We start from the raw sequence: 51,437 nt of genomic DNA on the forward strand, positions 1-51,437 counted from the left end.
TCCGCCCTCGATCTCAGCGTCACGATCAATCCATCGCGACTTCCTTTCATCGAAGTACCGCGCGCGGACTTTCCTCGACCTCTCCCGTGAAGAGGTCGGGGTGATCGACCAGTTCAGAAGATTTTCGCCGAAGGCTGCGCGAACGGTGGGGAGCGCGACGCCGCCCGCGCTCTTGCCCGCGTTGGAGGGCAGGAAGATTGCCTTTCCGTCCTGCATCTTGAACGTGGCGCCGACCTCGCGTGAGATCCGCTGACCCCAATGCATGAAGGACTCGAACTGCATCGACCAATATGGACGTTCAATCAAACTCAGCTCGGGCGCGACGACAACGCCGTCTATGCCGGCGTTCTCCGCGAACTTCTTGGCCGCTTCCCCGAGCGTGGTGTCATCGAGATGCCGGCCCTGCGCCTCCCGCGCTGACGATCGCGGATCGACGCCCTTCGCGCTGATGTCGAGCTCACGGCCACCTCTCTTCGAGCCCCGCGACAGCACATCAGCAACGAACCCCGAAAAGGCCAGGCCGACGCCGTCGATGCTGTCTCCCAGAAGAATCCGCATCCGGTCGCCCTCCGTCGGCAGCTTCACAGAGCCATTCCGATCGGCGACCAGGATCGACGCGCTATCAGTCGCTACGCCTGAGCGATCGCTGACCCTGATCGACTTCACCACGGGCCTGAACCGGGAGGTGTAATCGATGCCGTTGACTTCGACGCGGTATAGGGGTTTCCGGAGCATCGCCTAGTCCCAGAGCTGCACGATATCGCTCGCGGGCGCCGCCGACGGCGGGTCGATCGGGATGACGATCTTCGTCCCGATTGGGAGCTCGGGGCCTTTCGCTGCCAGCCCTTGGTTAAGGTTGAGGATCCGCTCGTGCATGCCGATCATCGGCCGCTTAAAGCGGCGCCAGATGATGCGGGAGAGGGTGAACCCTTCGTTTTTCACCTCGTGCTCCTCGTAGGTGATCGTCACAGGGCACCTCCGAAAAGGTTGAAGATCGAATCCGCGAATGGCGCGTCCGACCGGAGGAGGTCAATCTCGAGTTCCACTGCCCCTGGCACGCCCACCCAATCGAGCGTTTCCCCCGTCTCCCTAAGACCTTCGATCAGGTAGAAGCCCAAGAGGAGACCATCGCCTCGCAAGAAAAGCTGGGGCACCGCGCTGGAGCGCGCCACCTCGAGCGCCGCGATCGAGGTCAATCCCCCAGCGAACAGGTCATCGTTGGGGAACGTGATGCAGCTGAGAGAGAATTTCCGCTCGCCGTCGCCCATGTCCTCGTAGGCCGGGGGAGCCCCAAGCACGTCGTGCTCCGCGAACGGGTATCGCGCTGAGTTCTGCGTCCGCGTCGGATTGAGGGGCGCGAGCCGCAGTTCGACAGGTCCAAGAGAATAGAGCATCAGGCGAAATCCAAACCGTAGTCGCCGAACACGCCGCGGAGCTCGCGCGAGATAGTTTCAGCGTTCTCCTGGGCGTTGCGGCCGTTGACGTTGAAGGTGATCGAGCCAATGCCACCCCTACCGCCACCTTTGCCGGACGGATGCACGGTGCCGTCTTGTGCGGGCGAGAAGAATTCCTGCCCGAACTCGTTGATCTGGTAGAGGCCGCCGGCATAGACCGAACCGCCGGAGGCGCGCCCCGGGCCCGTCGCGCGGCCGGCACTGTCGATACCGAGCCCGCCCGGTCCGCGCGCACCCGGCCGGTTCAGGCCAACGCCGGGGTACGCCATGGTCGGCCGCACCGGCACATCGATCCCGCCGCTGAAGATCGCCTTGATCCGCTCGAAGATCGACATGCCGGCCGCTTGGGCCGCCGGCTCGGCGTTCTTGAGGCCTGCGACGATGTCCGATCCGATGCCGCCGCCCGCTTCGCGCGCGGCCGGCGACGCCCCCTCCGCCGCAGCGATGATGGCTGCCCCAAAGCCGAAGTCCCCGGACATGGCCGACAGCATCGGGTTCTCAGAGACACGGGCCGCGTTCGGGTCGCTGGCGACGACGGCAGAGCCCGCCGCCAAGCCGAGGCCGCCGACCACCACACCACCAGTCGTGATGCCTGCCGCGAGCGCGCCGCCCGTGGCCGCGCCGGCGGCTGCCGATCCAGCCGTGCCGGCGGCAGCACCGCCACCCAGCTTGGCCGCTGCAGCGGAGAGCGCCGCCGCCGATCCGTTCAGGGCGACCGCCGAAGCCTGAAGACCAAAGCCGCCGGAGAGCGCGCTCCAGATCTTATAGGCGCCGAGCCCGACGCCGGCGGCGGCTCCGGCGCCGATTGCGAGGTCTCCAGTGGTCATCCCGCCTTCGCTGCGCGCCCAGGCAGCGATACGCCGCATGGCGTCGGCGAACGTGTTGAGGCCCCCGATCGCGGACGGCGTGAGGGGCTCGATGAGTGCCCCGACCGCATTCTTGAGCTGGTCGAGAGCACCAGCGGCGGCGACGAACGGGTCTCGCGCCGAGATCTCCGGTCCCGCGGCAGTCCCGGGGGCCTGGTTCATCTTCCGCTCTTTCGCGAGATATTGCTCCGCCTGCAACACCATGCGGCCGAAGAGGTCCGCAACGCGCTGGTTGGAGAACAGCTTGCTCATCGCGGCCGTTACCGCGACCTCATCATTCGTGTCGATCCCGCGCTTCTGCAGCGCCGGCACCAGCTTCTGGAGCGTGTATTCGAACGGGTCCTGCAGGAAAAGATCCTGGTCTTGGAACCGACCCTTCTTGTTCCGCAGCCCATACCGCTGCTGAACCGCGATCGAATCCTTGGTGGCGCGCCCGCCGATTACCTGCGACACGCTGGAGCCGAGAGCCGTGCCCACCTGGTCTGGTCCAATGTCGGCGATGAGCGCGGGCAGGATGCGGGTGAGGAAGCGCTCATTGAGCGCGAAGCCGCCGGACTTCGAACGCTTGGCGGCCGTGTAGACGTCGCCGACGCTGAATTCGGCGCCCTCCACCCCCTGCGCTCGCACGAACCCGTCGAGGAGAGAGCGGACCACGTCGATGTCGACGTTCTTGCCTAGGGTGTCGAGGCCGCGGAGAAGGCGGGTAAGGGACGAGAGCGCCTCGTCCGGGCTCTTCATGGAGCTGATGACGGCAAGGCTGTTCGCGAGGTCCGGGGCAAGCTGCATCGCGCCGCCGACGCCGATGTTCGTCAGCGACGTCTCTCGCAGGATGTTGTGCATGGTCGCGGCGTCGACCGCGCGCACGTCCCCCGAGGTCTGAAAGGCGCGCGCCTGCAGCTTGGCGCTGTCCTGTGCCGACAGGCCGGCGAGATAGTCGCGGGACTTCTCGCGCTCGAGCTCGGCCGCCGATAGAGCCGTGCCGCGGATCCCACGCCCGGCGAGATATGTTCCTCCGCCGAGACCGGCCGCATAGCCGAGGTTGCGGACCGTGTCGCTGCCCCAACCGACGAGCCGGCGACGCTCTCGTGCCTCCTGCCGCTCCATCTCGCGACGCGCGCGCGAGGCTTCGCGTTCGAGGCGACGAGCTTCGGCGGCGGCCTGGCGGGCCTCCTCCCGGGCAATGCGGGCAGTCTCTCGTGCGGCCTGCTGCTCACCCCGCGCGGCTTCACGCGCTGCGCGGATCTTCTCCCGGGCGGCATCCTTCGCGACCTTGGCGACTTCTCGCGCAACGTCTGCTGCGAGCCGCTTTTCGACGGCTGCGAGCATACGCGCTTCCCGGATCCCGTCGGCCGTGAGCTGGCGCCGGGCTTCGCGGATCTCGAGAATTCCCGCCAGAGCCTCGTTCTTCCATCGCGTGGCGGCCGACGTCTGGAAGATCTTGTCGCCCCCTTGGGCGATCTCCCGGTTGAGCGATGCCCAGGATGCCTTGAGCCGCTCGATCTCAGCGGGCGCCAGACGCAGCCGATCGATCTGCTTCTGGAATGCTGATCCCCAATTCGGCATCTTGCCCGTGGTGGCGGCGAAGTCGCGCGACACTTTCTCGGCACGGTCGAGCGACTTCGCGAGCGCGTCTACTGCGGCGGCAGCCTTCGGGGCACCCTTGGTGAGCTGATCCTTCAGCCCCAGGATGACATTCGCCTCGTAAGTGCGCGCCACGGCGTCTATTTCCTCTTCTTCGGCACCATGATGATCACCTTCTGCACGCGGTCGGCGCGCGCAGCCTCACGGCCTCGCTCGAACTCATAGGCCGCGTTGTAATCGGCGATGAGCTCGAGCCAGTCCTCGTCCATCAGCTCCGCCTTGCTGGCGTTCAGGACGCTTCGGAGGAAGGTGACGTACTCGCGCCACTGTCGGGGGTCAGCCCGTCCGCCGGACGCAAGCGGCGGGGCATGAAACGCTCGACGACCTCGCCGATAAGGTCGTCGTCGTCCGGGTCGAGGGAGTCCATGACCTCGGGCGGCGCGTCGAACATCGGCAGGCGCGCCTTGTCCGCATCGCGGGCGATGTCCGCGATGAAGTCCCGGATCTGGGCGAGCGTCATCCGGCTGACCGTGATCGCGGTCCAGACGCGCCCGTCGTATTCGACCGGGTACTGGAGCGGCACCACCTCGGAGCGGTTGCCGAGGAGCCGGGGGGCCGCCGGCTTACCGGCCGGCGCTTCGGTCTCGGTGTTGTGGTGGTCCATGATCACGCCAGCCCGATGTTTCGGGCCATCGTCTGGAAGACGATCTGCCCGTTCACCCGCCATCCCAGCGGCCCGTCCTGGTACTGGAACCAGTATTTTTCCTGGCTGTTCAGGTGCAGTGAATAATGGAGGACGTCGTCAATCTGGTAGTCGGTGGAGAAGCCGCGCTCGGCGTTGAACGCACCCATATCCGACTTGGTCATCCGCCCTTCAATCACCGCTCGGCCCGGAATCTCCTCGTTGGTGATCATGTTCCGGACGTTGCCGAGCAGGTAATACGAGAGGCGGCCGGTCGCCGACATCACGCGGTCCATGACGTCCGGGTTGATCCCGCGAAGCGAGAAGGTGAACTCGAAGGGTTCGAAGACACGGGTTCCCATCCGGATCTCCGCCAGCGCGCCGCCGCCAGTATGGCCACGGGTCTTCTCCTGCAGGGCAGGAAGCTTGAAGGTGTCGAGGACCAGGCCGAGCGCGCGCTGAGGGTCCGGCTCGCCGACAAAGAGGTTCGCCGCCTCCATCTCATAGGGGCTCTGCATCGGGTGTCTCCGTGATCGGGGAAGAGGTCAGATAGCGGCGCTACGCGGCGTTGCCGAGTTGGGTCGCGACGTTTGCGATGAGGGTGTCCAGCGCCGACGGCATGCGGCGGGAGTAGATCGTCAGTTTCTTCAGGACCGGCGCCTCTTCGGCGCGGAACATGATGGCGAGATTGCCAAGGCGGAGCTGCTCCACCGGGTTCTTGCTGGGCTCAATTCCGGTCCGGAAGTCGAGGATGTCCTCGTTGTCCTTCAGCCACTGCAGATGCTTGCGCATCGTGTCGATGACAGCGAACACGACGGCGGTGAGGATCCGGTAGCGGCCGAGGAAATACTTCAGCGTGTTGAGCTGGGTGAGCTCGATATAGTCCCGCCCACGGACGACGTTCGTCATGCGCCAGTTGTCATTCTCGCCGCAGTTGTCCGTCCCCCAGAAGACAAAGCCGCCGTCCGCAACCGAGGCCTCCACGCCGGTCTCACCCTTGACGATGATGCCGCCGTTCGCGCCAAGGATCTCCTGGCCGAGGGTGTTGGGATCGCGGTAGCTGAACGGCACCGGCGGGCTGACGCCGACGATGTCGTAGATCGGCCGGTTGGAGGGGGAGTGGAACGGCCGACCGCCATGCTCCTGATCGGTCGCGACATAGGCGCCGACCACGCGCGGTGAGGCGGGGCGGGTGACATAATTGCCGGCCGAGTCCGTCACCACGACGTCGACGAACATCGGGTGGTTGATCCGGTCGCTCTGGATTGTCTCGCGGTAGGCGAGCCAGCGCTCGCGGTTACCGACAGGCCCATCGGGGAAGAAATGAGCGTCGAGACGCTCCAGAACAGCGTTGATGCCGGCCACAATCGGATTGGCGACCGAGCCGACCACGGGGGCTCCGAGCACAAGTCCAGTCCCGCCGCCGGTCGGAGTGATCGTCGGGACAGTCGTGTAACCCTCACCGGGATTGTCGATGACGATCTCGGTGACGGCACCACCCGAGACAACGGCATGAGCCGATGCCCCGGTGCCGCCGCCCCCGCCGCTGAATGCCAGCGTCGGGGCCACGGTATAGCCCGTGCCGCCAGAGGTGACGGGGACCGAAACGACACCGCGCCAATGGAATTGCGAGGTATACCCAGGCGTCAGGATCAGCCGCGGCGTGACGGAGAGATCGTTCGGCGCATCCAAGAGCGCCCAGATCCCCGTCCCGAGTGCCTCGCTGCCGAGGATGTTGGCGATCGTCTCCTGGGCGTTGGCGCCCTCGGCGACGCGGACGATCACCATGCGAGCAGCCGACAACCCGTTGGTGAGTTGCCCCGCGACGCCGCGGATGGCGTCGGGGAGGGTGCCGACGGTGCCGAGAAGCGCTCGCATCGTCTCGTTGCTGCTGATCATGTAGACCGGCACGTTGAGGGGGAAAGCCATCGCGCTGGCGTTCGGGGCGGTGCCAACGGCGCCGACGGCGGAAAGCTCGGCGGAAGACGTGGGAAGGGCCTCGACCTCATCCCGGATATGCTGGACGCCTACGACCAGTTCGGTCATCGCTGTTCTCCAAAGAAAAAGGCCCGCGCGAGGCGGGCCTTGTGGTTGTTGATGGGCAGGGGCCGGGCAGCGCCGGGCCGCCGGGCGTCAATCCGTCGGCGCGGTCACCGGCGCCCCGAAGGGGTAGCTGCTGCCGGCGAAGGTCGGCTCCAGGTACAGCGTGGCGAGGTCTTCCGGCGTGGTGATTGTGTGCAGCACCGCGCCCGTCTCGCGGTCGCCGATCAGTACGCACGCCTCGCCCTCAAGCGCCGGATCGCGCTCCGGCCGGGCGATGATGATGTACCAGCCCGGCAGATAGTCGCGCACCTCGCGCTCATAGGTCCCGCCCATGCCGTCTTCGGCGGCCTCGGTGCCGTTGACGCGATAGGCGCGGACATTGGGAATGACGCAGCTCGTATCCCACAGCCGGGCGCCGGGCTCGATCCCCTCAATCGTGAGGGCGGGGAGCGCAGCAAGGGCGGCCGCCTCGTCAGGGAAGCGCAGGAGATAATCGATCATTCCAGCAACCCTTGCAATTGTACGTCAGTGAAGTCGCCATGCGACCACATTGCGAGGCGCTCAATGGTATCATTCCATGGCGCGGCGCCTGCGCGGCTACCAATCGTAATCCGGGCAAGGTCTGCCGCGGGGGCGGGCTGAGTGGTAACGTTTATCACCGTGCCCCCGAGGGCGGTTCCACGCCACCCCTGTGCAGCACTCCAAGAAAGGGCGCCGTAGAACTCGGCACCGGGGGCAATCCCGGTCGCTAGCCGATACGTGCCCACACCGCCGGGAAAGGCCATCCAAACCTCGTTCGACCGGCCGAAGTTGTCGATACCGATGCGATTGGCGGTGGAAGCGGCGGGCATGAGGTTAAGCAGAACGTTAGCGTCGCCGACATTGCCATACCGTGGCATATGGGCGCCGAAGGCGATGGTGAAGCCATTGGCCGGCACAATCGGTAGCGGCATGGACAGGTTGTCGGTTCCCCTTACCCCGGTGGTCGCACCCGTGACGATGTAGGAAGACGCGCGAGAACCGGCTTCAAGCTGGAAGCCCGTGACCTTGATGCGCCGCTGCTGATTGGTCGTCGCTTGGAAGACGCCAACGCCGCCCGTGCCACCACTGGTGCCACTCCATCCGCACCGCCACACTTTGGTGCCCACGCGCGCGATTACGGTCGGCACGAGTGTGGGGCCGCCTGCTACCAAGGCGAAGGTGTTAAGCCCGCTGACAGCACCGCCACCGAAAACCGGCGGCGCACCGTCTTCCATCTCAACCAAAACGGAAAGCGTCGCCTGCGTGCCGGTCGCGAGCGGGTTCGCCTTATAAGCCCACGCGTTGGCCGTGGTGTTATTGAGCCGGAGACCCGTCCTTCCGCCCTCGATGTCGGATACAGCCGTAATATTACTGCCGCTGATCAAGTCGGCCGTGCCGGCCGGGCACTCGCTGTAGGTCAGCAGATTGGTCGCCGCTCCCTCGATCCGAACGCCTAGCGGCTCGCGTGTCACCGGGTCATGGTCGTAGCGGAGCGCGTTGCTGCCGACCATTTCGTAAACGCCATCGGCCCGCCACCGCCCTGCCGCCGAGGCGCGCGAAAAGGCCATGTCTGCCGCGACCGAGCCCCAGCGCGGCACACCGGCCGCCGAGCGGAAGCCGTATTTCTGCCCGGCGAAGTCCAGCAGCGCCGCCGCGCCCGGCGCACCCTTGGCGGCCATCCAGGCGCCGACCTCGGACGGCCCGATGATGGACGGCGCCGCGCCGAGCAGCACCGTCACGAGAGGTCTCCCTGCACGTGCCAGACGACATTGGTGCCGTCATTAGCGATGACGCGGGCGATAACCAGCGCGCCATCGCCCGGCAGCTTGGTGCCGGTCGGGTGCGTCTTGAGCACCGCTCCGGCGGCGGCGGCGACCGTCACCTCGCCGGCGCCGAGCCGGGAGAGCGGGATATTCCAGCCGACCGGGAAGTCCGGATCGTTCGGGAAGGTGATGGCGCAGGCGGCCGTGAAGTGCTTCTCCAGCCCGCGATCCTCGACCGCCGGGGACCATGCGGCGGCGGTGATCACCTCGGGCGTGCCGCCGACGAGGGCGGTGTAGAGCGCCTGCACCAGCGCCGCCTTGCCCGCCGCGTCGTCCCATTCGGGCTGCAGTAACACCTTCATGGCCGCGACCAGATCGGCGCGGCTTTCGGCGGGGTTTGCGATATTAATCCCCATGGGTCACGCCTCGTAGAAGGTCAGGTGGACGTGAGAAGGATCGAGAAAGCCGCCAACGGCCTGATTGGCGGCCATGCACGTCACGTCCAGATACTCCGCCGCCTGCGCGGCGATCCCGCACGAGGTCACCGACCCGCCGCTATAGGAGATGGCCGACGCCACGACGTAAGCGGCGGTTTTCATCGGCGTGGTGAAGGTGATGCGATATGCCCCCGCACTGAGGCGGGCGACCGTCGAGACGTTGCGCTGCCCCCGGATCGTCGGTGACGAGCCGCCGGCGAAGTTCACGAACGCCGCCGGCCCGGCCGCGACGAGGGCCGGCTTGAGGGTCGCCGCATCGGGATAGCGATCGGCAGTGCCGGCCGTCAGGTCATCCGCCGTCGCCTTGCGCACCACGCCGGCATCGGCCGTCGTCGCGCCCACTTTCAACGCGGCCCAGATTTCGGCCGCCGTCGCCAGCGTCCGCAGCCCGCGCAGGCCCGCGCCGATGCCGATCGTGGTCAGCGCTTGGGTTTCCGTCGTGTCGTCGAACAGGCCCTGAATGAGCGTACTCACGCCGAGATTACCCAGCGCCTGCGCCTTCTGGCCGGCGGAGAGCCCCTGCGCCGCATCGATCCGCAGGCGGTTGCCCAGCGCGGTCGAGACCGTCGTGGCGAAGGCCGGATCGTTGCCCAGGGCGGCGGCGAGCTCGTTCAGCGTGTCCAACGCCGCCGGCGAGCCGCCGACAATGCTCGAGATCGCGCTGTTGATCAGCGAAATCACCGTGTCCTGCCAGCCGGTCACGTCGCCGAGCTGCAGCGCCGCAGCGATCCATTGGGAGCCGACCTTCTTGAGAAACTGGCCGTTCGCGCCGGCGGAAACGTCGACGTCGGTGAGCTCGTCGAGCGCCGGCCGCCAGTTCCCCGGCATCTTGCCCGCCAGGGCCTCCACGAGTCCGACGATCTGCGCCATCTCGTGCTGGTGCGAAGTCGGCGCCTTGCCGGCGAGGAGCACGTTCAGCGCCTGAACCGCCGCATCGATGACCATGAACGCCTCAGCGAGGCGCGGAACATCGTAGTCCTGCGTGTTGCTGTTGAAGACCGGCAGCGGCAGGTTCAGGTAGGGCGTGATTTCGTCAACGTTGGCCATGGGCCACAGGCTCCTCAGTAGCTGAAGAAGCGGGGCTTTCGAGCCCGGACGCGCGCCGCCGGTCCGCCGGTGAGGCTGACCTTCAGCCGCACCAGATCGGCGGTGACCCCGGTCTTGTGGTAGCGCCGCTCGATGGCGCCATCGGTGAGCACAGTGGTGCTCGCGAGCGTCATCGGTTCAAAGACGTCGTTGGCCTTGTCCATGCTGACGGTGAGCGTGGCGCCCGCTGGCAGAAGCGCTTGGATGCGCCCAACGACGTTGACCCCCGTGCCGGCGACGAAGGCGCGGCTGACATAGTCGCCCGTCGTGCGGATCTTGCCGCACAGCAGGGTGACATAGGGATAGAGCACCGGGCTCACCTCGGCCGTGCCGCGCAGCACCGCCCAGAGCTTCACGGCCTCCGTCACATACTCCGAGAACTCGTGCGGCTCATTGGGCAGCAGCACGATGATCTCGCCGTTCGCGCGCTCCAGCTCGAACCAGAAGGCGCAATCGGAGGTCGGGATCTCCACGGTCGCCCGGATGCGCAGATCCGAGCAGTCGACGAGATTGAACGTTCCGAGGTTCTCCCGGCGCGTCGTCGCGGTGAAGCGCGCGGCATAGATCCGGCTGGTAATGTCGGAGTTCTGGTGGTGATCCCAGGACACCGCATTGCTGGAGCTGTGGCGGTTGCCGGCCGCATAGGGCTGGGCCGCCACCGTCTCCTGCCGGAGCGCATCGAACTCGCCGACATTGGCGACCGAGATCGAATGCTCGCCGTCATCGGTCTTGATGACGAACGCACTCAGGCCGGTGGCGCCCCGCACCACCGGCCAGTCCCACCGTGCCGAGATCCAGTCCCCGTCAGAGACCGTCGACATTGGGACCGAGGCGGTTGCGAAGACGTCGGTGGTCGGGTCGCCGTCGCGCATGTCCACCAGTTCGACCGCGAGCGGACGCGCCGGATTGCCGACCTTGCAGATGCGGAAGTCGACGCCGGTGATGTGGCGCACGGTGAGCGGCGCGAAGCTCTGCGCTTGCGGGTCACGCTCTTTCGGGCCATTGCGGCGCGCCGGGCTGTTCTGCGGCTGAGTGCTGCCGCCGCCATTGGACTGTGGCGGCGGCGGCGGCACGGTGGTGACCGTCACCACGCGCTGCATCACGCTGATGTCGATGATGCCGTCGCCGGTGAACTCGGCCCAAGCCTCGGCACCGCCGGCACCTCGCGCATAGACCATCTTGGTCCCGGTGGTGATCCCCTCCGGGATCACGAAGGACGCGGCGATCTTCCCAGCGCCATCAGCAACCCGGGCCGGGCTCGGCGTAAGGTCAAGACCGTCGAACTCGAAATAAGACAGGATCTCGCCCGCTCCGAACCCCTCGATCAGATAATCGACCTCGATCTGGCGCAGAAAGGTCGCCGACTCCTGGCGCCGCGACATGAGCTGCTCGCTCGTGGTGGTTCCCGCTCTCGTCCCCGTGACCTGCACGGTGCGATCCGAGAGCCATTCCGTGCGGGTCTCGGTCCACATATCCACCGCCGGCGAGAGCGAAAGCTTGGCCGGCAGGGGGTAGAAGTTCTGGTACGGGTTGATCTTTACGCAGGCCGTCACGAACGGCTGGTCGATGATCAGCTCGTCGACATAGGGCAGCAGCACCGGGCCCGTCATCGGCACGGTGATGATGGTCGGATCGATCGCCAGCCGAATCTCGTTGTCGACGATCGCCGCCGTCTGCGGCACGCCGCCGTCCCGGTAGTCGTCATTGTCGAGCGGGTCGACGAACATGCCGTTCTTGGCGACCGGTTCGCGTTGATCCGCGTCCTGCTCAAGCCGGGCGAGCGCCAGCGTGTCGGCGTTGCGCAGCACCAGGTCCATGAACCGCCAGAGCATCGGCAGTGGACAGGCCGCCGTGCCGTTGTTCACGACGATGGGCGTGCCCCGCCAGTCGTTGTGAATGTCGGCGAGGCCGAGCACATCCGCCGGTTCGATCGGCGGCTTCGGGGTACGCGCCGACACCCCCCGCAGATAGAGCACGTCGCCCTGCTGGTTGAGGCAGAGGCGGTCAGTGCGCGGCAGCTTCCAGTGATAATTCACCAGCACGGTGCTGCCGGTGACACCGCCGGACACAACGATGTCGTCGAGGCCGATGGTGGTCGGGGCCACGGTCTCCAGATAGGTATAGGTGACCGTGTAGCTGGAGCCCGTCGCCGGCTCCGCGCCCGCTGGCGCCCACGAGATGCTGTTCCCGTCCCGCACATAGGCGCTGGTGGCGAATGTCGTGCCACCCTGCACCACCAGCTCGATCGTCTGCACGCTCGACTTCGGCAGCAGGTCGGAGGTTCCGGCGACCGGGCCGCGCACGATGGTGCTGCTGGTCCGCTTGACCACCGTGACCGAGTTCACTGCCGCGATCGGGCCGTTCAGCAGCCGGATCGTCGCGGTGCCGCTGCCCCCGTCGTCGAAGACGTGCGGCTCGGCGCCGACCTGCGCGACGTTCCACTCGATCGGCTCGCCGTAGCGCAGCGCGGCGGTGCGCGTGCGGGTGTTGCCATAGATCGAGGCGATGCCCTCGGAGACCGAGAAGTGCATCGCGGAGCCTACCTGGCCCAGCGCGGTCACGATGCAGCCCTTGGCGATGTAGTTGCCGCCCGTGACCAGCACGTCCTTCGCAGCGATCTGCGCGTTGATGGTGGCGAGCGAGCTGGGGCCGGTCTGGTCGATCACGGTGCCGTCGCGCGCGACGTAGACCTGATAGTAATCGCCCGGCTCGCTCAGGCTGCGCAGGGACCATGCAACCGTCGGCACCTCGCGCGCCGCGCCGTCCTCGCCCTCGGCCTTCGAGCCGGGATGCAGGCCGCGCAGCGCCGGCAGGTCGTCCCCATCCAGATAGGAGGTGACGATGCGGATGCCGATCGAGACCTCACCTTCGAGGTCGATGCCTTCCAGGATTCGCTCCGGCACGTCGCGCATGTCACCGGCGGCGTAGATCTTGCCGGCCGCAAGGATGATGCGGCCGGTCTCGACGTCGATCGACACCTGCGCGCCGGAATAGCGGTCGCCGTCGCGGGCGACCATGTCTCCGACGCGCTGGATGCGGCGTCGCATGATCGACTGCGCTTCATTGGCCTCGGCCGCCTGCACGAAGTCGCCCGCCTTGTGAACGAGGCCGGCAAACTGCGGAAAGGCCGCGTTGCGGTCATAGGCGCCGGGGACAAACGGGTGCTCGTAGGCCATCAGAACCTCAGAAGAAGAGCGACGCAGTCGCGGGTGGTGCGCCCGAACTCGAGCGCGAGCGGCTGCTCGATGACGATGGGCCCGGCCGGCATGAGGCCGCCGGGCGGGAGGTGCTGCACCCCCGGCTTGAAGGTTGCCGCCGGCGCTGCAGAGAGGATGAAGCCGACGCTGGCCGCCGTGCTGCCATGTCCCTCGCCAAACGCGGTGAGCGCCTCCAGGTAGAGGAGCCTCGGCGCCGACGTGGCTGGCGCATACCGGGCGCCCTCGATGCGATAGACACCGGTAGGGCTCGGCACCACGCCGCGCCGGACGCGGCACCGCCGATAGAACAGCACCTCGCCGGCGGCGTCCTTAAAGACCGCCCATGCCGGGCCGGCGCCGGTCGCGGCAAGCATGCCGGCCGCTGCAGAAGCGACCTCGCTGGATGCCCAAGGCTGTGCGAGCCAAGGGCCGCCCCAGCGCGGCGAGCCGCCGCCGGCGGGGACAAACCTCAGCAGCTCGCCGTTGAGCGTGAGCGGCTCGCCGTCGACCTCGAGCGCCCATGGATCGGGGATGCCGAGCGCCCCCAGGTCCTCCGCCGTCACCTCGTGGGTGAACTCGAAGCGGCGGCCGAAGGACCATTTGGCTTTGCCGCCGGGCACTCGGACGCCGGAATCGTCTTCCCACGCCGAGCCGTCCCAACGGCTGTAGTCGCCCTCGGCGGCGCGAACATCGTAGCCGGCGAACCCGCGCCAGAAGTCAGAGCGCAGCGGCACGGACAGGCCGGCGATGCCATCGATGCGCGGCAGATCCGCTTCATCGTCCCGAACCCGGTCGAGCTCGAGTTGGAAGTGGTTCCACCAGCGCCAACGGACTGCGGCCTCCTCGATCTTCGCGCTGTACCCGAGCCATCCGAGTCCGCGCGCCATGGCCGCCGGCGTGCCACGCACGCGCTGCCAGGCGATGCCCTCGCGGATCAGGTCGTAGAGGTTCGGGACATAGGGCTGCAGCTCCCCGAGGCCGTACTCCCAGATCAGGTAGGGCAACAGGCTCGCCGGCGGGTTCAGCATCTTGAGGCCGTGGAGCGACCAGATAGCACCGTCGACCGCGGGGTAGGGGTCGGTGGCCCTCTCGAGAACCCGCTCGAAGGACGTCGGCTCGTGAACGAGGGGGGTGGTATCGGTGCTCAATATGCGCGCCCCTCGTTGACAATCGAGATGTCGCCGAGCGCGATGGCCTCGTTCGGACCGGCCTCAACATAAGGGGTGATCACTTGAACGCGCTGCAGGCCGGCGATCATCAGGCGGGCTGTGACCCATTCCGGAACCAGATCGAAGCCAATGCCGCTCTCGGCCGCCCAGGCGGATCGAAGGGCGCCGGCCGCCTCGTTGATCACGGCGTCGGAGCTGTTCGGCAGCAGCCAAGCCTTGGCGGCAATGCTCACCACATTCTTGACGGCGGGGATGACCTTGATGACGTCGTTGACCATCCGGACCGCGTCGGCATTGAGGGCAGCCGTGACCGTCGCGAGAAGGCCAGCATCAGCGACGCCATTGTTGTCGGTGGAGAGCACGGCAACGTTGATCGTCGGGTCCCGTCCGTCTCGGTAAGGGCGCGCATCCTCGACCCGAAGGGACGCGCCCAGCGCCTCGCCTCGATAGCGCGGCGCTGTGCCACCCGTGGAGCGGCCTTGGATGGCGAGAATGGTGCGGAGCTTGAGCCGCTGGTCGGTCTCCCCGACGAGCCGGGTGACGCCATAGAACACCGCGAGGTGGTCGATGTCGCTGCCGCTCGCGTATGCCAACAGGTTCGCCCGGATCGCGTCGTTGATCCTGCCGCGAAGCAGCATCTCGCGAAATGCACCGGGTCGAAAGATGATCCGCGTTTCCTCGGTTTCGAGGTGGGCGGTGTCGAAGGGTGGGAGATTCAAGTCCGGCCGTTCGGAGCGCAGCGCATCCCAGCCGGCGAGAAAATCCGCGACATGCCGCGCGAGGATCTGCTCGACGCCAAGCGTCTCGATCGCCTCGGCCGCCGGGAAGCCGGCGAGATCGGCAATCGTCAGCACGGCCATCGTCAGGCTCCTGATACGGTGAGGATGCCGCCGGCGCTCTGCAGGCGGAGCTTGCTCGCCACGCCGCTCTCCGGCGTGAAGTCGCCGAGGTGCCCGCGTGGGAAATAGATGCCCTCGAGGATGACCTCGAGGTTGCCATCTCGCCCCAGCGAGACCGGCGTGATCTTGACCAGGCGAAACCGTGGTTCTGCCGGAAGGCCATTGAGCTGGCGGATGGTCAGGGCGAGCGCGATCGCGCGAAAGAACCGCGTAATCGTCGTCGCTGTGCCGAGCTTCCCGAGAAGGCTCATGCCCGGGAAGCCGAACCATTCGCGGAGGATGGCGTCGCCCAGCCCGGTGGTGAAAATGACCCCGATCGACTGCACGACATGATCAAAGTCCGTCAGGAGCCTCCCGGTCTCCCGATTAAGGCCCGCCGAATGGGCCATGGGCTACTTCTTGCCCTTCTTGGCCGGCTCTTCCCCGAAGGGTTCGATCACCTGCTGGCGAAGCGGATGCTCCGCCTGGGCGTCGGTCAGCATGAGCGGCGCTCTGCCGGCAAGGATCTCGGCGTCGCGAATGCGCTGCCCCGCGACATGCGATCCAGCGGACGGAAGCACCCGGAAAGGCTTTTCCAAGGTCATCATGGTCTCCTTCAGGGGATGCGGAAGAACGGGCGGCCGGTGGTCGCGTGGCCACAGATCGCGAGATGGCCTTCCCGGCAGACCGGGATGCCGTTGAACCGAAAGCTCGGCGAACCTTCCGCCATCACCGGATTGCCGACATGCGGGGGCAGCGGCGGGTGAGATGCAACGTGATCGCCGAGAAGCACGACAGTCGCGCCGTCGACAGTGAAGCCGGCACCCTGCATTCCAAGCTGGACGCCCCCGGCATAGTCGATGCCGACGCAAGCTATGCCAGGCATAGGCTAACCCTTCGCGAAATCGTAGTCGGGGGCGACCATTTTCAGGCCGGAGCCGGTCAGCTCGAAGCTCGCGCCGTCGCACTCCAGGACGATCTTCGGTCCTTTGATCGACAGCTCGTCGCCCTTGAGCGTTATGGTCCACGGCCCGAAGGTCAGGACATGCTCGTCACCCTTCTCGCTGGGGGACGGGTTCGCCTCGCTTTGCGTGCGAGGATGGAGCGTCCCCATCTCGAAGTCGCCGTTGTCCGAATGAAGATCCATCTGCTGCCCGATGCTGGGCGGGGTGTGAACCTTGAGGGCGCCCATGACCTGCGCGTAGCGGACCCATGGGCTCAGGAACGGCTCCTCGTCTGTGCCGCCCAGCCGGATACGAGCCTTGCCCGCCTTCGCATCCACATGCGTGACAGGGCCGGTTGTCTTCGCATTGGCCGCGCGCCAATCCTGCTGGGTCGACCGCGCCAGCGCGTCAATCAGGTGCCGGACCTCAGTCATCGGCCTCACCGTCTTCGACAATCGCGCCTTCCAAGGTCGGCGCCTCGCCCGTCTCGGTGGCATCGAGCGGGGCCAGCCCCGACGCGCGAATCTCCGCGTCCGACCATCCCATCCGCGCCTGGGTAATACGCCACGACGGCATGCCGGCGGGGCGCTCGATCATGACCTTCAGCGCATCCGCCACTGGCACAAGCTCCGGGTCTGTCCGGAGCTTGGCGTCGATCTTCTGCCAAACGGTGGAAAGGGGTGCTCCCATCGACGGCTCCGGAATCATCCGGCAGTTGAGCTGCACCTCGCGGTACGGAACCGGAACGTTGCGCTCGACCTCCACCAGTACAGGGGCGCTGGTGAACCCGGCGTAGGCCCGGACTATCTCCCGATACAGATCCGCCCAGGTGTTGGCGGGATCGGCGAGCGCGTCGACGACCTGACGCCAAAGGAGGTCCATGCCGAAGCCGGCGCCGGCGTCGTTCATCGTCAGTTCCATGCCTTCGACCACCACGTTGCCGGGCGGGAGGATCATTTGGATGACGAGCTCGATAATCTGGTCGGCGGTGGAGCCGTAGAGGTCGCGCCCGCGCGGGTCGAACTTGATCGCGCCGGTATAGACGGCGATCACCGGCTTCTCACCGAGGCGGTCCAGCGGCTCCTTTGGCGCGTTCAGAACCGCGCCGGCAGATGTCCGCCCTTCAAGCGCCTTGGCGAAGGCAATGCGCGAGACGGTGGCGACGAGGCTCACGGCGCGGGTTCCTTGACAGGGGTGCAGCGGAAGACCGTGCGGCCGAGCCCGTCGGGCTCCGGATCCTTGGCGACCTGCCACACCGGCGAGCCGATCCGCTCGACCAGCACGAAGCGATCGCCGCGACGCGGCATGAGGCCTAGACGGCTATCCGCAATGCTGATGTGGCAGAGGTCGGCAGAGATTTCCGCCGTGTCACCGTCGTTCCTGCCCGCATTTCGCAGCCGCGCGACAGCGGGCTGGATGTCGACGACCGCGTCGGTGATGTCGAAAGCGGGCCGGTCCGCATCGGCGCCTTGGCGCACGAATTTGCCGTCGGCGCGCGGCTCCACCCGCACGGTTTCGCCATAGAGGTCGTCGACGGCCTGAGAGACCATCGCCTCGAACTCAGCGAATTTCTGCATGGGGGAGCCGCGCGCCGATCAACCGGGGTCAGGTCATACGACCGGACATGAGCACCCGGGGGCGGGTGCAGTAGTGGAGCACGTTCGTCTGGAACTCCATGTTGACGCCCTTGCCGTTGGGCATCTCCCACTGCTTCGCGTAGAGAGCCTGGCCGGGGCGGTTCACCGTCTCGATGTAGTCGGCCGGCGCATAGGCTGTGCGGAAGAGACCGGGCACGCCGAGCGGGACGAAGCGGACCTTGTCGCTGTCCACGCCGACATTGAATCCGCCGCGGTAGTTCGCCCACATGATGTTGAAGGCCGGGAATTCGCCCCAGACGCCGTTCTGGGGGTTCTCCGCATTCAGGAAGCCGGTGCGGAGGGTGGCGGCGGCCTCGTAGCCCTTGTACGTCTCGCGGATCTCCTTGTGCTGGATCAGCTTGTCGTAGAAGGCATCACCGGCAATCCCGAGGATGCCGTTGAACGGGAGCCCCCCGAGCGTGGCGCCCATGGCACGCATGAGGTCCGCGCTCTTCTGGCGCAGCACGCCGTCCGCCGGGTTGGGGTTGTCGAGGTCCCAATCCACCTCGGTCGCCTGCGTCTCGCCCATCTCGGTGAAGTAGTTGTAGAGGACCGACCCGTCCTTATCGAGCAGCTTGCCCTGGGTCACGACAGCGAGACGATGGTACTCCTCCGTCAGCGCGAAGGACTGCCGATGATCGGCAGCGCGCTCGGCGATCGATCCGATGAGGGTCTCCACGGCCGCCTCTTCGCCGAAGGCGCGGGCATTCTGCACCTCATCCGCATAGATCGCGTCGTCGCGCTGGAAGTGCGGGACGGTCAGCGTGCGCAGCGTGCGGCGAGCGCGACCGACGGTATCGCCGGGACCGCCACGGGCACTGGCCGGGACGATCGAGATCTGGCCGTCCTTGTCCTTCTCGATTGCCACGCTGGTGGTCGGGATCGAGCGGGCGGTGAAGAGGTTGAGGCGGCTGATGTAGCCGGGGACGTAACGCACTTCACGCATCGCGTCGGTCAGGGTGGTGACCGAAAATGCGTCCTGCTGGAAAATGTCGAGCATCTTCAGTTCACCTTCAGTTGCGTACGATGATGCCGGCGGCGGCGAGCTGGGTCGCCTTGGCGGTCTTCTTCGTGTCGTCGTTGACCGTCGCCTCGTAGGCGAGGCATTTGCCGTTCACTTCGGCGTCGCGAGTGATCGCAGCGACGCGCACGTCGGCGCTGGTCGCGTCGACGCCGTGGATCGGAAGGGCGACGCCGGTCTGGCTTCCATCCGAACCGGTGGCGGGCGAGGGGACGTACTTGCCCGACGCCGTGACCTTGCCGAGCACGGTGCCCGGCGCGACCTTGCCCGAACCGGACGCGATCACGATGGTGTCGCGCGAGCGGTGCCAATTGGCCTCGCTCATGACGAACTCGCCCGGGCGGGGACCTTCAGTGAGAACAGGCATGGAGGTTTCTCCGTGTGGGGGCGGGGTTCAGGCGGCGGTGGCGCCGCGCGCGGCGTTTGCCTGTGCGAAGGCGTTCTTCCACTGCGCGTTGATGGTGGCCTTGGAGGCAGCCTTGGCCTCGGGCGACGCGACATTGTCGCCCTCAGCCTTCCGCTGGCCGTAGTTCTCGGCCTGCGTCTGGGCGTTGGGCGCCGCCTGCGCGGCGGCCGGAGCGGCGGCGGGAGCAGCGGCCAGCATCGCCTTGGCGTCGGCCACCGGCATTTCGGTGTTGAAGGCGATGTGATTGGCGAGGGCCTCGCGCCCCTTCGCCTCATCGCAGTTCATGATTTCGCCGATGCGCGCCTTGGTCGCCGTGGCGGCGTCACTAGCGATCTTCGCGGTGTCGACATTGGTGGTGTCGTCCGCCTTGGTCTTTTCAGCCATGGGAGGATCCTTTGGACTGGTTGCGACGGCGGACGAAGCCGCCTGCAGGGCCTCGCGGAGGTTCCACGAGTTCTTCTTCGCCAGCGCCACGGCCGACTTCGGCGCGTGCTGGTAGAGGGAGTAGTCGAAGGCGGTGGCCGCCTTGGCGGGCTTGGTCTCCGCCTTGGTGGCGAAGCCTTCGGCGACCGCCTGCTCGGCAGTGAGCCAGGTCTCGGCGAGCATCAGCGCGCGGCACTCGTCCTCGGATTTCCCACAGACGTCCGCGTAGATCCCGGCCAGCGAGACCGCTTCGGTTTCGAGGTACTCGATGCTTTTCTGGTGCTCGGCCGAGTTGCCAGACGTCCAAACCATGGGGTCATGGATCATCATGGTCGCGCCCTTGCGCATGATGATCTCGTCGCCGGCCATGGCGATAATCGAGGCGGCGGACGCCGCCATGCCCTCGATCGAGATCGTGACCTTGCCCTTGTGCATCGACAGGGCATTGAAGATCGCCTTGCCGTGCGAAACGTACCCGCCGCCGGAGTTGAGGCGGCAGGTTACATCCGCGTCGCGGCCGATCTCGGCGAGCGCCTCGAGCACCTCTTTGTCGGTGAACCCGTCTTCCCAGAAGGAATCGCCGACGAACCCGGTGAGCACGAGCTCACCGTTCACCAGTACAGCCATAGGTGGACCTTTCAGACCTTGAAGGGGTCGTAGCCGGGCGGGCAGGGGCGCGACCCAGCCTGAATGGCGAACCGGCGCGGGCCGCGGCCTTGCTTCGCCATGCACTCGGATTCGAGCCGTTCAATTAGCCGGCCGAACTCTTTGATGTCGGTTCGATTGAACCAGGTCTCCCGGTCACGGAACGAGACCTTTTCGACCGCCGCGCCGGCGACCATTCGCATGTAGGCGGGGCGCATCGCCTGCAGCGCGGAGCATGGATCGTACTCGGCGGCCCCGAAGAGCGCTTCGTAGTCGATCGCCATGATCAGTCGATCTTCTCGACGGACACATCGCCGTCACCGGCGTGAAGATCGGCGATCTTCTTGGCGGCCGCGCGCGAGGTGAAGGTCACCGCGATATCGCGATCGGCGTTCCAGCCCGGGACCGGACCAGCATCACAATAGAAGGCAACCTCGCGATGCCGATCGATCCGCTGCACGCGAAAACCGCGCGAATTGGCCGCCGCATCGGCCTCTGCCTTGGCCTTGGCTTCCGCCTCGGCGACGGCAGCTTTCCTGGCAGCCTCAGCTTGGGCGACCGTTTCGGCTTCAGCGTCGGCTCGCGCCTTGGCATCGGCCTCCGCATTGGCCTTGGCCTTGGCTTCCTCGTCCGCCTTGGCCTTGGCTTCCGCCTCGGCCTTCTCGCGGGCCGCTGCCTCTGCCTTGGCCGCAGCGGCAGCAGCCTTCAGTTCTTCCCGGGTCGCCATCGTGATCTCCTAATCTTCGGGGACGAAGGAGGGGTTGTCGCTCTTGTCCTCGTCGTCGCCCTGCTCATCGCGATTGAATTCTGCGCCCGGATCCTGGGGAGCATGGGGATCGGGCAAGCCAAGCTTCAGCGCAGCGTCCTTCTCGCGCTTGCGCTGACGAAGCTCGTCGTCCGGGTCGATGCCGAGAGCTTCCGAGATCCGGCTCAACGACATCACGCCCATGTTCTTGTAGGTTTCGTAGGCGCGGGCGGACTTCAGCTCATCGGCCTGCGGCTGCGCTGGGCCGTTCCACTGCGCGCTGCAGGCCTCGGACTTGTTGGCGAGGAACGCCTCATAGCCGCCGGGGAAGGTCAGGCGACCGGAGCCAATCTCGTCTTCGAGCCATGCCTCATAGACCGCCTGGCAGAAGGGCTTCACGATGAAGGCGCGTCGGCGCAGCACCACATTCCAGTTCACCGCCGTGTCCATGCGGACGGACGAATAGGTGGCCTTGCGGGAATCCAACGTGCCGGCGGTGTAGGTGACGCCGGCAACGAGGCAGAGCTCGCGCAGCAACCAGCCCATGAACTCGTCGTAGGCCGCGCTCGCCGAGGTCGACTCGTGGAACTGCAGCTCCTCGTTCGGGAAGAGGTGCCCGATCCGACCGTTCTTGTTGAGATCGATCTTCTCGCTCTCGTACCAATTGCTGCGAGCATCAGCGTATTGCGCGAGGTTGAGCTCGAGCCCCTCGTCGCCGGTCATCAGGCCCTCGTAGGCCCGGATCCCGGACAGGTCGGACTTGATGGTCGCGGCGAAGATGGTCTGGATCAGCGCCTTGGTGAGCGTGGCGTCAGAGAACTGATCGATCTGCCGAACGACCTTCAGGACCGGCGCGAGCGGAGAGATGCCGCGATAGGTCTGCAAGCCGGGCTCGAAGACATGGATGACCCGCTGGCGCCCGTCGCGGTCATAGGCGGCGTAGTCGCGATCGACCCGAATGCCCCACCGATCGGCGATTTGGATATTGTAGCTCTGCGGACAGCCCAGTGCGTCGACGGTGACGCCGTCGAACTGCCGCACGCCATCACTCTTCCGGGTCAGCCGCGACGCCGGCAGCAGGGACACCTTCGAGAAGGATCCGCCGCGCCGGCGCTGGAAGATCGGCAGCAAGGCGAGTATCTCGCCATACCAGAACCAGCCTTTGTAGGCGGCGTCCTGCTGCTGGCCGAAGCTCATCCGGCCGCCGGCGTCGCATTCGCGTGGCGTATTTGCCCAGGCGTAGAAGCGTCGCTCAACCATCCGTGCCCAATTCGCGCCGGCGTCCTCGGTCCAACCGAGGGCGTCAACATCGGGTTGGCAGGACAGGGTGAGCCCGGTGCCGACCACTGCCGAGGATGACTGGTCGACGATTCCAGCGATGAAGCCGGAGTTCTGGTAGGCGTCGATCGTACGCGCAGCCGATTGCTGCCACGCGGCGCGCACGTCCTGCGCCGTCTCCCGCAGTGCGGGCATCCATGACCGGAAGAACGGCGAGGCATTGTTTCGGAAATACGCCGTTGCGGGGGCCCGAGACGGCGCTGCCGCAGCCGCCGTCTTCTTCGCAAGCGGCCAGAACCTCACCATTTCTTCCTTCCAAGAGCTTCGCGCAGAGCGGCGTTCGGGTCGGGCCTGGGCGCGTCTGGCGCGCTCAATTCGGCTTCGCGCCGGTCGAAGTCGAACCGGCAGATGTTCCGGACCGCGATCGCGTAGCAGGAGCCGTCGAGGGCCTCGGCCTGGCGGTTGCCGATGCGAACAAACTTCGTGGTCACACGGCCGTTCTTGATCTCGACCTTGCGGCGCTCGGACGTGAACTGGACGAAGAATTCATGCGGCAGCACGTCGGCGAACTGCAGGGCGCCCGGGTCTCCCGGCTCAGTCTGCGTCGACGTGATCAGGTCCATCTTGATGCCGTCGACGCCGACGATGTGGAGCCGGGCACCGGCGCGGCGGGCGCGCTTCGAGGTGGTGGCCTTGATGTAGGGGCGAGGGCCCTCGTCGCCTTTGATCGCGACGACCTTGCGCGGGGTGCGCGGGCCGCAGAAATCGTAGACGGCCTGCGTCCGGTTGCCGTCGCCTGAATCGATCGCGGTGGCCTCGATCCCAATCTGCCCGCCGAGTGGGTGCTTCCACTTGGTGAGCAGGATGGCGTCGAGCTCGTTCCACAGCAGCGATTCCGCGCCCGTGTCGCCGCGCAAGACCTCGTGGCCGAGGAACCAGCGTTGGTCACGCGACCAGCCGAGGAAGACGATCTCTAGCCGATCCGGCTGAACGTCGACGCCGACCGTGATGTAGAGGACCAGCGCCGGGATCCGGACGTCCCAGCGCTGGGCCTCCTCGTCCCACTTCAGGCCGAAGTTGCCCGCCCTGGCCATCAGGTGGTGTTCGTTGATCTGGTCGAGAGTTGTCGACCACGGCAGGCCTTCGACGGTGTTGCGGAACGGCTGGAGACCAGACGGCCCGGCAGCCTTCGCCGCCACGAACTTCTCGGCAAGCGTTCCCCACCCGGCCGTCGGCTGTAGCGAGATCAGGGCATTCATCTTGAAGCCGGCGTGCTCCGGCACTTCCGGCTTCGTCCGCTTCCACTCGCCGTTCTCGACCATCTCGGCCTTGAAACGGTGCTCGTTGGTGCCCGCGCAGTGAGGGCAGACGACCACGGCTTCCCGCGGCTTGTCCTTCGGCCAGTCGACGTGCGCCCAGAGCATCTCGAAGAAGACGCCACACTGCGTGCAGGGCACCTCGAAGATCCGCTGGTCGCTCTCCTGGTAGCCCTTCCAGATGAAGCTCTCGCCCTCGCCGACCGGGGTCGAGCCGCGGATGAACTTCTGGTCGGGGAACGACGCCGCGCGGTTCTCGCCGAGCGTGACGGGATCACCTTCCTTGGTGACCACCATGCCGTCGACTTCGTCCCAATAGATTTTGCGCGCCCGATGCGAGCGCATGTTGCGCGGCGCATTCGTGCCGAGCACCTTGAGCGTTCCACCGCCAGTGAACGAGCGGACGGTGAGGGTGTTCCTGCCATCGAAGCGGCCAACGCGCATCTCCGCCTGCAGGGCCGGTGAGTTGCGGAAGCCGGGATCGATGTCCTCGACCATGATCTTCCGCGCGTCCTCATCGGTCGGGACGTAGACGATCACGGAGGTCGGATCGTTCGCGGCGTCGGCGCCGATGCTCGCGGCGAGGAGGGTGGTGTAGCCGACCTGAATCGGCTTCACGATGGTGACGCGGGTGTGGACGCGATCGCCCATCACGTCCGCGATTTCGCGCTGGAACTTCCAGAGCTTGAACCGCCGGAGCGTGCCCGCGCTGTCGATGTAAAAGTTGCCGGCAATCCAGTCCGATGACACGAGCACCGGCGGAGGACGGAACCCTCGCGCGGCGCCCAGCAGCGCCGCCTTGAGAGCCTCAGTCGACATCCGGCTGCAAGTCCTGCTTCTCAGCACCGGGCACGGGGCCGGTGCCACCGATCTCGTCGGCGATTTCCTCGAGCGCCTCTCGGCAGACGGCCGCGATCTGCTCTCCCTCATGGGAGGTCAGGTGCGGAAGGGCGAAGCGGATCCGTGAGGTCAGCCCCAGCAGCGTGCCCTTGGTCTTGGTGGCGATGCGGGTCCAGCCGTCCTTCACCTCCTCGAAGGTAAGCACGGTGCGCATCTCCCTCTGAAGAGCGAGCTGCTCTCGCTGCTTCTGGACCGCCGTCAGTTCGGCGCGCTCGTCGGTCAGCGACTTTCCCGTGGGCGTGCCGGCGCGGCCGGTCGCCTGATCGCGCAGGTGCCGGTGATACCGGTGCAGGCTGTCGAGGAGCCGATACTGTCCGCGATGCGTGCGAGCGAGGACACCGCGCGCAGCGAGATCAAGCATGGTCCGGCGGCTCATGCCCAGAATGACCGCCATTTGCGCGCCGGTGACCACCTCTGGCAGCGTGGCGAGAAACTCTTCGCTCTCGAGGCGCTGCTCGCCCTTCGGGGTGCCCTTCGGCATCGGTCAGGTCTCGAAGACCTTCGCAACGTGACGCAGCGCGCGCGCGGCGAGGTCGCTCTCGACGAGACGCTCCATCGCCGGGCGTGCCGGCATGTCCGGACGCAGCAGTTCGTTCGGGAGCAGGGGGCCCCACACTTTCCGGATGGGGAAGCGCCCCTTGCCGGTGCGGCGGTAGATGCGCCCGCCAAAACGCGGCACGATGAACGTGCCCTCATAGGTCTTGCTGTTCCAATCCTCGGCCGAGGCACCGGGAGCGGAGCGGGACCAAGAGCGAGAGGTCAGCTCGCCGAGGGGGACGCTCTGGTCGCGCACCTGCAGCCGGCCAACGATGCTGCCGCTCGTGAAGCGGATGCGCGTGGCGCCGCCGACGCGCCCGCCCGGGAGCTTGGTCTGCGCCGAGAGCAAGGTGACGGCCTGACGCTCCTGCAGACGCAGGTGCTCGCCCATCGCACGCGACAGCCCGCGCTTCATCTCTGGTGTGTTGCGCAGGGCAAGCGCCAGGGTGGCCAGCGCCTTTCGGCCTGCCTTGTCGACCTTGAACTCGATCATGGGTGCTCGCAAAGGGGTGGCCGGCGCGCCTCGCCGCGGAGGTCTGGCTCCGCCCGCGGGTCGTCAGCGCGCCGACATCGGGGTCAGACGACCGAAGCGTGATGACGCTCCGAGCCTGAATTCTGAAGCGAGCCGCTGTTTCCGATCCTATGTCCAAGGATCGGCGTGGCTTCGGGGCCGAAACTCTGACGGGCGCCGTAGGACGTTGGCGTCATTGTCAGTGGCGGCCTCTCGCGGCGCTCCACGTCTGAATTGTCGGGCTTGTAGCCGTCGTCAGACGCGCCGTTGCCCGCCGGCTTCGCTGGTTTCGCAACGCCCCATCGCTAAAGCCGGAAGAGCAGCGCGCTAGGCGGGGTGCGCCCCGCCAGTGGTTTGGCGGGCCGAAGCCCGCCGCTGGGAACTCACCCGGCGACGGGCGCCTTGGCGTAGTCCTGAACCTCGTGGACATGGAGATCCATGCCGCTGTGGATGTGGAACGTCCGCTCGGTGTTCGCCTCGACGCGCTCGGCGCCGGAGAGCGGCTCGCCCGTCTTGGGATCCTTGCGCGTGACATCCACAGGCCAGCCATGATTGGCCTTCACGACGACGGTCGTGGTCATGATGCTTCCTTTGGTGATCGAGAGGAGGCGTGACACGGATCGGATATTCCGTGACGCGATCGTAGGTGAGCGTGACGAAGCCAATCGCCCTACTTAATAACCAACGATGAGCCCTATGAAGGGGATACCGAGTTGGTGGTTGGAGCGCCGCCCTGACGGCGCGCTCACCTCAGTCCCTGGCACAGCGACTTGGTCAGTTAGCTATATCCGCAGGTCTCACCGTTGCCGCACGAAGAGAAGCCCGGAAAAGTAACATCCGTCAACACGACCTGCTGTTGCAGACGCGGTTTTTTCGTGGCCGATACCTCCAGATTTAAGAGTCTGTTTCTCCTGCCCTGCCATGAGGTTACGCGAAAAATCGAACGTCAGAAACGGCGAGTCGCTTAAAAATCGTGGACAGGGCTTGACGGGTTTACGCCGCGGCCCTGCTTCTGCCGCCGGCTTGGCGCCGCTGGATCGCCCGTTCGCGCTTCGCCGCCAGACGACGGCGGCGGCACCGGGGACCATTCCCCGCGGCAGGTTTGCCTCGCCGACGAGGCCGCGCGGGGATCAGTTGGTCTGCGGCTACGATGTGCGTGGGTGTCGTGACGATCTCGCCCCGCCGGCGAAGATAGTGGATCAGCAGGTAGACCCGCCGGCCGCCGAACCCGCACTCAGAGATCTTCCGCATCGCTCGCAGCCTGGCGCGCAACTCCTCGCGCTCCAGCACCGTCTCCTCGCGCAGCATCTGCCGGATTTGGCCCAGCACAGTACGGGCGTTCGCAGCGGCGCTGGGCGCGCGCTTGCCTTCACATTTCGACATCGAAGTTCCTCGCCAGATAAGGACGTCGATCAGCAGCAGAAGTGATTGATGCCATTCATCAATCGCGCCCAGACCATACCAAGGATCAGCACCACCAATCAAGGAATATCGTCCGTCGAACCGGGCATGAATAGGAATGCAGTCGGTGGTGAGGGGCTCTTAGAGCCGAAATTCGCCGAGATGTCGGGGGCGACGAGGTCTCCCGCTCCGCCGGGGCGCGCGTACGGTCCCTAGTCTTCGCCGCTGACGCCCGTCGCGCCTCCCGGGGCCAGTCCGCTGCCTCAACCCCGCTCCTTGCCGTCCTGCGCGCTCTCTATGGCTCGCGCCTCACGCCGAACCATCCAGCACCAAGCACCGCACCCCATGCGTACCCGGTCATCACATGCCCCCGCGAAATGGGCCTGCCCCGTGCCTCGCTTCTCGCGTGCCCGGCTCGTGTCCGCCCTGTCATCTGGCCACGGTGCCAGGCGAACGAGTGACAGCGCGCGCGGAGCGCTTCCCTATGCCATGGGTGCGCACGGATCGCCCGGACCATCAGAGGCACCCCATGCCCCGCCTACCGCCCCTAGCAGGGCAGGGGATGCAACGCACATGCAACCGCATGCACGCCATGCCATGCGGCCCGATGTCGAGACGATGCGGCGCTTTGTGCGTGCCCCCACGACTGAAAATAAATGCAGGAAAGTTTGTTTTCCTCGCCCATAGAGTTGCAAAACAACTCCCAACATGCGACACTCTCTTATCGAAACAGACGGCAATTGTGCCAAAGGAAAAGACCAATGAACCCCGCCGCACCCATCCCGCCGGCCAAACCCATCCCGCCCGCTGCGCCCCACATTCAAGCCGCCGCGCGGCGCATCTTCAACGGCAAGAAGTTCGCCACCAACGTCGAATGTCTCCGGGTGCTCTACAGCCTCGATATGGACGCGGCGGGCTTCGCCCGCATGTTCGGGGGGGATGTGAGCATGGGGCAGGGTGCAATGTCCCATGCCACCTATGCGGAGGTCCGGGCGGTTCAGATCGAAGTCGAGGAGCTGCGCGCCCGCCGCGACATGCTCGCCGATCATTGGGCGTGAGGGCGTCATGGACAGCGCATTTCCTACCGCCCGCTACCCGTCTTACACCACGGCTGAACTCGGAACATTCATCGCTGAAGGTCGCGATTCCAAAGGCTGGATGCGGGACGAGATCGAACGGCGCGCGGCCGTCGCCGCTGGCGATATGTCTCGATCCACGGCGGGCGAACGGCTTTATGCGGCGCGCGAAAGGGCTTCGCGATGAACGCTGCGGAGCGGATCCAAGCGGACGCACTCGCCAATCCGGCGCGCAACGACACGGCCCTGTTTACGGCAGTCCGTGCGCTGGGCCTGACCATCCGCAAGCGCGAGGGCAAATATCGGATCACGGTTCCGGGCCTTCCGCCAGCACGTGCCGAGGCGGTTGCGGCCTACACCAACGACCGGGCCGACGCATGGGGAACGGCGCAATTCATGGCCGCCGAATTCAATCTCGCCTGAGCCTTCCGCTTTGCCCATGCCGTGCGCGTGGGCCTTGCCGAGTGCTCGCAGGACCGTGCTGAACGGGCCAAGGGGTAATCGCCGCGCCGGCCGGATGCCGGCTCCGAAAGGGAGGTTGCCGCCATGGTTTGGTCGGTCTCCCTGCGCTGGAAAACGAAGAGGGCGACGGTCTGCATAACCATCGCCCTCGGGTTCTTCTGAAGCAGGCGCCGGGGGAGCAATCCCCCGGTTGCCCGGAAAAGATAAGCCCGGCGCCCGCCGGCCGCAAGCCCGTCAATCGTGACACAGAGAAAGGGATTCCCATGCCGACCATCGTTGACCGCAAGACCCGTGACGCGACCGCCGACGCCCGCAAGCGCCTTCTGCGCATGGCGCGGCAGGGCCGCATCGCGGTCAAGCACATGGCGCTTTCTGACAGCTTCATTCACGCGTGACGCTGGCATGTACCGCGCCGCCGTGATCCTCGCGGGCGCGCTGGCCGTGGCCTATGCCGCCACCTGCGCGCCTTCCCCGCCCTCGATGCCCCTGCACGACCGGCTGGCCGTGCTGGCGCAGTCCGGATGCACCACTGACAGCGTGTGCGAGTTACGCGCGGCCGAGCTGGGCATAGATCCCGAATACGCCGCCGCGCCTTCCGATGCGCTCATGCAGGATTGCATGAAGGGCGATACCGCGGCCTGCCTCTACCTGGAGGCCGGGCACCGCGCCGAATGCGCGAATGACTTGGGGCACGACGACTGCGCCGTGTTCAGGGACGACAACAACCGCTGATCCACCCCGGCAATTGTGCCGAATTGAAAGAACCAGCCATGAGCACCTTTGACAGCGACGCCGCGCTTTCCGTCTGTGGAGTACCCGGCCGCCTGACGCACCGCACCACCAAGCCCGGCCCAGCGCCCGGCCTCTGGTTCCGCCAACGCTGGATAAGCGAAGCGCGCTCGGTCAACGGCTATGGCTGCCCCGCGTCCATGCGGGTTGAAATGCGCTTCGACGACGACCCGAGCAATGGGCACAACACATTCGCCATCACTGCCGAGGTCTGGGCGGACAGCCGGCGGCGGCGCGACGACATGCTCGCCGGGGGCTGCATGCACGAAGAGATTGCCCGCGTATTCCCGGAACTCGCGCACCTGATCCGCTGGCACCTTGTGAGCACGGACGGGCCTATGCACTACGTCGCGAACACCGTCTATTTCGCTGGCGATCGCGACCACAACGGCCTGCGTGCTGGCGAGCGTCGCGCACTCGTCAACGGCAAAACGAAGCTGCCGGTGTGGGAGTTGGTCGCCGTCACAAGCGGCCCGCACGGCGAGGGCGTCAAAATTTCCGACACGGCTACCGGGCGCGAGTACATCGGCGCGGAAACCGTCCCGCTTTTCATCCTGACGAAAGACCACGACGGCGAGCACCCGCCGGCAACTCCCCGTCTGGAATGGCGGCGCAGGTTCCGCGTGGGCGAAGGCAAGGCGCGCGAGCTCGACAAGGCGCGTAATGCGGCCGTGTGGCCGGACGCCACGGACGAGGAATTGAGCCGCGAGCCTGCCGACCTGCGCGCCGCGCTTGTCGCTCGCCTTCCTGCCCTGCTTCAGGCGTTCCGCGCCGACATGGAGGCAATCGGCTTCCTCTGGTCGCCGGAGGATTTCAGAGCGGCCGAAGACGGGGAGGGCTGAACGATGCTCCTCCCTCTCTACCTCCGGCGCGAGCCGACCACGGACCCGGTCTTGCGCAAATATGCGCCGGACGCGCGCCGCCCTGACGTCGTCGCCTACCGCGACGCGGAATGCACCCGCCCGGCCGGCCGCTGGCCGTGGCACTACAAGCGCCCGGACCGCCGGAACCGCTCCATCGTCCTCAACTGCTACCGCTGGCGCGCCGTGTGGCTGCCGCCGCTGCTGGAGGCCTGACCATGCCTGTTGTAACCGATCACATTCGCGGGCCGTGGCGCGCCGAAGGCTGGGAAAACCTCGTGGTAAACGATGCCGACGGCAACACCGTCGTGTGTTGCCCCGGCGGCTCCCGTGGCGCGACGCTCGACCAGCTCCAAGCGCGCGCCGCGCTGATCGCCGCAGCGCCTGAGACGGCGCGCCATAGGGACGCCCTGATTGACGCGCTGCACGACCTTCTCACGCGCCCGACCGACGCGGCGGCGCGGCTGCGCGCCAGAGCCGCCATCGAGGCCGCCAGTGTGCCCGCCGATCCTGCTGCGGAGGCATTGCGCCGGGCCGAATCCTTCATCGCCGGCTTCGAGGACGACGAAACACAGGAAGGCATTGCGGACCTACTGGCGACGATCCGCGCGGCCATCGCCGGCGCGCCCGCTGATCCCGTCCGCGATGCGGCCGGCGACATGCTGGCGCTTCTGAAAGGCGCACTCGAAGCTTGGCCCGAGATCGACACCGACGAAGAAATCAACGGCGGCGATATGGTCGAATGGTTCGGTGACTTCGCTGAACGCGCGGCCGGGATCATCGCCAAAGCGGAGGGCCACGCCAATGGCTGATATCGAGGGAATGACCGTCGTCTATTCCGGCGGGCCCGTGGCGTCGAACAATGGCCGCGTGGGTGTCGTGCTCGGCATCGTCCGCAATGGCTGGGTGGACGTGCAATTTGACGGCGACGCGGCGCCGACAAAGTGCGCGCCTGACTTCCTGCACCCGATCCGTAACAGCCCGGTGCGCGTTGCGGCGCCCCACATGCTGGCTGCGCTCAAGACGATCCGGGATGACATGGAGCGCCTCGGCATCCATCGCTACTACAACGCGACGCGCGGCGAGGGTATCGGCGGCGCCTTTCGGGAGGTCGTGGACGCCATCGCGAAGGCGGAGGGCCGGGCCGATGGCTGACACGCTCAAGGTCTTCGCCGTCGTGATCGCCTGGTGCGACAGCGACTCCGATCAAGGCGATTGGGGCACCTATGTCCGCGCCCGAAATCACCCAGAGGCGAAGAAGCTGGCCCGCCTCGCCATGCGCGCCGATTACATCGCCAACGAAGTGCCCGAAGGCGACGACCCGAACGCCTGGTGCGACCAGCATGAGGGAAGGACGGCTTCGGCGGGCGCGTCATTTCCTGCGACGAGGGCGCGGCCTGGCTTGCGCCGAATCTTGAGGCCGCGCTGCGCGCGCTGCTACGGGAAGTCGACGAGATGGCTGCACGCGCTGGCTGGGCTGGCAACGGCGCCCGGGACGAAGCCCGCAAGACGCTGGCAGAGATCGACGCCGTTGAGGGCGCAGACGCCATCTATGCCAGCGCCGCTCGATCTGTCGGTTGGGAGCTTAGCGGCGACGGCCCGATCTGGTGGCACACCTCCCACGGCTCTTGGAAGAACGCGGCGAGCTGGGGCCGGACCTATGCGACGGCGCACGAGGTGATCGCGAGCGCGGACTATCCCGAATATCAAGGCGCCGAGGAGGGCGACAACCATGCCTGAGCACCCGAACGTTCGGCGCTTCCTCGACCTGTCGACGGCGCATATGAAGCCGCGCACGCGCGCCGAATGGGGGCTCGCCGCGCCGGGCCACGTCCACCCCACCGAGTACGGGTTCTTCGTCTGGGCCGGCGACCACGAAGACGACGAGACGGACGAGGGATGGCCTCCAGAGGTCACCGCCTGCCGGCGCTTCGCCCGGTCCCTCGGCTGCGACTACCTGCTGTTCGACGGCGACGCCGACACGGTCGAAGGACTGGAGGTGTTCGATGACGAGTGAGCGCACCGATGGCGGCCCGGCTTTCCCCCAGCACGTCGCGCCGGCTTACCGGCAAGAGCCTGAGATTTGGGGCATGTCCCTGCTCGACTGGCACGCCGGCCAGGCGCTGCCGGCGGTCATCATCGCCACGTCCGCGGGCCAGCATATGCCCACGATGCGCGCCGGTGACGACCACATTCGGGACGCCATCGCCCGCGACGCCTACGCCATGGGCCGCGCCATGCTGGCGGCGCGAAAGGGATTCGTCTTCACCGACGCCGAGCTCTTCAACTGCTGGTCCGGCGGCAAGGGCCCCACACGGGAGGAGGTGGCGCGCTTTGACTGGCTGGAAGTCGGCGGGTGCCGCGATGTCCATTCGGAGGAGGGTTGGACGGAGGAGGAGCGGGCGCGCTTCGGTACGTGCGTGGAAGGCTGCGACGACGCTGACGCGCAATTCTGGTCCGTCTACGGCCACTATCGCCCGACCGACACGCATGCCGGGTGCGAGTGCATCACGGACGGCCCGGCCGGCGACAAGGCGCGAGCATGGGCGATTGCGGAGCACCTCGGCCAGCTCTGGGGCTTGCCGGTGAAGGCGCGATGAGCAGCACCCGCTCGCCGCGTTGAGGCCCGACATGGAGCGCCTCACCTTATTAGCTCGTGGCCGGACATGGGAGCCGGCGCCGGCCCGCGAAACCGCCGCGTCTCCCGCCATTGAACGACCGCCAATTGTGGCAAAGCAAAAGGAGAACACCCGCATGACCACCACCATCGTTTCCCGCGCCGACCTGCGTCCCGCCGTTGCTATCGCCAGCGACATCGTCGCGCGGCGGACGAGGGACGCCATCCTCGCCAACGCGCTCTTGACGGCACACCCCGAGGGCGGCGCCATGCTTCGCACGACGGATCTGGATCGCCAGGTGACCGTCCGCCTGCCGGAGGCCTGCATCGACGAACGGTTTGCCACCACGGTTCCGATTCACGCGCTGAAGACGGTTGAAGGTAAGGCGCCGCCGACCGATCACGTCGCGCTCGACGTCGACGCCGCCGGTGGCAACGCGCTCGACTTCGAGGGGCTGCGCGTGAGCATGGCGGGCCTCCCGGTGGAACAGTTCCCCGAAATGAAGGTCGAAGGGGAAATCCACGCGCAATTCGATATCGCCAGCGCCGCGCTACGCGAAGGTCTGGAGGCCATCAGCCTCGCCATGTCGACGGAGGAGGCGCGGTACTATCTCAATGGCGTATTCATGCACCCCATCCCGGAGGGCGGCGGGATCCGCTTCGTCGCGACGGACGGGCACAAGCTCGCCCTGCACGACATTCCGATGGAGGGTGCCGGGGCCGGCTGGGGCTGCATCATCCCGCGCCAGACAGTCGCCTTCCTCATCAAGGTGCTCAAGTCCAAGGGCGTCGCCACCACCGCGCGCGTGCTCGTCAACACCGTCAAGGCGGCGATCACGGTCGGCAATGTCGACGTCATCACCAAGCTGGTTGAAGGCACCTATCCCGACTATGGCCGCGTGATGCCGCGCGAGGGCACCACCTTCGCCGTCGTCGACCGCAAGGCCATGATCGCAGCGGTCAAGGCCGTGTCGGCAATCCAGTCAGAGCGCGGCCGCGCGGCGCGGTTCCTCATCGAGGCCGGACGGGTGACGCTCTCCGTCAGCAATCCCGAAATGGGCAGGGCCGAAATGGCTGTCCCGGCCCTCGTCACCGGCGACGAGCTCCACATCGGGTTCAACTCGGCATACGTGCTGGCGATCCTCGATGCCACCGATACGGAAGCGGTCGAGTTTCGGTTCGGCGACGCTGGGTCGCCGGCCGTCGTCCAGGGCTGCGGCGCTGCCACCCGCTATGTCGTCATGCCGATGCGCGTGTGATGGCGGCGGAAAGCCATCGCGCGGGCTGGGAGCGGGTGCCATACCCGTTCCCGGTCGGCACCAAGGTCGAGGGCGTCGACGCCGCAGGCCAGCGGTTCGCCGGCACGGTCGACGCGATCATCGGCCCCTACAGCGTCCGGGTCGACGGGGTCGGCACGCCAGTGAGCATGATCACGACCGTGCCAAACACTGCTCCCATTAGCGCTGCCGTAACGGGCGACGAGCTAGACTATTTCGAAGGCAATTAAAGCTGCGGAGGACGAGAATGGAACAATCGGGTTTGGACGCCAAGCGATGGCATGTCGTTGTGCTCAGACTTTCGACGGGCAAAGAGCATTACGTTTTCGACGGCAACGATTACGACAGCGCCGTCTCCAGATGGAACAATTACCAAGCGGATGTGGATGTGCTCATCGTCGAAATCGAGGAGTGGCAGCTCGTCGACGAATCGGTTTGGCATCCGGTCGTTGTCAGACGGCAGTCGGTCCGTCGACGCTCGGACGGCATGATGGTCGAAACCGCCGGCAAACCCGTTAAGATGACACGGGGTGGCGAAGCGACGGCGAAGCTGCGAGAGTTCTCGACCGACTGAATCGGCTCCTCCAATTGTGGAGAACCAAAAGATGCGAGTCGATCTCGCCCCGGGCCACGGCATCGCCCTCAAGTATGCCAACCGCCACGGCCTCGTTACCGGCACCACCGGCTCCGGCAAGACCGTCACCCTGCAGAAGCTCGCCGAGGGCTTCGGCGCCGCCGGCGTGCCGGTCTTCGCCTGCGACGTGAAGGGCGATCTGTCCGGCATTTCCACGGGCTTTCCGGCCCGGTTCTGGGATATCTTCGGCGAGCAGGGGATGCCCATCAAGACGTCGGTCGACGAGATGGGTCCGGACCTGGTGGCGCGGCTACTGGGGCTGAACGTCACGCAGGAAGGCCTCCTGCACATCGCCTTCCGCTGGCTGGCCGATCCCGATTTCCACCCCGGCCCCGCCTACATGATGGACATGAACGGGCTGCGCGCCAGCGTGACCGACATGCTGGACCACCGGGAAGAGTTGCGGATCCGGCACGGCAACGTCACCGCCACGTCGGTTGGCGCCATCCAGCGCTCAATGCTGGTGCTGGAAGGGCAAGGCGGCGGTCACCTCTTCGGCGAGCCATCGTTTCGGGTTGAGGATTTGCTCGCCACGGCACCAGACGGGCGCGGCATCATCAACCTGCTGGCCGCCGATCGGCTGATGGATTCGCCGCGCACCTATGGCGCTTTCCTGCTGTGGCTGTTGCTGCGCCTGTTCGCGATCCTCCCGGAGGCCGGCGACCTCGACAAGCCGAAGCTGGTCCTGTTCCTCGACGAGGCGCACCTGCTGTTCGACGGCGCTTCCAAGACGCTGCTGGAGACGATCGAGCGCACCGTCCGCCTGATCCGCTCCAAGGCTGTCGGCGTCTACTTCGTGACGCAGCACCCGCTCGACGTGCCGCCATCGGTCCTGTCACAGCTCGGCAACCGCGTGCAACATGCGCTGCGCGCCTTCACCCCGCGCGACGCGCGCCGTGCGCACCGCGGCCGAGACCTTTCGTCAGAACCCGACCATCAACGCCGAGCGCGAGATCACAGAGATGGGCACGGGCGAGGCGCTGGTGTCCTTCCTCGACGCCACCGGCGTGCCCAGCGCCGTCGACAAGATCAAGGTGGACATGCCGGCCGCGCACGTCGGGCCGATCAAGTTCGCCCAGCGGATGGAGATGATCCGCCAGGATCCGCTCGCCGAGCGCTACGGCGCGACCTTCGCCAACCGAGACGAGATGTTCGCCGCCTTCCGCGCGCGGATCGAGAGCAACCAGGCCGAACAGGCCGCGAAAGCAGAGGAGGTCCCGTCATGGCGCCGCGCTTCGAATACGACCGCCTCACCGCTGACCAGTTCCGCGCCGGGCTCCGCGACGCCGACATGACGCCGCAGACCTTCGCCCGGATATTCGGCACCCGGCTGGAGGTGGTGGAGCGCTGGCTCGCCGGCACGCAGGACATCCCGCCGTGGACCGCGCCTGTGCTGCGCATGCTCCAAGTGCCGGCCGCCGTGGCGGCGGCGCGGGCGGCGGCGGCGGAGATGATCCGGGGAGACAATCTGCGACCGGAGTTGGGGACTTACCCCTACAAGCGCCTCGACATGATCCACGGTGAAGGTAATCTGTAGTGCCATCATTTCTAGGAGGGCGTTGAAGTGGAAAATGAGCAGCAACCGGCTCCGCAGCCGACGCCCCAGGGCGGTCCCACCACTGGACAGACGTCCTCGGGCGGAGAGACCCCAGCGGGGGGCACGTGGGCTCCACTGGATCGCTTAGTACAGCGCCAGGAACGGCCGGTCATCTCCGACCGCTTCACGGAGGTCACGATCCGCAAAGATTAGCGACGCGTTGGATGTAGATAAAGGCCGCCGCAGATGTCGCGGCGGCAATCGGCGACAACAAAAGAGCGCCGCGAGCGCGCTTCATTTTGTGAGATAACTTTTCAATTAGAGAGCAATTTTCGTTAATTGAAACCTCGGATACCCTTAGAAATTCCGATAGTATATCGGACTTGCTTCGCGCCGTCTGAACAAGAGCTAATCTCCAGAATTCGACCTCGCGCCCCGGCAGCGATAGCGGCGTCGACGAAAGAACGCCTACACAAAAAATACTTCCGACGACCAAAGAGCAACAGGCTCCAGCCAGCGCCGAGGACGCCGCGCCCGGTATGATCGTGTCTGGGGCGAGGCCGACGGCAACGCCAGATGCGCAACCCACGGCGAGGGTCGAACATGTCCCCAATAGAGAAAGGGCCTGCGCTTCGAAGGCGCGAACGTGATCCACAGTCGCGCTGTGTCTTGCGCGAACGTCTTCGAAGGCAGCTTCTACCAGTTCCACTTCGTCCTCCGCCTGGCCCCACTCTTGACGGTAACGATTGACCTGCGCAACCTTACCGCGCGGGAGGCTGCCATGTTGATCGTCGTTCTGGGTTTCATCGCCCTCATTTGCGTCTTCGCAACGTTCAAGATTCTCGGCAACTGGTTCCTGCCGGCACACGTCGCAGCGGGAATCGGACGGGCTGTCGACAACACCATGAATTTCGTCGGGAAGCTCTTCGTGGTGGCCATCGGCCTAAGCGTGCTTTGGGCGCTTGGTTTCCTGATCTATTCCCACTCGTAACGGATGCGATCCGATAATGATGAAGCCCGCTCTTCTTGCCGCGGCGCTCTGCGTCGCCGGTCCGTCCCTAACATCGGCCGACTCCATCGATTTCGCGACCCACCTCGGCAATATGCTTGCCTCGGAGAACCTGTGCGGGCTTACCTACCGGCCGGAAGCAATCGAGGCACTGATCGCCAAGAAGGTGAAGGCTGACGATATCGAGTTCCCCACGACGCTGAATCTCATGACATCGGGAAGCGAGTATCGAATCCGCGACCTGACCGCCTCAGCGAAGGTCGCCCACTGCTCTCAGGTTCGGCGCGCCGCGAAGGCTTACGGTTTCATCGAGTAGGGTGGCGGGAATGTCGAGCCTCATCGGAGATCCGATATGGCCAGTCCTGCACCATATTGCAGGGACCGTAGGGGCCGCCGTCGGCCACGTCTGGAGCGGCATCGTCAACATGGATGCAGGTGATTGGGCGGGTTGGGCACAGGCAGTTGGGGCCGTCATCGCGATCATTGTTGCGTTTCAACAGGGGCACGCCGACACGCGGGCGAGGCTCGAAGACCGGGTTAGGGCGGAAGCTGAGGACCGAAATCACCGCGTTATCAACTATGAAATAGCAGCAGATATTTTTAAATCTATTGCAGAACAAGCCTCTGATTTTATCGCGTTCGTTCAACAAGGTCATCTTCGAATGCACCGTTCATCAGACCCCTTGTTTTCTCTTAATTCCTCACTTTCACTACTTGACCGCCTAATGGTGGAGCGGCTGCCGTCAACCAACGCAGCGATAGATGTCCAAACCATGCGCCTTATTGGTTACAGTATCCGGTCTGATATGCAGCTCATGTTTAATGAAGCCAAGCACCTAAGAGATAAATCCTTAGTTCCTCAGCAGATGGTTGATGTAGTGGCAGAAGCTATCGAATTGGCAAACGTTGCCCGCGGTGACGATGGCCCGATTAATATGGCGCATTTTCGTGACCAGTTTGAATACTGGCGAAGGGCTCCCATCCCTGTGTTGGGCGAGTAGGGGTTGGGAGTTATTCGCCGAGGTCGCTTCCATTCCACCAGCTCGGCGGGTCAGCCTCCGATCCGGTCGCAAAAATTAGCACGGCGCCTGGAACGATCCCGCGCCGAGCGCGCTGGTCCCATTTCCGATGAATGAAATCGGGCGGCCCCCAGATCCGGACGGTCGACCAGAACTCGTCGCCGCGGAATCCGACGAAGTGCCATACGGCACCGATCATTCGGCCCTGCATGCATTGGATGATTATTTCGGGTCAGTCATAAAACGTCGATGCAGCTCGCAGGTGGCTGTAGGTTCGCCTGACGATAAATATGTTTCGAAAAATGACTTACGGCGCACAAAGCGAAATGATTCGCACCCGTTCACAACAGAGAATATGCGACCCACACGAGACCAGTCATAAAAGGCGTATTCTCGATATCCTAGACGAGACACAAGCACTCCATTTTCCATCGTCTTCAATAATATCCATCTCGGCCTTGATGAAGTGTTACTCTCAGACTCAATTTCGACATACGGCCCTGACTCCTTATTCATGTCTTTATCGGCTCCCCATGCCCCAAACATCAGAGAATACGCCAACACTAAGGGAGAAAAATAAATAACCTTGTCGACTCCGACTAGCTGCGATCGGTTGATATAAAATATATTCACTGCGTTGATTGTGCTTGCAATTAATAAAGCGAGAGCTGAAATAAATGAGCTCATGTCATCAGCGATTGCCATAACCAGTGCTATCAGAATACATAAAAACACCACCACGACAGACGATATGCGTGGAGCCACTGATAATAGAGATACAATAATTCTATTTTTCGTAATAGTCAAAATCGCATCAGCCGAATTTCCAAATAAATAAATTATCGACAGAACAATAATTGCCACTAGGGGCATCCATAATAAACCTAGTCTAAGAAAGTCGCTAACGGACAAAATAGAAATAAAACGATAGTCAAGTTGGAAAAAATATCCGACTTCATATGCTATTGAAACAATTAAAGACAGTGTCGATATGGCGATAGCCAATTGAGCCGCCCGGCGTACCTGACTCTCGAGATTCATCCCGTCGAACTCCGTCATTCGTAGCAAACCTAGCATGCCACTGATCATTCTGCCGGAGAACGGTATTGTCCCCACTATTCGAGGCTATCGAACTTTTGAGAGTGGCGATCGCGGGCGGCTGCCTCCAGTGATTGCTGCGTCAGCCCGTAGACGATGAGCGCTAGGGCGCGGTCGCGGCGGGCGATGGCAGTCCGGTGAATCAAGCCCAGCTCTTTCGTCACCTTCTTCCACGGCCGGCGCGTGGCCTTGGCGAGCAGCCAGGTATTGAGGGCGCGGCGAACGTGCTCGAGCGGGACGAACCGGGGGATCCACGCCAGCGCCTCGTCGGCTTCACGGATCTCATCGCTGGTAGCGCTGATCGTGGGGCGGTTGCGCTCGCGGTCGCCGTGCTCGCGCTCCCACGCCTCCTGCGTCTTCTGGTACCAGATGTCGATACCCGAATATTCGTAATCCGGCATGGCGCGGCCATAGCCACCCGGGCCGGCGCGGCGGGTGGTGCGCTGGACCAGCTTGATGGCTTCGACCAAGCGGTCCTTGACCGTCTCGAGGTCCCACTCCTCCCCGACACCGGCCGGGCTCGTCGCCACCAGCGCGGCCATGGCCTGCACGTCGGCGTCCGTGACGCCTTCGTCGTCTTCCGTGACATCGATTTCGAATTGCGTGACGCCGCCCATGGATTTCGCTTCCTTCACTGCCCAAAGCCGCTCAAGAAGTCGGCCTCGTCGTCCGCCGACAGGTTTGCTAGTGAGCGCTCTTGCTCGGTGGGCGCGGCCTGCTTCCTCTCGCCGCCCATCGACATCCCCTTCACCGGCTTCCCGGTGATCCAGAACCACGCGAGGTTGCTGCCGGGCGCCTCGTGGGAACCGATGATGCCGTACTGGACCATGCGGTCATGGGCGCGCTTCCAGCGCTGCCGGAGCGCATCCTTCTTGACCTCTTCGTCGCCCTCCTCGCCGGCGGAATAGCGCGACCAGAAGAGCTTCTTCACCGTGTTGACGGTGACCGCCTGCGTGATCCGTCCGGGGCAGGGCAGGTCGGTCGGCGGGGTCTGGCCGTCCTGCTTCATGGCGTCGAGCACGCACTGGAGGAACTGCCGATCCCGTTCGCTGGCGGCGAACCCGCCGTCCGCCGGGCCGGAGACGTCGATGTCCTGGTTCGGCGGCACGCAGACGCAGGACGTGACTGGCTTCCCCATCTGGTCGCGCCCCACCTCGACGGCGCGCAGAACGAACGGCCATGTGGCGCCGGCCTCGGCGTCCTTCTGCTTCGTCACCTTGGCGTAGCGGATCTGGCGGCCGTCCTCGTCGACACGCTTCTCCGAAAGCTCGACCGAGACGACATTCTCGACGTTTGCGAAAATCGCGGTGTGGCCGCGCGGCTTGGTGCCGCCGGCATTGGCGTGGTGGACGATGGTCACCGCGACGCCGAGCTCTTCCGAGATGCGCGTCGCGCGGGCGAGGACCGGGGTGATGTCGCGGGCGCTGTTTTCGTCCGCGCCGGGCGTCGCGGCGGAGAACGTGTCGACGACGATCAGGCGGAGCGGCACGCCAAACTCCTCCATGAAGAGCTCGTTCCAGTGCCGCCCGTCCTCGATCAGCGAATTGGTGTCGTCGTCGCCGGCGAAGAGGTTGAACTTGCCGGGGAGGAAATTGAACGGGATGTCGGCGCCCGCCGGCACCTCGTTCCAGGAGCGGTAGGCCCGCAGGCGCTTCTTGATGCCGCCGCCGCTCTCCGCCGCGATGTAGAGCACGCCGCCCTGCACCGTCGGATGACCGAAGAACTCCTCGCCGCGCGCGACGCACATGCCGTACTCGACCGCGAAGAAGCTCTTGCCGTGCTGGCTCGGTCCAACGATCAGCGACACCGCGCAGGCGGTGAACACGTTGTAGACGAGCCATTCGCTCTCGGCGCCGGCGGCGTCCAGGTCGCGCCAGCGCACCGTGCGGAGCTTCGGCCGCCAGGCCGCCTTGATCTCTTCCTCGTGCTGATATTCGAAGGCGTCGGCCTCCATGAGGTCGTCGTCGACATCGGTCATGACGCCTTCCCCCGCACCGCCAGCACGTCGTTGAAGTCGGCGCCGACCGGCGCCATGTCGTAGAGCACCTTCGCCCCTTGCCTTTCAAAGCGCCGCCCGCCCATCAGTAGCCGGGCCTTGGTCATCACCGGCTCTGAATCGCCATCGCCGAGGATGGCGACGGTTTCCACGCCCGCCGGCAGCACAATGCCCGGGCTGTCGAAGTCCGGTTCGGCCGGCACCCTCATGGGCCTGCCGCTGGGCATCCGCGCGCTCGGGTGGTCGCGGGTGACGGCGGCGCGGCCGGAGAGGTTGCCGAGCGAAACGGCGGCCGCGACGGCCCACTCCCGCCCGCCAGCCGGGCGCAGCACACGCCAGGAGCGGGACGTCTCGATCCCTTCGCCCATGGCGAGCCGAGGCCCCATAGCCGAAAGGCGAATGAGACCACCCATCTGTTCGCCAGAGATCTTCTTGGCCTTGTTCCGGCCCCGGTCGCCGGGCGGCTTCAGCTTCAGGCCGGTGCCCGCCTCGAGGAAGGTTCGATGCACGCCGATTAGTCGGCCTTGGTGGTCGCGGATCGCCGCCAGCATCACAGGGAAGTCGCCGAGCGGCTCGCGGTCCTCCGCCTCAGTGGTGGCGAAGCCGTAATAGGGCAAGCCGCGCATGAAGCGCAGGTCGAACGTCCACGAGGGGTCGACCGCAAGCCCACGCGATTCAAGGTAGGCTTGGGCCAATGTGCCGGCGATCGGTTTCGCGCGGTCGAACAGCCGCTCGCAGCGCGTCATCTCCTTCTCGCGGCGCTGACGCTCCGCCGCCTCGTCCTTCGCCCTCTTCTCTTCCGCCTCCCGCTGGCGCCGGGCCGCAACCTCGGGGTCCACCTCTTCCGCGCCGCCCAGAATGCGCACGGCCTCCATGAAGCCGACCTCTTCGTGCAGCATGACCAGCTTGAAGACGTCGCCGCCGTCGGCGCAGGTGGCGCAGACCCAGCCATCCTCCCAGCATTCGAATGAGGTGCTGTCCTTGGCCTGCGGGTCGGTGGAGTGAAGCGGGCAGGGCCCGACCATGGCGCCCTTGGCGCCGCCGCGGCGCAGGCGGACCCACTGCCCAGCCACGCTGGTCACGGGGTTCCGGTCACGGAGATCCTGCTTTTGGGCTTCGGAGATCATCGGTCGAGCCTTGGCCGATGGGCATCTCGACAGCGAAGCGGCTCGTGCTCACAATCAGAGAGGTATCCAGCGGGGAGGATTTTCTGATGACGTCGATCGATGGTGAAGTGCTCAACGCGGCCGAAGGTCTGCGCGACCTCGCCGAGACCGCTCTCATTTATGCCGGCCACTTCGCAATTCCGGAAAATTTCGCCTATGCAATTTTGCGCACCGCCCGCTCGATTGGCCCTTTGATCTCGGCAACGACAACTGGAGACCAGCCGCCTGCCGATCTGATCGCAAAGCACGCCGAAGCACTGGTGGTTCAGCTGGATCTCCTGTTGGGCCATATGGCCGAACGCGGAAAATTGAGCCCTACCGCTCTTGCTGACGCGAAGAAAACTCTGAGGATCGCTGTCGATCGCCTTTCGGAGGCGATAGAGCTCGGAAGAGCCCAGTGAAGGCTGGGGTATCTCACGCATCACTGAACTGCCTCGCAGAAGTCAGGCACTTCCACTGACAGCGCCACGGTGAGCGGCTGCACCCATATCGGGTCCGCCGAAAGCATGAAGCTCTCGCCCGCCCAGGCGAGCAGGAGCGTGCGGCCCATGACGGAGGCGATCGAGGCCGCAGCTTCCGGCGGGACCGCGTTGCCGATGCGCTCGCGCCACGCGGAATCGGACCGGCCTTCCAGGGTGAAGAGCGTCTCCGGATCCACGAGACTCTGCAGAGCGGCGAGCTCCAGCGTCGTGAAAGGCCGGTGCCAGGTCCCGTCGAGCGCCCGGATGACGGCGACAAGGTTCGTGCTCGCTTCCGGCAGCGCCGCGAGCTCGGCGAGGACAGCGTCCGGCGCGCGCGGGTCGGCAACCGACCAATGGCCGTTGTTGTTCTTGGCGAACGCCGGCACCGCGCCGCTGCTCTCGTCCCAGCCCGTGACGCCGTAGTGCCCGCCCGTCAGATAATCCTTCCGGTCCTCGCGGCTGAGGGCGGCCGGCCGGGGATCAGCGACGCAGAGCGCGCCAGATCCGACGCGATCGGACCCGATCACCGCCTTTGAAGGCCCGAGCCACTCCTGCACCGCCATCTTGTTCTGGTGGGTCCCTTCAGGATAACCGGTCCGAGGGTCCGCGACGGCGAACGCTCCATTGCCCGTAGTCGATGCGCTGATGACCACGCCCGATGCCTCATCCATCCGCGTGACGCGGTATTTCGTCTGCTTGTAGTCGTCGCGCTCTGCTGGCCGGGGATCGGCGACCGCCAGGCCGCCGGCGGGTCCGCCCGGGCCAGCAATGGCCGGCGAGGTCCCGCCCCACGGCACGATGCGGAACACGTTGTTGAAACGCGGCGGGCCCTCCATGCGCGGATCCGACACGGCGAACCCGCCTTGGCCGGGCGACTTCACGTTGATCACGGCGCCAGTCGTCTCGCTCCAGTCCCGGACGCCGAAATTGCCATATTGCAGCGCGCCGTCGGGCGCGCGCGGGTCGGCCACGGCGAAGGTGCCGTTCGTCGGGCTACCCCGCCCCGTCACCGTGCCGCTGTGCCGGGCCCACGACTGGACGCCCAGCACGCCAGCCTGCCAGCCGGTGTCCGACGCGATGCCGTAGTCGGCGAGATTGCCGTCGGTCACGTTCAGCCGGTTCAGCGACCGCCAGTCCGAGCCGGCTTCGACGAAGGCCAGACGGACCCACGTCTTCCACTGCAGGGAGGGCACGCGGTGCATCGGGCCGCCGCGCCCTTCGTCGCCCGGAAGCGGGAGCTTCTCGAGGATCTCGCCGACGCCGCGCAGCCGGCGCTTGGGCGGCTCATAGAGGAAGGGCGGCACCTTCTTCGCGTGTCGCGCCACCATCAGGAATCGCTTGCGGCTCTGCGCCAGGCCGCCGATCACGCCGCAGTCGTGCGTGGTCTCGGCGACGACATACCCGTAGCTGCGCAGCAGGGCGACGAGTTGGTCAACGAAGTGCCGGCCGCGCGTGGCGATGCGGGGCACGTTCTCGAAGATGAAGAACTCCGGCGGGTCGTCCTTCCACGCCTCCAGCGCCAGCCACAGTCCGCGGAAGCTGAGGCTGTTGAGCGCGGTGTATTTCGTGGTCAGGCTCTTGGTCTCGGAGAGGAGGCCGGAGAAGCCCTTGCACGGGAACGACGCGAATACGATGTGCGGCCGCTCGCCGCCGGCGGCGCGGTGATAGTCGGCAGTGGTGGCCTCGCGCCACTCCGGCGGCGGCTCCTTGCCATGAAAGGCGACATACTGGCGCCGATCGAAGATATCGAGCACCGTCCCCTGCACGCCGGCAGCGTGGGTGAAATCCCGGATCGCGGCGGCGTCGCTGTCGATGCCGCCGATGCAGCGGAACTTCGCGACCATGGAGCCGACGCGCGCCTGCCCCTTGTTGAAGCCCTTAGCGCCGCCGCCGAGGCCGCAGCAGATGTGGAAGTGGAGGATCTCGACTTCGGTCATTCGGCCTGTCCGGTATCCAAGAGGTTCTGAAGCATCACCCGCTCCTCCAGGCACATCAGCGCGAGGACGCGGGCAGCGAAGTCTTCCAAGGTCGTTTCGGAGCGGTCCGCGAGCTCAGTGGCCGCAACGGCAACCGGGCGCGGCACGCGCACCATGATCAGCTCCATCGCCCCGGGCTCCCGCAGCAGCTTGAGGCCCATGGCGCGCAGCGCGGCTCGGACCCGCTGGGGATCCTCGACACCGACCTCGTCCGCGATCTGCCGACCGGAGCGGCCCATGCCGGCCAAGTAAGCCATGCGGACCTTCATCGGGACCGAGTAGGAGGCGGTGCGCCGGCGGGTTGCGCGCTTGCGGGCGCGGGGAGGGCGCTCTGCAGGTGGCTTCTTCATCCGCGAGGCCCCCGCGTCTGGAGGCGGCGCACGAGATCGTTCACCTGCTCGATGTAGGGGGAGCATTTGAGGATGAATCGCTCGGCCCTATGGAGCGCGAGGGCGCGCTTCATGATGCCCTCGTCCGGCTGGGGGCAGTCGCCGGAGTCGACGAGCGCCTTGTGGCGGCGGATCAGGCCGGCACGCTCAATGCTGAGGGCGTTGAACATGTCCCGCATGCTGACGCGCGGTGCCGGCCAGTTCGGCGGCCAGTCGCTGGGAAGATCGCTCATGCGCACCCCCAGCGGGCATAGATCTGATCGACCGGCTCGCCCGTCTCCCGCGCCTCGCGGCGCGCGGCCATGCGCAGTTTTTTGCGCTTTGTGCGCGCGCGCCTCTCGTCGGGTGAGAGCTTCGCCCACTGGCGTCGTGCGCTCTCGCGACGCGTCTTCCTATGGCGCCGCAGGACGTCGACATCAGGTTCGCCGATCGCTTCGTGGGTCGTGACCCGCTGGCCGCATGTGCTGCACTGGCGACGCCGCCTGATGGTGTTGAGAGGACCGTCACGGGTCTCCAGCGCGTGTAGCTCGCCGCCGCACCGACACTTCATGAGGCCACCTTGTCGAACTTCGTGGCCTCGTTGCCCCAGACGTCCCAACCGGGGCGGGTCTGACGCGAGAAGAGGGAGGCGCGGCGTGCCTCGGGCCACGCCGCCTCACAGCGGGCATAGAATTCATCGGGCTTGCGGGAGTGCTCCCGCGCCAACCCGTCGAGTGAATCCGCCTCGAGCGTCTCGACGAGATTGGGGAAGCCGGCGCCCTTCCATTTCGCGCCAGGCAGCTTGGAGAGGATGAAAGGTTCATGCAGCGAACGCAGCGAGTAGCCCGTGCCCCAGCGGAGCTTGCCGCTTGGCGTACGCTTGGCCCAACCGCCGCCGGTGACAGGCTCAAGACCCCACCCGCGAACGACCTCGACGTGGGCGCCGATCGCGACCAGGGGCCATGTCGTCCACATGATGCAGACGCCACCGGGGGCCAGCAGATGGCCCACCGGCAGGGCCTTGATGTCGTCCAGCGACATGGTCGCGTACTGCGCCTGTGGCGACTTTTCCACGCCCTTGGCGGAGTACAAATCAAAGTGCCAGGGCGGATCGGCCTCCACCACGTCGTAGCCGAATATGCGAAGCGGTTCGAAAGGCCACGACCTCACTGCGGGATGTCCTCAATGTCGTCGAGCCGGCGCAGTAGCGCCTCCCTCGTGCCCATCGCGGGAGCATTCGAGATCGCGCCGGCGGCGCGCGGCTGGAAAAGGTGAGTGGTGGCGATCGCGGTCTTCGGCGCGACGATGGCGCAGGCGTAGGACCAGACGGCGAGGGCATCCGCGGCGTCCTCGCTGTCGAACTTCCATCCGAGTTGGCGGCAGCGCGCCTGCACCGCCACCTTGCCCTTATCGCCTGGCGGATTGCAGCCGATGAAGTGCTTCCGGACGTCCGCCACCTCTGTTTCGCTGATGTCGTAGATGCCCTTCGCCTGCCCGAGCGTCTCGATCAGGAAGACCAAGCCCAGCAAGATGCGGGAGGTCTGCATGTTCGTGCGCATCCCCATCTTCCGTGGGTCGAAGGGCGCCTCGAAGAAGATCCGATCGGTGGGGAAGACCTTCGTGAAGTCGGCGAACCAGCGCATCATCCCGCGCCCGACTGCGCCGGGGGAGGAGCCAGGCGGCGCGAAGCGGATGGTGCCGGCGCGCGGCACCTCCCCTGGGACGCCGTAAGCCCAGCCGGTGGACGACGCGATGTCGAGCGCGAGGGTGCGCTGGTTCGCCGACGTGCTCACTGGTACGTCCCAGCCTCGAAGTCGCTGAGCGCTTCCGTGTCAGCGGCCTGCTCTGCCGCCGCGCGCTTGCCCGGCGCCTTCTTCGCCGCCGGCTCCTCGCCGTCGTAGTAATCGAAGAGCTTGGCGTCCTCTGCTTCAAGCGCGTCCCGGATCTCGTCGATCTTCTTGCGCAGCGTGACGACCTTCAGCCGCGCCTTGAACGGCTTGAGGGCGACGCCGCGGTCCTTGGCCTCGACGAGGAGGTCTTTCATCTCGCCGCGGACCGACTTGCAGTCCGACATGTACGAGCCCTTCATGCTCGCCATCTCGTCCACAAGGGTCTGATAGCGCTTCTCGAATTCGGCAATAGTTTCCCGGTCGACCGAACCTGTGTTCGGCTTCGCTTTCTTCGCCATGGTGATGTTCCTGGGGTGAGGGGGAACGCCGCTTAGGCGGCGGCGCTGTCGTCACTGCGACCCGCCGCGTCAGACGCGGGAGGACGTTCGATCCCATCGGGCCAGCTCACGCCCTTGGGCCAGGCGTCAGAAAACGCCTGGATGACGCGGTCATAGAGCTCGATGGTGAAGTTGCTGCGGTTGGCGACGACGCGGCTGATGTGGGAAGCGTCGTACTGCTTCATACCGATCGCTTTCAGCGCACGACTGACGCTGATCGGGATGTGGCCGCCATAGGCGGCGACCAGAGCCTCGATGTTGTGAATCAGTGTGTCTCGCATGCTCATGAGTTGTAAAACAACACATCAGGCAGGCGATTTCAATCCCGCTCGCGCTTGAAAAATTGGTCGAAGTGCGAGAAACATTCGGAACTGGAGGTAATCATTTCGAGGGGAAAATGCTGAAATCGCGCGTGCAAGAACGACTTAACGCCCTGAACATCTCTCAGTGGGAGGCGGCTCAGAGGGCCGGGCTGCACCGCAATTTCGTCTACGATCTTCTCGAAGGCCGAAAGCAGAAGCCGCAGCAGAAAACGTTGCTGGCCCTCGCCCGATCGCTCCAATGCTCGGTCGAGTATCTCACGGGCGCATCTGACGAAATTGGTTCGCCGCCCGCGGCGTCCAGCACTGACGCCGATGCCGGCGTTCCGGTCGCGGGCGTGATCGAGGACGGTGCGTGGCGCCGTCCGTCCACCACCAGCAAGGGTCGAGTTCTCATCCAGCCGGACGGCCGCTATCGGGGGCGGCAGATCGCCTACATTTTCCGCGGCGAACCGTCCGACGGCTTGGAGGACGGCATGTTCGTCCTGGCCGTGGACATGCAGGACTACGAGCAGCAGGTAGGCACTCCACCCCTGAACAATCCCGTGGTCGTGGAGCTTCACCGAAAGTCGCTCAACGAGGTCCAGATCGTGATTCGTCCGTGGTCGCCGGGCCTCGAGACGTCTCAGAGCAGCTCCGGGATCGAGGCGCGCGTCGTGGGAGTGGTGGCCGCCACTTTCCGCCTTTACTGACGGAGCCTTTCCTGCGCGCGCTCGCACGAGCGCATTATGCGCGCGCCCTTAGTTTGTTAATTAATACAATCACCTAGTCAGTGTGAGGGGCGCTTCAAGGCGCCCCCTCACCAAACACTGAGTCCTGCGCAAAGCCCGCATTTTACAAATTCGTTCTGGCGAACATTCGCCCGGGCGTAGCAGGACTTGTGCCAAATTCACGTCACCGCCTGCAAAAAAATTTCAATAAAAAACGCGCCCTGAGAGTTGGAAAACAACTCGACTTGCAACACACTCTGCAAATCGACGCGGGAATGGCTCGCGTCGCTCCCAGGCAGAGTAGCACATGACCTCATCTCGCACGGCCGCCTATGCGGCTGCTGGGGGCGCTCATGCTTATTGAGCGCATCACAGCGGGCACTCGCGAGCAATGGCTCGACCTCCGCAAGAACGACATTACGGCTTCCGTCGTCGGCGCCCTCTTCGGCGTGCATGACTACCAGACGCCGTATGGCGTCTACGCCCTCAAGGCCGGCCTGACGCACGAGGATCCGGAAGAGAGCGACCCGATGAAGCGCGGACGGCTCCTGGAGCCGGTTGCTGTTCAGCTTCTCCGGGAAGAACGGCCGCAATGGTCGATCACTCACAATACCGGACCGAATGCGGTCTATCTCCGCGACCCTTCCGTCAATCTCGGCGCAACGGTCGACGTGTTCGCCGACTGCCCCACGAGGGGCCCCGGTGTGGTGCAGATCAAGTCGGTTCAGGCCGATCATTTCCGCCGCAAATGGATCGACCCCGAGACGCGGGAGGTGACGCCTCCGCTCTGGATCGTCCTGCAGACCCTCACCGAAGCGCATCTGGCTGGCGCTTCGTGGGGAGCGGTTGCCCCGCTTGTGGTCGACCACGGCATCGAGCTGCCGGTGATCGAGATCCCCATCCATGAAGCGATGATCAAGAAGATCCGCAACCAGGCGCGGAACTTCTGGACCATGATCGAGGAAGACCGCGAGCCCGACGTCGATTTTGCAAAGGACGCCGCGCTTATCCATCGGCTCTATGCGCAGGACGACGGGTCCTCCGTGCAGATCACCGGCAACCGGATCGTCGAACTCCTTGCCCGGCGGGCGGAGTTGAAGGTGGACGAACAGAAGGGTGCGGCTGCCGAGAAGGAACGCCGTGTCATCGATACCGAGATCATCAGCATGCTCGGCAACGCGACGGTAGGCCTCACGGCCGACGGCACGCAGGTCTCGGCCAAGACCACGCACCGCAAGGGCTACGAGGTCAAGCCGAGCAGCTATCGCACCGTGAAGGTGAAGCCCGGCGCTGGCGCCGGAAGCAGCGCACCGGCCGACGACGAGTTCTGACACCCCTCTGTACTGAAAGGATCTCGCCATGGAGGCTGAGAATCCGCGTGCCGTCGTCGGGGGGAACAATCCCCCGAGCCTGACGGAGCTCTTGGTCGATCGCCACAAGGCTCTGTTCGACCTCGTCGAGCCGCTCGCCGCCCGAGCGAACAAGCTGCCGAAGACCATCGCGACCGAGGAAGAGAATTTCGACTTCGGCAAGGTCATCATGGACGCCTCGGAAGCGTTCCGGAAGCTCGAGGACGCCCGCGTCACCGAGAAGGACCCGTTCCTCAAGGCGGGGCGGGAAGTCGATGATCTGTTCCGTGGTCCGAAAGACCGCCTCGACAAGATGGTGAAAGGGCTCTCTGCCCGCGCCGATGCCTACGCCCACCAGAAGAAGCTCGAGGCCCGCCGCCAGGCCGAAGAGGAGGAGCGCAAGCTCCGTCTCGAGGAAGAGCGCAAGCGGCGCGAAGCCGAGATGGAGGCCGATTTCGGATACATCGAAGAGGCGGAGGCCACGGCTGATCAGGCCGACACCCTCGCCTTCCGCGCGGCCCAGGCGGCCGAGACATCAACTGCCCGTGCGGCGGACCTGACACGCACGCGCAGCAGTAGCGGCATGCTGGCGACCGCCAGCGACAAGTGGGATTTCCGCGTCGCCGATTGGTCGAAGGTGGATATCGCCGCGCTGCGTCCCTTCATCGCTGTCGATGTGCTGGAAAAGGCGGTGCGTGCGCACATCCGGATCCACAAGGGCTCCATGCCGATCGCCGGCGTCGAGTTCATTGAAGCGACCAAGGCGCAGTTCCGATGAGCGCGGCGCTGAATCACGACCCCAAAAACCTTCGCGCGTGGCTCCACCGAATCGAGGAGGAGTGCGCGTCCGCGGATGCCACGCCACAGATCCGGGAGATCCGCGACGCTGCGCTGTCGGCTCTTTGCGGCGCTGCCGCTCCCGGCGGCCCCGGGCTCACCATCACTGCGGCGGCGCCCGAAGACCTCATCCTTCCGAGCGACCTGGTCCGTATCAACCTGTCGACGGACGAGGCCGCCGGCCTGTCCAGTGGCCTCGCCGACATCGCCTGCTGGATCCGAGGCTGGATGGCCGGCGCTAGCGAAGCCCAACGCGACAACGCCCCCCTCGGCCTTGAGGCCGTCCGAACCCTGAACCTTCAGCTCAAGGCGGCCATGCGGCGCGCCGAGGAGAATTCATGAGCAATGAAGTCGCCACCCGCGAGGAGCGCCTCGCTGCGCGCGTCGACACGACCGAGACGCGCGCGCTTCCGATATCCAGCCGCATGGGCGGCGTCGCCTTCAGCAACATGCAGCAGGTCATGGAGTTCTCGAAGCTCATGGCCCTCAGCGATGTCGCGGTCCCGAAGTTCATGCGGATGAACCCGGGATCCTGCCTGGCAGTCACCATGCAGGCGATCGAGTGGCAGATGTCGCCCTGGGCGGTCGCCAACAAGGCCTATTCCGTCAACGACCGTGTCGGCTACGAGTCGCAGCTCATTCACGCGG

At 65.7% G+C, this 51,437-nt stretch carries 70 protein-coding genes and 1 pseudogene (2 of these 71 running past the window's edge); 26 read left to right on the top strand and 45 right to left on the bottom strand.

All coding sequences use genetic code 11. The features are described from left to right. From J2S75_RS01785 to J2S75_RS01940, 32 genes are all read right to left on the bottom strand, one after another. Positions 1 to 735 carry the 5' portion of a phage late control D family protein gene (locus tag J2S75_RS01785; RefSeq protein WP_307017613.1) on the bottom strand. The gene continues 372 nt to the left of window position 1, outside the view, so 735 of the gene's 1,107 nt are visible here — the first part of the coding sequence; its start codon is at positions 733 to 735; the stop codon falls past the left edge of the window. 3 nt (positions 736 to 738) lie between these two features. Continuing rightward, positions 739 to 969 (bottom strand): tail protein X, encoded by a 231-nt coding sequence (locus tag J2S75_RS01790; RefSeq protein ID WP_307017615.1) that lies wholly within the window; start codon positions 967 to 969, stop codon positions 739 to 741. Further along, positions 966 to 1,394: a phage tail protein gene (locus J2S75_RS01795; RefSeq protein WP_307017617.1), complete on the bottom strand. Its 429-nt coding sequence runs from the start codon at positions 1,392 to 1,394 to the stop codon at positions 966 to 968. Before J2S75_RS01795 ends, J2S75_RS01790 begins: the two co-directional genes overlap by 4 nt. Then, on the bottom strand, positions 1,394 to 4,036 hold the full coding sequence (locus J2S75_RS01800; RefSeq protein ID WP_307017619.1) for a hypothetical protein: 2,643 nt from the start codon (positions 4,034 to 4,036) through the stop codon (positions 1,394 to 1,396). Before J2S75_RS01800 ends, J2S75_RS01795 begins: the two co-directional genes overlap by 1 nt. Before the next feature lie 5 nt (positions 4,037 to 4,041). Then, a complete protein-coding gene (locus J2S75_RS01805) occupies positions 4,042 to 4,170 on the bottom strand; it encodes a hypothetical protein (protein ID WP_307017621.1) in 129 nt (42 codons plus the stop codon). 20 nt (positions 4,171 to 4,190) lie between these two features. Continuing rightward, on the bottom strand, positions 4,191 to 4,565 hold the full coding sequence (locus J2S75_RS01810) for a hypothetical protein (RefSeq protein ID WP_307017623.1): 375 nt from the start codon (positions 4,563 to 4,565) through the stop codon (positions 4,191 to 4,193). A 2-nt stretch (positions 4,566 to 4,567) separates the two neighbouring features. Next, positions 4,568 to 5,101 carry a phage major tail tube protein gene (locus J2S75_RS01815; protein ID WP_307017624.1) on the bottom strand — a complete coding sequence of 178 codons (534 nt, stop codon included), beginning with the start codon at positions 5,099 to 5,101 and terminating at the stop codon, positions 4,568 to 4,570. A gap of 40 nt (positions 5,102 to 5,141) precedes the next feature. Continuing rightward, the gene (locus J2S75_RS01820; protein WP_307017626.1) at positions 5,142 to 6,629 is read right to left on the bottom strand and encodes a phage tail sheath protein; all 1,488 of its coding nucleotides are present in this window, start codon (positions 6,627 to 6,629) and stop codon (positions 5,142 to 5,144) included. An 87-nt stretch (positions 6,630 to 6,716) separates the two neighbouring features. Beyond that, positions 6,717 to 7,127: a hypothetical protein gene (locus J2S75_RS01825; protein ID WP_307017628.1), complete on the bottom strand. Its 411-nt coding sequence runs from the start codon at positions 7,125 to 7,127 to the stop codon at positions 6,717 to 6,719. After that, a complete protein-coding gene (locus J2S75_RS01830; RefSeq protein WP_307017630.1) occupies positions 7,124 to 8,386 on the bottom strand; it encodes a phage head spike fiber domain-containing protein in 1,263 nt (420 codons plus the stop codon). Before J2S75_RS01830 ends, J2S75_RS01825 begins: the two co-directional genes overlap by 4 nt. Beyond that, a complete protein-coding gene (locus J2S75_RS01835; RefSeq protein ID WP_307017632.1) occupies positions 8,383 to 8,826 on the bottom strand; it encodes a hypothetical protein in 444 nt (147 codons plus the stop codon). Before J2S75_RS01835 ends, J2S75_RS01830 begins: the two co-directional genes overlap by 4 nt. 3 nt (positions 8,827 to 8,829) lie before the next feature. Next, positions 8,830 to 9,954, bottom strand: coding sequence for a hypothetical protein (locus J2S75_RS01840; protein ID WP_307017634.1), 1,125 nt, complete (start codon positions 9,952 to 9,954; stop codon positions 8,830 to 8,832). Between the two features lie 14 nt (positions 9,955 to 9,968). Beyond that, positions 9,969 to 13,169, bottom strand: coding sequence for a DUF4815 domain-containing protein (locus J2S75_RS01845; protein WP_307017636.1), 3,201 nt, complete (start codon positions 13,167 to 13,169; stop codon positions 9,969 to 9,971). Continuing rightward, on the bottom strand, positions 13,169 to 14,338 hold the full coding sequence (locus J2S75_RS01850) for a phage tail protein (protein WP_307017637.1): 1,170 nt from the start codon (positions 14,336 to 14,338) through the stop codon (positions 13,169 to 13,171). Before J2S75_RS01850 ends, J2S75_RS01845 begins: the two co-directional genes overlap by 1 nt. Continuing rightward, on the bottom strand, positions 14,335 to 15,219 hold the full coding sequence (locus tag J2S75_RS01855; protein WP_307017639.1) for a baseplate J/gp47 family protein: 885 nt from the start codon (positions 15,217 to 15,219) through the stop codon (positions 14,335 to 14,337). The genes J2S75_RS01850 and J2S75_RS01855 overlap by 4 nt, the downstream gene beginning before the upstream one ends. A 2-nt stretch (positions 15,220 to 15,221) precedes the next feature. Beyond that, positions 15,222 to 15,647, bottom strand: a complete 426-nt coding sequence (locus J2S75_RS01860; RefSeq protein ID WP_307017641.1) for a GPW/gp25 family protein — start codon at positions 15,645 to 15,647, stop codon at positions 15,222 to 15,224. Positions 15,648 to 15,650: 3 nt separating this feature from the next. Then, positions 15,651 to 15,842 carry a hypothetical protein gene (locus tag J2S75_RS01865; RefSeq protein WP_307017642.1) on the bottom strand — a complete coding sequence of 64 codons (192 nt, stop codon included), beginning with the start codon at positions 15,840 to 15,842 and terminating at the stop codon, positions 15,651 to 15,653. Positions 15,843 to 15,853: 11 nt separating this feature from the next. Beyond that, entirely contained in the window at positions 15,854 to 16,123 is a 270-nt protein-coding gene (locus J2S75_RS01870; protein WP_307017647.1) for a PAAR domain-containing protein, read from the bottom strand. A 3-nt stretch (positions 16,124 to 16,126) separates the two neighbouring features. Next, positions 16,127 to 16,615 (bottom strand): hypothetical protein, encoded by a 489-nt coding sequence (locus J2S75_RS01875; RefSeq protein WP_307017649.1) that lies wholly within the window; start codon positions 16,613 to 16,615, stop codon positions 16,127 to 16,129. After that, positions 16,608 to 17,354 (bottom strand): hypothetical protein, encoded by a 747-nt coding sequence (locus J2S75_RS01880; RefSeq protein ID WP_307017650.1) that lies wholly within the window; start codon positions 17,352 to 17,354, stop codon positions 16,608 to 16,610. The genes J2S75_RS01875 and J2S75_RS01880 overlap by 8 nt, the downstream gene beginning before the upstream one ends. Further along, a complete protein-coding gene (locus tag J2S75_RS01885; RefSeq protein ID WP_307017652.1) occupies positions 17,351 to 17,758 on the bottom strand; it encodes a hypothetical protein in 408 nt (135 codons plus the stop codon). Before J2S75_RS01885 ends, J2S75_RS01880 begins: the two co-directional genes overlap by 4 nt. A 28-nt stretch (positions 17,759 to 17,786) precedes the next feature. After that, complete coding sequence (locus J2S75_RS01890; RefSeq protein WP_307017654.1) at positions 17,787 to 18,818, bottom strand: major capsid protein; 1,032 nt, start codon at positions 18,816 to 18,818, stop codon at positions 17,787 to 17,789. 13 nt (positions 18,819 to 18,831) lie between these two features. Beyond that, positions 18,832 to 19,206 carry a head decoration protein gene (locus J2S75_RS01895; protein WP_307017656.1) on the bottom strand — a complete coding sequence of 125 codons (375 nt, stop codon included), beginning with the start codon at positions 19,204 to 19,206 and terminating at the stop codon, positions 18,832 to 18,834. Positions 19,207 to 19,233: 27 nt separating this feature from the next. Continuing rightward, positions 19,234 to 20,295 carry a head maturation protease, ClpP-related gene (locus tag J2S75_RS01900; RefSeq protein WP_307017658.1) on the bottom strand — a complete coding sequence of 354 codons (1,062 nt, stop codon included), beginning with the start codon at positions 20,293 to 20,295 and terminating at the stop codon, positions 19,234 to 19,236. Positions 20,296 to 20,306: 11 nt separating this feature from the next. Further along, positions 20,307 to 20,597 (bottom strand): hypothetical protein, encoded by a 291-nt coding sequence (locus J2S75_RS01905; RefSeq protein ID WP_307017660.1) that lies wholly within the window; start codon positions 20,595 to 20,597, stop codon positions 20,307 to 20,309. Between the two features lie 2 nt (positions 20,598 to 20,599). Further along, a complete protein-coding gene (locus tag J2S75_RS01910; protein ID WP_307017662.1) occupies positions 20,600 to 21,040 on the bottom strand; it encodes a hypothetical protein in 441 nt (146 codons plus the stop codon). 9 nt (positions 21,041 to 21,049) lie between these two features. Then, entirely contained in the window at positions 21,050 to 22,642 is a 1,593-nt protein-coding gene (locus J2S75_RS01915; RefSeq protein WP_307017665.1) for a phage portal protein, read from the bottom strand. Then, positions 22,636 to 24,471 (bottom strand): phage terminase large subunit family protein, encoded by a 1,836-nt coding sequence (locus J2S75_RS01920; RefSeq protein WP_307017667.1) that lies wholly within the window; start codon positions 24,469 to 24,471, stop codon positions 22,636 to 22,638. Before J2S75_RS01920 ends, J2S75_RS01915 begins: the two co-directional genes overlap by 7 nt. Continuing rightward, positions 24,461 to 25,033: a hypothetical protein gene (locus J2S75_RS01925; protein ID WP_307017669.1), complete on the bottom strand. Its 573-nt coding sequence runs from the start codon at positions 25,031 to 25,033 to the stop codon at positions 24,461 to 24,463. The genes J2S75_RS01920 and J2S75_RS01925 overlap by 11 nt, the downstream gene beginning before the upstream one ends. A gap of 3 nt (positions 25,034 to 25,036) precedes the next feature. Further along, entirely contained in the window at positions 25,037 to 25,582 is a 546-nt protein-coding gene (locus tag J2S75_RS01930; RefSeq protein ID WP_307017671.1) for a hypothetical protein, read from the bottom strand. Positions 25,583 to 25,983: 401 nt separating this feature from the next. Beyond that, a complete protein-coding gene (locus J2S75_RS01935) occupies positions 25,984 to 26,181 on the bottom strand; it encodes a hypothetical protein (RefSeq protein WP_307017673.1) in 198 nt (65 codons plus the stop codon). 412 nt (positions 26,182 to 26,593) lie between these two features. Beyond that, positions 26,594 to 27,085, bottom strand: coding sequence for a hypothetical protein (locus J2S75_RS01940; protein ID WP_307017675.1), 492 nt, complete (start codon positions 27,083 to 27,085; stop codon positions 26,594 to 26,596). Positions 27,086 to 27,762: 677 nt separating this feature from the next. Here J2S75_RS01940 and J2S75_RS01945 point away from each other — a divergent pair. From J2S75_RS01945 to J2S75_RS02025, 17 genes and pseudogenes are all read left to right on the top strand, one after another. Beyond that, positions 27,763 to 28,059 (top strand): hypothetical protein, encoded by a 297-nt coding sequence (locus J2S75_RS01945; protein WP_307017677.1) that lies wholly within the window; start codon positions 27,763 to 27,765, stop codon positions 28,057 to 28,059. 7 nt (positions 28,060 to 28,066) lie between these two features. Beyond that, the gene (locus J2S75_RS01950) at positions 28,067 to 28,264 is read left to right on the top strand and encodes a hypothetical protein (protein ID WP_307017679.1); all 198 of its coding nucleotides are present in this window, start codon (positions 28,067 to 28,069) and stop codon (positions 28,262 to 28,264) included. Continuing rightward, positions 28,261 to 28,500, top strand: a complete 240-nt coding sequence (locus J2S75_RS01955) for a hypothetical protein (protein ID WP_307017681.1) — start codon at positions 28,261 to 28,263, stop codon at positions 28,498 to 28,500. Before J2S75_RS01950 ends, J2S75_RS01955 begins: the two co-directional genes overlap by 4 nt. 302 nt (positions 28,501 to 28,802) lie before the next feature. Next, the gene (locus J2S75_RS01960) at positions 28,803 to 28,934 is read left to right on the top strand and encodes a hypothetical protein (protein WP_307017683.1); all 132 of its coding nucleotides are present in this window, start codon (positions 28,803 to 28,805) and stop codon (positions 28,932 to 28,934) included. Between the two features lie 7 nt (positions 28,935 to 28,941). Beyond that, the gene (locus J2S75_RS01965) at positions 28,942 to 29,271 is read left to right on the top strand and encodes a hypothetical protein (protein ID WP_307017686.1); all 330 of its coding nucleotides are present in this window, start codon (positions 28,942 to 28,944) and stop codon (positions 29,269 to 29,271) included. 38 nt (positions 29,272 to 29,309) lie between these two features. Then, positions 29,310 to 30,170, top strand: a complete 861-nt coding sequence (locus J2S75_RS01970) for a hypothetical protein (protein ID WP_307017688.1) — start codon at positions 29,310 to 29,312, stop codon at positions 30,168 to 30,170. A gap of 3 nt (positions 30,171 to 30,173) precedes the next feature. Beyond that, positions 30,174 to 30,404, top strand: a complete 231-nt coding sequence (locus J2S75_RS01975) for a hypothetical protein (RefSeq protein WP_307017690.1) — start codon at positions 30,174 to 30,176, stop codon at positions 30,402 to 30,404. Positions 30,405 to 30,406: 2 nt separating this feature from the next. Further along, positions 30,407 to 31,000, top strand: a complete 594-nt coding sequence (locus tag J2S75_RS01980; protein ID WP_307017692.1) for a hypothetical protein — start codon at positions 30,407 to 30,409, stop codon at positions 30,998 to 31,000. Next, complete coding sequence (locus tag J2S75_RS01985; RefSeq protein ID WP_307017694.1) at positions 30,993 to 31,343, top strand: hypothetical protein; 351 nt, start codon at positions 30,993 to 30,995, stop codon at positions 31,341 to 31,343. Before J2S75_RS01980 ends, J2S75_RS01985 begins: the two co-directional genes overlap by 8 nt. A 300-nt stretch (positions 31,344 to 31,643) precedes the next feature. Further along, positions 31,644 to 31,928, top strand: a complete 285-nt coding sequence (locus J2S75_RS01990; RefSeq protein ID WP_307017696.1) for a hypothetical protein — start codon at positions 31,644 to 31,646, stop codon at positions 31,926 to 31,928. Beyond that, positions 31,921 to 32,205, top strand: coding sequence for a DUF5983 family protein (locus J2S75_RS01995; RefSeq protein ID WP_307017698.1), 285 nt, complete (start codon positions 31,921 to 31,923; stop codon positions 32,203 to 32,205). Before J2S75_RS01990 ends, J2S75_RS01995 begins: the two co-directional genes overlap by 8 nt. Positions 32,206 to 32,278: 73 nt before the next feature. Further along, positions 32,279 to 32,788, top strand: a complete 510-nt coding sequence (locus tag J2S75_RS02000; protein WP_307017700.1) for a hypothetical protein — start codon at positions 32,279 to 32,281, stop codon at positions 32,786 to 32,788. Positions 32,789 to 32,942: 154 nt separating this feature from the next. Further along, positions 32,943 to 34,064: a DNA polymerase III subunit beta gene (dnaN, locus tag J2S75_RS02005; RefSeq protein ID WP_307017703.1), complete on the top strand. Its 1,122-nt coding sequence runs from the start codon at positions 32,943 to 32,945 to the stop codon at positions 34,062 to 34,064. Next, positions 34,064 to 34,312, top strand: coding sequence for a hypothetical protein (locus tag J2S75_RS02010; RefSeq protein ID WP_307017705.1), 249 nt, complete (start codon positions 34,064 to 34,066; stop codon positions 34,310 to 34,312). Before dnaN ends, J2S75_RS02010 begins: the two co-directional genes overlap by 1 nt. A 17-nt stretch (positions 34,313 to 34,329) precedes the next feature. Further along, on the top strand, positions 34,330 to 34,656 hold the full coding sequence (locus J2S75_RS02015) for a hypothetical protein (protein WP_307017706.1): 327 nt from the start codon (positions 34,330 to 34,332) through the stop codon (positions 34,654 to 34,656). 31 nt (positions 34,657 to 34,687) lie between these two features. Then, a pseudogene (locus tag J2S75_RS02020) lies at positions 34,688 to 36,011 on the top strand (helicase HerA-like domain-containing protein). Beyond that, positions 35,939 to 36,253, top strand: coding sequence for a hypothetical protein (locus J2S75_RS02025; RefSeq protein ID WP_307017707.1), 315 nt, complete (start codon positions 35,939 to 35,941; stop codon positions 36,251 to 36,253). The pseudogene J2S75_RS02020 and the gene J2S75_RS02025 overlap by 73 nt, the downstream one beginning before the upstream one ends. A gap of 193 nt (positions 36,254 to 36,446) precedes the next feature. Here J2S75_RS02025 and J2S75_RS02030 read toward each other — a convergent pair whose 3' ends face one another. Then, positions 36,447 to 36,962, bottom strand: coding sequence for a hypothetical protein (locus J2S75_RS02030; protein WP_307017709.1), 516 nt, complete (start codon positions 36,960 to 36,962; stop codon positions 36,447 to 36,449). A gap of 72 nt (positions 36,963 to 37,034) precedes the next feature. Between J2S75_RS02030 and J2S75_RS02035 the strand changes: the two genes are divergently transcribed. From J2S75_RS02035 to J2S75_RS02045, 3 genes are read left to right on the top strand one after another with little or no spacing between them, the layout of a single operon-like run. Next, positions 37,035 to 37,244 (top strand): hypothetical protein, encoded by a 210-nt coding sequence (locus J2S75_RS02035; protein WP_307017711.1) that lies wholly within the window; start codon positions 37,035 to 37,037, stop codon positions 37,242 to 37,244. A 16-nt stretch (positions 37,245 to 37,260) separates the two neighbouring features. Then, positions 37,261 to 37,578 (top strand): signal recognition particle, encoded by a 318-nt coding sequence (locus J2S75_RS02040; protein ID WP_307017713.1) that lies wholly within the window; start codon positions 37,261 to 37,263, stop codon positions 37,576 to 37,578. Between the two features lie 10 nt (positions 37,579 to 37,588). Next, positions 37,589 to 38,263, top strand: a complete 675-nt coding sequence (locus tag J2S75_RS02045) for a hypothetical protein (protein WP_307017715.1) — start codon at positions 37,589 to 37,591, stop codon at positions 38,261 to 38,263. A 240-nt stretch (positions 38,264 to 38,503) separates the two neighbouring features. Here J2S75_RS02045 and J2S75_RS02050 read toward each other — a convergent pair whose 3' ends face one another. Genes J2S75_RS02050 through J2S75_RS02065 form a run of 4 tightly spaced genes read right to left on the bottom strand, consistent with a single transcriptional unit; the run spans position 38,504 to position 42,502 of the window. Next, a complete protein-coding gene (locus J2S75_RS02050) occupies positions 38,504 to 39,340 on the bottom strand; it encodes a hypothetical protein (protein ID WP_307017717.1) in 837 nt (278 codons plus the stop codon). Between the two features lie 56 nt (positions 39,341 to 39,396). Continuing rightward, positions 39,397 to 39,996 (bottom strand): DUF6362 family protein, encoded by a 600-nt coding sequence (locus J2S75_RS02055; RefSeq protein ID WP_307017719.1) that lies wholly within the window; start codon positions 39,994 to 39,996, stop codon positions 39,397 to 39,399. Positions 39,997 to 40,010: 14 nt separating this feature from the next. Then, positions 40,011 to 41,357 carry an AAA family ATPase gene (locus tag J2S75_RS02060; protein WP_307017721.1) on the bottom strand — a complete coding sequence of 449 codons (1,347 nt, stop codon included), beginning with the start codon at positions 41,355 to 41,357 and terminating at the stop codon, positions 40,011 to 40,013. Beyond that, a complete protein-coding gene (locus tag J2S75_RS02065; protein ID WP_307017723.1) occupies positions 41,354 to 42,502 on the bottom strand; it encodes a DUF7146 domain-containing protein in 1,149 nt (382 codons plus the stop codon). The genes J2S75_RS02060 and J2S75_RS02065 overlap by 4 nt, the downstream gene beginning before the upstream one ends. A gap of 86 nt (positions 42,503 to 42,588) precedes the next feature. On the opposite strand from J2S75_RS02065, the gene J2S75_RS02070 reads away from it, so the two are divergent. Further along, a complete protein-coding gene (locus J2S75_RS02070; RefSeq protein ID WP_307017725.1) occupies positions 42,589 to 42,942 on the top strand; it encodes a hypothetical protein in 354 nt (117 codons plus the stop codon). A gap of 20 nt (positions 42,943 to 42,962) precedes the next feature. On the opposite strand, the gene J2S75_RS02075 is transcribed toward J2S75_RS02070, so the two are convergent. The 8 genes from J2S75_RS02075 to J2S75_RS02105 form a co-directional block, all read right to left on the bottom strand. Beyond that, positions 42,963 to 44,939, bottom strand: coding sequence for a DNA cytosine methyltransferase (locus J2S75_RS02075; RefSeq protein WP_307017727.1), 1,977 nt, complete (start codon positions 44,937 to 44,939; stop codon positions 42,963 to 42,965). After that, entirely contained in the window at positions 44,936 to 45,235 is a 300-nt protein-coding gene (locus J2S75_RS02080; RefSeq protein ID WP_307017729.1) for a hypothetical protein, read from the bottom strand. Before J2S75_RS02080 ends, J2S75_RS02075 begins: the two co-directional genes overlap by 4 nt. 89 nt (positions 45,236 to 45,324) lie before the next feature. Further along, positions 45,325 to 45,600, bottom strand: coding sequence for a hypothetical protein (locus J2S75_RS02085; RefSeq protein WP_307017731.1), 276 nt, complete (start codon positions 45,598 to 45,600; stop codon positions 45,325 to 45,327). Next, the gene (locus J2S75_RS22450) at positions 45,597 to 45,917 is read right to left on the bottom strand and encodes an NrdR family transcriptional regulator (RefSeq protein WP_370874069.1); all 321 of its coding nucleotides are present in this window, start codon (positions 45,915 to 45,917) and stop codon (positions 45,597 to 45,599) included. The genes J2S75_RS02085 and J2S75_RS22450 overlap by 4 nt, the downstream gene beginning before the upstream one ends. Then, the gene (locus tag J2S75_RS02090) at positions 45,914 to 46,471 is read right to left on the bottom strand and encodes an MT-A70 family methyltransferase (RefSeq protein WP_307017733.1); all 558 of its coding nucleotides are present in this window, start codon (positions 46,469 to 46,471) and stop codon (positions 45,914 to 45,916) included. The genes J2S75_RS22450 and J2S75_RS02090 overlap by 4 nt, the downstream gene beginning before the upstream one ends. 41 nt (positions 46,472 to 46,512) lie before the next feature. Beyond that, positions 46,513 to 47,139 carry a hypothetical protein gene (locus J2S75_RS02095; RefSeq protein WP_307017735.1) on the bottom strand — a complete coding sequence of 209 codons (627 nt, stop codon included), beginning with the start codon at positions 47,137 to 47,139 and terminating at the stop codon, positions 46,513 to 46,515. Then, positions 47,136 to 47,534, bottom strand: a complete 399-nt coding sequence (locus J2S75_RS02100) for a hypothetical protein (RefSeq protein ID WP_307017737.1) — start codon at positions 47,532 to 47,534, stop codon at positions 47,136 to 47,138. Before J2S75_RS02100 ends, J2S75_RS02095 begins: the two co-directional genes overlap by 4 nt. A gap of 32 nt (positions 47,535 to 47,566) precedes the next feature. After that, the gene (locus J2S75_RS02105) at positions 47,567 to 47,854 is read right to left on the bottom strand and encodes a hypothetical protein (protein ID WP_307017739.1); all 288 of its coding nucleotides are present in this window, start codon (positions 47,852 to 47,854) and stop codon (positions 47,567 to 47,569) included. A 116-nt stretch (positions 47,855 to 47,970) separates the two neighbouring features. On the opposite strand from J2S75_RS02105, the gene J2S75_RS02110 reads away from it, so the two are divergent. The 5 genes from J2S75_RS02110 to J2S75_RS02130 form a co-directional block, all read left to right on the top strand. Continuing rightward, on the top strand, positions 47,971 to 48,585 hold the full coding sequence (locus J2S75_RS02110) for a helix-turn-helix domain-containing protein (protein ID WP_307017741.1): 615 nt from the start codon (positions 47,971 to 47,973) through the stop codon (positions 48,583 to 48,585). 371 nt (positions 48,586 to 48,956) lie between these two features. After that, a complete protein-coding gene (locus tag J2S75_RS02115; protein WP_307017743.1) occupies positions 48,957 to 49,934 on the top strand; it encodes a YqaJ viral recombinase family protein in 978 nt (325 codons plus the stop codon). 28 nt (positions 49,935 to 49,962) lie between these two features. Continuing rightward, positions 49,963 to 50,730, top strand: coding sequence for a hypothetical protein (locus J2S75_RS02120; protein WP_307017744.1), 768 nt, complete (start codon positions 49,963 to 49,965; stop codon positions 50,728 to 50,730). Then, positions 50,727 to 51,131 carry a hypothetical protein gene (locus J2S75_RS02125; RefSeq protein WP_307017746.1) on the top strand — a complete coding sequence of 135 codons (405 nt, stop codon included), beginning with the start codon at positions 50,727 to 50,729 and terminating at the stop codon, positions 51,129 to 51,131. The genes J2S75_RS02120 and J2S75_RS02125 overlap by 4 nt, the downstream gene beginning before the upstream one ends. Next, positions 51,128 to 51,437, top strand: the 5' end (the start) of a protein-coding gene (locus J2S75_RS02130; protein WP_307017748.1) for a recombinase RecT. Its footprint extends 902 nt past the window's final position; 310 of the gene's 1,212 nt are visible here — the first part of the coding sequence; it begins with the start codon at positions 51,128 to 51,130; its stop codon lies off the right edge, out of view. The genes J2S75_RS02125 and J2S75_RS02130 overlap by 4 nt, the downstream gene beginning before the upstream one ends.

Source organism: Ancylobacter polymorphus (assembly GCF_030813495.1).
Lineage (GTDB): Bacteria > Pseudomonadota > Alphaproteobacteria > Rhizobiales > Xanthobacteraceae > Ancylobacter > Ancylobacter polymorphus.

What these genes read in the sequence shown, in the direction of transcription:
- J2S75_RS01795 (WP_307017617.1), bottom strand. Translation starts at nt 1,394, where the DNA reads ATGCTCTATTCTCTTGGACCTGTCGAACTGCGGCTCGCGCCCCTCAAT.
- J2S75_RS01805 (WP_307017621.1), bottom strand. Translation starts at nt 4,170, where the DNA reads ATGGACGAGGACTGGCTCGAGCTCATCGCCGATTACAACGCGGCCTAT.
- J2S75_RS01810 (WP_307017623.1), bottom strand. Translation starts at nt 4,565, where the DNA reads ATGGACCACCACAACACCGAGACCGAAGCGCCGGCCGGTAAGCCGGCG.
- J2S75_RS01815 (WP_307017624.1), bottom strand. Translation starts at nt 5,101, where the DNA reads ATGCAGAGCCCCTATGAGATGGAGGCGGCGAACCTCTTTGTCGGCGAG.
- J2S75_RS01820 (WP_307017626.1), bottom strand. Translation starts at nt 6,629, where the DNA reads ATGACCGAACTGGTCGTAGGCGTCCAGCATATCCGGGATGAGGTCGAG.
- J2S75_RS01825 (WP_307017628.1), bottom strand. Translation starts at nt 7,127, where the DNA reads ATGATCGATTATCTCCTGCGCTTCCCTGACGAGGCGGCCGCCCTTGCT.
- J2S75_RS01835 (WP_307017632.1), bottom strand. Translation starts at nt 8,826, where the DNA reads ATGGGGATTAATATCGCAAACCCCGCCGAAAGCCGCGCCGATCTGGTC.
- J2S75_RS01840 (WP_307017634.1), bottom strand. Translation starts at nt 9,954, where the DNA reads ATGGCCAACGTTGACGAAATCACGCCCTACCTGAACCTGCCGCTGCCG.
- J2S75_RS01845 (WP_307017636.1), bottom strand. Translation starts at nt 13,169, where the DNA reads ATGGCCTACGAGCACCCGTTTGTCCCCGGCGCCTATGACCGCAACGCG.
- J2S75_RS01855 (WP_307017639.1), bottom strand. Translation starts at nt 15,219, where the DNA reads ATGGCCGTGCTGACGATTGCCGATCTCGCCGGCTTCCCGGCGGCCGAG.
- J2S75_RS01860 (WP_307017641.1), bottom strand. Translation starts at nt 15,647, where the DNA reads ATGGCCCATTCGGCGGGCCTTAATCGGGAGACCGGGAGGCTCCTGACG.
- J2S75_RS01865 (WP_307017642.1), bottom strand. Translation starts at nt 15,842, where the DNA reads ATGACCTTGGAAAAGCCTTTCCGGGTGCTTCCGTCCGCTGGATCGCAT.
- J2S75_RS01870 (WP_307017647.1), bottom strand. Translation starts at nt 16,123, where the DNA reads ATGCCTGGCATAGCTTGCGTCGGCATCGACTATGCCGGGGGCGTCCAG.
- J2S75_RS01875 (WP_307017649.1), bottom strand. Translation starts at nt 16,615, where the DNA reads ATGACTGAGGTCCGGCACCTGATTGACGCGCTGGCGCGGTCGACCCAG.
- J2S75_RS01885 (WP_307017652.1), bottom strand. Translation starts at nt 17,758, where the DNA reads ATGCAGAAATTCGCTGAGTTCGAGGCGATGGTCTCTCAGGCCGTCGAC.
- J2S75_RS01890 (WP_307017654.1), bottom strand. Translation starts at nt 18,818, where the DNA reads ATGCTCGACATTTTCCAGCAGGACGCATTTTCGGTCACCACCCTGACC.
- J2S75_RS01895 (WP_307017656.1), bottom strand. Translation starts at nt 19,206, where the DNA reads ATGCCTGTTCTCACTGAAGGTCCCCGCCCGGGCGAGTTCGTCATGAGC.
- J2S75_RS01900 (WP_307017658.1), bottom strand. Translation starts at nt 20,295, where the DNA reads ATGGCTGTACTGGTGAACGGTGAGCTCGTGCTCACCGGGTTCGTCGGC.
- J2S75_RS01905 (WP_307017660.1), bottom strand. Translation starts at nt 20,597, where the DNA reads ATGGCGATCGACTACGAAGCGCTCTTCGGGGCCGCCGAGTACGATCCA.
- J2S75_RS01910 (WP_307017662.1), bottom strand. Translation starts at nt 21,040, where the DNA reads ATGGCGACCCGGGAAGAACTGAAGGCTGCTGCCGCTGCGGCCAAGGCA.
- J2S75_RS01915 (WP_307017665.1), bottom strand. Translation starts at nt 22,642, where the DNA reads ATGGTGAGGTTCTGGCCGCTTGCGAAGAAGACGGCGGCTGCGGCAGCG.
- J2S75_RS01920 (WP_307017667.1), bottom strand. Translation starts at nt 24,471, where the DNA reads ATGTCGACTGAGGCTCTCAAGGCGGCGCTGCTGGGCGCCGCGCGAGGG.
- J2S75_RS01925 (WP_307017669.1), bottom strand. Translation starts at nt 25,033, where the DNA reads ATGCCGAAGGGCACCCCGAAGGGCGAGCAGCGCCTCGAGAGCGAAGAG.
- J2S75_RS01930 (WP_307017671.1), bottom strand. Translation starts at nt 25,582, where the DNA reads ATGATCGAGTTCAAGGTCGACAAGGCAGGCCGAAAGGCGCTGGCCACC.
- J2S75_RS01935 (WP_307017673.1), bottom strand. Translation starts at nt 26,181, where the DNA reads ATGACCACGACCGTCGTCGTGAAGGCCAATCATGGCTGGCCTGTGGAT.
- J2S75_RS01945 (WP_307017677.1), top strand. Translation starts at nt 27,763, where the DNA reads ATGAACCCCGCCGCACCCATCCCGCCGGCCAAACCCATCCCGCCCGCT.
- J2S75_RS01950 (WP_307017679.1), top strand. Translation starts at nt 28,067, where the DNA reads ATGGACAGCGCATTTCCTACCGCCCGCTACCCGTCTTACACCACGGCT.
- J2S75_RS01955 (WP_307017681.1), top strand. Translation starts at nt 28,261, where the DNA reads ATGAACGCTGCGGAGCGGATCCAAGCGGACGCACTCGCCAATCCGGCG.
- J2S75_RS01960 (WP_307017683.1), top strand. Translation starts at nt 28,803, where the DNA reads ATGCCGACCATCGTTGACCGCAAGACCCGTGACGCGACCGCCGACGCC.
- J2S75_RS01965 (WP_307017686.1), top strand. Translation starts at nt 28,942, where the DNA reads ATGTACCGCGCCGCCGTGATCCTCGCGGGCGCGCTGGCCGTGGCCTAT.
- J2S75_RS01970 (WP_307017688.1), top strand. Translation starts at nt 29,310, where the DNA reads ATGAGCACCTTTGACAGCGACGCCGCGCTTTCCGTCTGTGGAGTACCC.
- J2S75_RS01975 (WP_307017690.1), top strand. Translation starts at nt 30,174, where the DNA reads ATGCTCCTCCCTCTCTACCTCCGGCGCGAGCCGACCACGGACCCGGTC.
- J2S75_RS01980 (WP_307017692.1), top strand. Translation starts at nt 30,407, where the DNA reads ATGCCTGTTGTAACCGATCACATTCGCGGGCCGTGGCGCGCCGAAGGC.
- J2S75_RS01985 (WP_307017694.1), top strand. Translation starts at nt 30,993, where the DNA reads ATGGCTGATATCGAGGGAATGACCGTCGTCTATTCCGGCGGGCCCGTG.
- J2S75_RS01990 (WP_307017696.1), top strand. Translation starts at nt 31,644, where the DNA reads ATGGCTGCACGCGCTGGCTGGGCTGGCAACGGCGCCCGGGACGAAGCC.
- J2S75_RS01995 (WP_307017698.1), top strand. Translation starts at nt 31,921, where the DNA reads ATGCCTGAGCACCCGAACGTTCGGCGCTTCCTCGACCTGTCGACGGCG.
- J2S75_RS02000 (WP_307017700.1), top strand. Translation starts at nt 32,279, where the DNA reads ATGTCCCTGCTCGACTGGCACGCCGGCCAGGCGCTGCCGGCGGTCATC.
- dnaN (WP_307017703.1), top strand. Translation starts at nt 32,943, where the DNA reads ATGACCACCACCATCGTTTCCCGCGCCGACCTGCGTCCCGCCGTTGCT.
- J2S75_RS02010 (WP_307017705.1), top strand. Translation starts at nt 34,064, where the DNA reads ATGGCGGCGGAAAGCCATCGCGCGGGCTGGGAGCGGGTGCCATACCCG.
- J2S75_RS02015 (WP_307017706.1), top strand. Translation starts at nt 34,330, where the DNA reads ATGGAACAATCGGGTTTGGACGCCAAGCGATGGCATGTCGTTGTGCTC.
- J2S75_RS02025 (WP_307017707.1), top strand. Translation starts at nt 35,939, where the DNA reads ATGGCGCCGCGCTTCGAATACGACCGCCTCACCGCTGACCAGTTCCGC.
- J2S75_RS02035 (WP_307017711.1), top strand. Translation starts at nt 37,035, where the DNA reads ATGTTGATCGTCGTTCTGGGTTTCATCGCCCTCATTTGCGTCTTCGCA.
- J2S75_RS02040 (WP_307017713.1), top strand. Translation starts at nt 37,261, where the DNA reads ATGATGAAGCCCGCTCTTCTTGCCGCGGCGCTCTGCGTCGCCGGTCCG.
- J2S75_RS02045 (WP_307017715.1), top strand. Translation starts at nt 37,589, where the DNA reads ATGTCGAGCCTCATCGGAGATCCGATATGGCCAGTCCTGCACCATATT.
- J2S75_RS02050 (WP_307017717.1), bottom strand. Translation starts at nt 39,340, where the DNA reads ATGACGGAGTTCGACGGGATGAATCTCGAGAGTCAGGTACGCCGGGCG.
- J2S75_RS02055 (WP_307017719.1), bottom strand. Translation starts at nt 39,996, where the DNA reads ATGGGCGGCGTCACGCAATTCGAAATCGATGTCACGGAAGACGACGAA.
- J2S75_RS02060 (WP_307017721.1), bottom strand. Translation starts at nt 41,357, where the DNA reads ATGACCGATGTCGACGACGACCTCATGGAGGCCGACGCCTTCGAATAT.
- J2S75_RS02065 (WP_307017723.1), bottom strand. Translation starts at nt 42,502, where the DNA reads ATGATCTCCGAAGCCCAAAAGCAGGATCTCCGTGACCGGAACCCCGTG.
- J2S75_RS02070 (WP_307017725.1), top strand. Translation starts at nt 42,589, where the DNA reads ATGACGTCGATCGATGGTGAAGTGCTCAACGCGGCCGAAGGTCTGCGC.
- J2S75_RS02075 (WP_307017727.1), bottom strand. Translation starts at nt 44,939, where the DNA reads ATGACCGAAGTCGAGATCCTCCACTTCCACATCTGCTGCGGCCTCGGC.
- J2S75_RS02080 (WP_307017729.1), bottom strand. Translation starts at nt 45,235, where the DNA reads ATGGCTTACTTGGCCGGCATGGGCCGCTCCGGTCGGCAGATCGCGGAC.
- J2S75_RS02085 (WP_307017731.1), bottom strand. Translation starts at nt 45,600, where the DNA reads ATGAGCGATCTTCCCAGCGACTGGCCGCCGAACTGGCCGGCACCGCGC.
- J2S75_RS22450 (WP_370874069.1), bottom strand. Translation starts at nt 45,917, where the DNA reads ATGAAGTGTCGGTGCGGCGGCGAGCTACACGCGCTGGAGACCCGTGAC.
- J2S75_RS02100 (WP_307017737.1), bottom strand. Translation starts at nt 47,534, where the DNA reads ATGGCGAAGAAAGCGAAGCCGAACACAGGTTCGGTCGACCGGGAAACT.
- J2S75_RS02105 (WP_307017739.1), bottom strand. Translation starts at nt 47,854, where the DNA reads ATGCGAGACACACTGATTCACAACATCGAGGCTCTGGTCGCCGCCTAT.
- J2S75_RS02110 (WP_307017741.1), top strand. Translation starts at nt 47,971, where the DNA reads ATGCTGAAATCGCGCGTGCAAGAACGACTTAACGCCCTGAACATCTCT.
- J2S75_RS02115 (WP_307017743.1), top strand. Translation starts at nt 48,957, where the DNA reads ATGCTTATTGAGCGCATCACAGCGGGCACTCGCGAGCAATGGCTCGAC.
- J2S75_RS02120 (WP_307017744.1), top strand. Translation starts at nt 49,963, where the DNA reads ATGGAGGCTGAGAATCCGCGTGCCGTCGTCGGGGGGAACAATCCCCCG.
- J2S75_RS02125 (WP_307017746.1), top strand. Translation starts at nt 50,727, where the DNA reads ATGAGCGCGGCGCTGAATCACGACCCCAAAAACCTTCGCGCGTGGCTC.